General features: G+C 71.4%; 47 protein-coding genes (1 of these 47 running past the window's edge). 28 read left to right on the top strand and 19 right to left on the bottom strand.

The features are described 5' to 3' along the window. A protein-coding gene (locus ACIQ7D_RS23220; protein WP_403940428.1) for an alpha-1,2-mannosidase crosses the window boundary here: on the top strand, nucleotides 1–1,570 show its 3' portion. Its footprint begins 26 nt before the window's first position; only the last 1,570 of its 1,596 coding nucleotides appear in the window; the start codon falls outside the window, past its left edge; its stop codon occupies nucleotides 1,568–1,570. A 283-nt stretch (nucleotides 1,571–1,853) separates the two neighbouring features. After that, entirely contained in the window at nucleotides 1,854–1,976 is a 123-nt protein-coding gene (locus ACIQ7D_RS23215) for a hypothetical protein (RefSeq protein ID WP_403940426.1), read from the top strand. Nucleotides 1,977–2,050: 74 nt separating this feature from the next. Here the strand turns inward: ACIQ7D_RS23215 and ACIQ7D_RS23210 are convergent, their stop codons facing one another. Together ACIQ7D_RS23210 and ACIQ7D_RS23205 are read right to left on the bottom strand one after the other, a co-directional pair. Beyond that, nucleotides 2,051–2,950: an LLM class flavin-dependent oxidoreductase gene (locus tag ACIQ7D_RS23210; RefSeq protein WP_403940424.1), complete on the bottom strand. Its 900-nt coding sequence runs from the start codon at nucleotides 2,948–2,950 to the stop codon at nucleotides 2,051–2,053. A gap of 179 nt (nucleotides 2,951–3,129) precedes the next feature. Next, complete coding sequence (locus ACIQ7D_RS23205; protein WP_403940422.1) at nucleotides 3,130–4,077, bottom strand: RNA polymerase sigma factor SigF; 948 nt, start codon at nucleotides 4,075–4,077, stop codon at nucleotides 3,130–3,132. Between the two features lie 271 nt (nucleotides 4,078–4,348). Here ACIQ7D_RS23205 and ACIQ7D_RS23200 point away from each other — a divergent pair, with 271 nt between their 5' ends. After that, nucleotides 4,349–4,717 carry an STAS domain-containing protein gene (locus ACIQ7D_RS23200; RefSeq protein ID WP_403940420.1) on the top strand — a complete coding sequence of 123 codons (369 nt, stop codon included), beginning with the start codon at nucleotides 4,349–4,351 and terminating at the stop codon, nucleotides 4,715–4,717. A 396-nt stretch (nucleotides 4,718–5,113) separates the two neighbouring features. Then, the gene (locus tag ACIQ7D_RS23195) at nucleotides 5,114–5,602 is read left to right on the top strand and encodes an ATP-binding protein (protein WP_403940418.1); all 489 of its coding nucleotides are present in this window, start codon (nucleotides 5,114–5,116) and stop codon (nucleotides 5,600–5,602) included. 101 nt (nucleotides 5,603–5,703) lie between these two features. Here the strand turns inward: ACIQ7D_RS23195 and ACIQ7D_RS23190 are convergent, their stop codons facing one another. Next, nucleotides 5,704–7,236 (bottom strand): peptide MFS transporter, encoded by a 1,533-nt coding sequence (locus ACIQ7D_RS23190; protein WP_403940416.1) that lies wholly within the window; start codon nucleotides 7,234–7,236, stop codon nucleotides 5,704–5,706. A gap of 327 nt (nucleotides 7,237–7,563) precedes the next feature. On the opposite strand from ACIQ7D_RS23190, the gene ACIQ7D_RS23185 reads away from it, so the two are divergent. Both ACIQ7D_RS23185 and ACIQ7D_RS23180 read left to right on the top strand, forming a co-directional pair. Next, the gene (locus ACIQ7D_RS23185; protein ID WP_385006326.1) at nucleotides 7,564–8,241 is read left to right on the top strand and encodes a response regulator transcription factor; all 678 of its coding nucleotides are present in this window, start codon (nucleotides 7,564–7,566) and stop codon (nucleotides 8,239–8,241) included. A gap of 91 nt (nucleotides 8,242–8,332) precedes the next feature. Next, nucleotides 8,333–9,607, top strand: a complete 1,275-nt coding sequence (locus tag ACIQ7D_RS23180) for an ATP-binding protein (protein ID WP_403940414.1) — start codon at nucleotides 8,333–8,335, stop codon at nucleotides 9,605–9,607. Between the two features lie 75 nt (nucleotides 9,608–9,682). Here the strand turns inward: ACIQ7D_RS23180 and ACIQ7D_RS23175 are convergent, their stop codons facing one another. Next, nucleotides 9,683–10,198, bottom strand: coding sequence for a GtrA family protein (locus ACIQ7D_RS23175; protein ID WP_403940412.1), 516 nt, complete (start codon nucleotides 10,196–10,198; stop codon nucleotides 9,683–9,685). A gap of 181 nt (nucleotides 10,199–10,379) precedes the next feature. On the opposite strand from ACIQ7D_RS23175, the gene ACIQ7D_RS23170 reads away from it, so the two are divergent. Genes ACIQ7D_RS23170 through ACIQ7D_RS23160 form a run of 3 tightly spaced genes read left to right on the top strand, consistent with a single transcriptional unit; the run spans nucleotide 10,380 to nucleotide 13,305 of the window. Beyond that, complete coding sequence (locus tag ACIQ7D_RS23170) at nucleotides 10,380–11,531, top strand: 5-(carboxyamino)imidazole ribonucleotide synthase (RefSeq protein WP_403940410.1); 1,152 nt, start codon at nucleotides 10,380–10,382, stop codon at nucleotides 11,529–11,531. Then, entirely contained in the window at nucleotides 11,528–12,052 is a 525-nt protein-coding gene (gene purE, locus ACIQ7D_RS23165; RefSeq protein ID WP_403940408.1) for a 5-(carboxyamino)imidazole ribonucleotide mutase, read from the top strand. The genes ACIQ7D_RS23170 and purE overlap by 4 nt, the downstream gene beginning before the upstream one ends. After that, nucleotides 12,049–13,305 (top strand): dipeptidase, encoded by a 1,257-nt coding sequence (locus ACIQ7D_RS23160; RefSeq protein WP_403940406.1) that lies wholly within the window; start codon nucleotides 12,049–12,051, stop codon nucleotides 13,303–13,305. Before purE ends, ACIQ7D_RS23160 begins: the two co-directional genes overlap by 4 nt. Before the next feature lie 30 nt (nucleotides 13,306–13,335). On the opposite strand, the gene ACIQ7D_RS23155 is transcribed toward ACIQ7D_RS23160, so the two are convergent. Further along, nucleotides 13,336–13,707, bottom strand: a complete 372-nt coding sequence (locus tag ACIQ7D_RS23155; protein ID WP_403940405.1) for a VOC family protein — start codon at nucleotides 13,705–13,707, stop codon at nucleotides 13,336–13,338. Between the two features lie 143 nt (nucleotides 13,708–13,850). Here ACIQ7D_RS23155 and ACIQ7D_RS23150 point away from each other — a divergent pair, with 143 nt between their 5' ends. After that, on the top strand, nucleotides 13,851–14,381 hold the full coding sequence (locus ACIQ7D_RS23150; RefSeq protein WP_403940403.1) for a CGNR zinc finger domain-containing protein: 531 nt from the start codon (nucleotides 13,851–13,853) through the stop codon (nucleotides 14,379–14,381). Nucleotides 14,382–14,427: 46 nt separating this feature from the next. On the opposite strand, the gene ACIQ7D_RS23145 is transcribed toward ACIQ7D_RS23150, so the two are convergent. Beyond that, the gene (locus ACIQ7D_RS23145; RefSeq protein ID WP_403940401.1) at nucleotides 14,428–15,792 is read right to left on the bottom strand and encodes a UDP-glucose dehydrogenase family protein; all 1,365 of its coding nucleotides are present in this window, start codon (nucleotides 15,790–15,792) and stop codon (nucleotides 14,428–14,430) included. 205 nt (nucleotides 15,793–15,997) lie between these two features. On the opposite strand from ACIQ7D_RS23145, the gene ACIQ7D_RS23140 reads away from it, so the two are divergent. Beyond that, complete coding sequence (locus ACIQ7D_RS23140; protein ID WP_403940399.1) at nucleotides 15,998–17,170, top strand: acyl-CoA dehydrogenase; 1,173 nt, start codon at nucleotides 15,998–16,000, stop codon at nucleotides 17,168–17,170. 107 nt (nucleotides 17,171–17,277) lie between these two features. Here the strand turns inward: ACIQ7D_RS23140 and ACIQ7D_RS23135 are convergent, their stop codons facing one another. The 3 genes from ACIQ7D_RS23135 to ACIQ7D_RS23125 all read right to left on the bottom strand — a co-directional run bounded on the left by ACIQ7D_RS23135 (nucleotide 17,278) and on the right by ACIQ7D_RS23125 (nucleotide 21,857). Next, nucleotides 17,278–18,870, bottom strand: coding sequence for a hypothetical protein (locus ACIQ7D_RS23135; protein WP_403940397.1), 1,593 nt, complete (start codon nucleotides 18,868–18,870; stop codon nucleotides 17,278–17,280). Between the two features lie 217 nt (nucleotides 18,871–19,087). Next, nucleotides 19,088–20,332 (bottom strand): LCP family protein, encoded by a 1,245-nt coding sequence (locus tag ACIQ7D_RS23130; protein ID WP_403940395.1) that lies wholly within the window; start codon nucleotides 20,330–20,332, stop codon nucleotides 19,088–19,090. 136 nt (nucleotides 20,333–20,468) lie between these two features. Beyond that, nucleotides 20,469–21,857, bottom strand: a complete 1,389-nt coding sequence (locus ACIQ7D_RS23125; RefSeq protein ID WP_403940609.1) for an LCP family protein — start codon at nucleotides 21,855–21,857, stop codon at nucleotides 20,469–20,471. Nucleotides 21,858–22,196: 339 nt separating this feature from the next. Between ACIQ7D_RS23125 and ACIQ7D_RS23120 the strand changes: the two genes are divergently transcribed. After that, nucleotides 22,197–23,264, top strand: coding sequence for a glycosyltransferase family 2 protein (locus ACIQ7D_RS23120; protein WP_403940393.1), 1,068 nt, complete (start codon nucleotides 22,197–22,199; stop codon nucleotides 23,262–23,264). Nucleotides 23,265–23,358: 94 nt separating this feature from the next. On the opposite strand, the gene ACIQ7D_RS23115 is transcribed toward ACIQ7D_RS23120, so the two are convergent. The 4 genes from ACIQ7D_RS23115 to ACIQ7D_RS23100 form a co-directional block, all read right to left on the bottom strand. Next, nucleotides 23,359–25,194, bottom strand: coding sequence for an LCP family protein (locus ACIQ7D_RS23115; RefSeq protein WP_403940392.1), 1,836 nt, complete (start codon nucleotides 25,192–25,194; stop codon nucleotides 23,359–23,361). Between the two features lie 42 nt (nucleotides 25,195–25,236). Next, nucleotides 25,237–27,027 (bottom strand): LCP family protein, encoded by a 1,791-nt coding sequence (locus ACIQ7D_RS23110; protein WP_403940390.1) that lies wholly within the window; start codon nucleotides 27,025–27,027, stop codon nucleotides 25,237–25,239. Between the two features lie 221 nt (nucleotides 27,028–27,248). Next, nucleotides 27,249–28,616 (bottom strand): LCP family protein, encoded by a 1,368-nt coding sequence (locus ACIQ7D_RS23105; protein WP_403940388.1) that lies wholly within the window; start codon nucleotides 28,614–28,616, stop codon nucleotides 27,249–27,251. Nucleotides 28,617–28,839: 223 nt separating this feature from the next. Continuing rightward, complete coding sequence (locus ACIQ7D_RS23100) at nucleotides 28,840–29,598, bottom strand: TIGR03089 family protein (protein WP_403940386.1); 759 nt, start codon at nucleotides 29,596–29,598, stop codon at nucleotides 28,840–28,842. A 127-nt stretch (nucleotides 29,599–29,725) separates the two neighbouring features. On the opposite strand from ACIQ7D_RS23100, the gene ACIQ7D_RS23095 reads away from it, so the two are divergent. From ACIQ7D_RS23095 to ACIQ7D_RS23085, 3 genes are all read left to right on the top strand, one after another. Then, entirely contained in the window at nucleotides 29,726–31,219 is a 1,494-nt protein-coding gene (locus ACIQ7D_RS23095) for a peptidoglycan recognition protein (protein WP_403940384.1), read from the top strand. Between the two features lie 110 nt (nucleotides 31,220–31,329). Next, nucleotides 31,330–32,412 (top strand): sugar phosphate nucleotidyltransferase, encoded by a 1,083-nt coding sequence (locus ACIQ7D_RS23090; RefSeq protein ID WP_403940382.1) that lies wholly within the window; start codon nucleotides 31,330–31,332, stop codon nucleotides 32,410–32,412. An 85-nt stretch (nucleotides 32,413–32,497) separates the two neighbouring features. After that, nucleotides 32,498–33,508, top strand: a complete 1,011-nt coding sequence (locus ACIQ7D_RS23085) for a DNA-3-methyladenine glycosylase family protein (protein ID WP_403940380.1) — start codon at nucleotides 32,498–32,500, stop codon at nucleotides 33,506–33,508. Here the strand turns inward: ACIQ7D_RS23085 and ACIQ7D_RS23080 are convergent. The 4 genes from ACIQ7D_RS23080 to ACIQ7D_RS23065 all read right to left on the bottom strand — a co-directional run bounded on the left by ACIQ7D_RS23080 (nucleotide 33,444) and on the right by ACIQ7D_RS23065 (nucleotide 36,873). Further along, entirely contained in the window at nucleotides 33,444–33,962 is a 519-nt protein-coding gene (locus ACIQ7D_RS23080; protein WP_403940378.1) for a hypothetical protein, read from the bottom strand. The two genes, ACIQ7D_RS23085 and ACIQ7D_RS23080, sit on opposite strands and share 65 nt — an antisense overlap. Before the next feature lie 63 nt (nucleotides 33,963–34,025). Beyond that, nucleotides 34,026–35,354 carry a coenzyme F420-0:L-glutamate ligase gene (locus ACIQ7D_RS23075; protein WP_403940376.1) on the bottom strand — a complete coding sequence of 443 codons (1,329 nt, stop codon included), beginning with the start codon at nucleotides 35,352–35,354 and terminating at the stop codon, nucleotides 34,026–34,028. Continuing rightward, a complete protein-coding gene (cofD, locus tag ACIQ7D_RS23070) occupies nucleotides 35,351–36,307 on the bottom strand; it encodes a 2-phospho-L-lactate transferase (protein ID WP_403940374.1) in 957 nt (318 codons plus the stop codon). The genes ACIQ7D_RS23075 and cofD overlap by 4 nt, the downstream gene beginning before the upstream one ends. A gap of 65 nt (nucleotides 36,308–36,372) precedes the next feature. After that, nucleotides 36,373–36,873, bottom strand: coding sequence for a cysteine dioxygenase (locus ACIQ7D_RS23065; protein ID WP_403940371.1), 501 nt, complete (start codon nucleotides 36,871–36,873; stop codon nucleotides 36,373–36,375). A gap of 677 nt (nucleotides 36,874–37,550) precedes the next feature. Here ACIQ7D_RS23065 and ACIQ7D_RS23060 point away from each other — a divergent pair. From ACIQ7D_RS23060 to ACIQ7D_RS23050, 3 genes are all read left to right on the top strand, one after another. Then, entirely contained in the window at nucleotides 37,551–37,814 is a 264-nt protein-coding gene (locus ACIQ7D_RS23060; RefSeq protein WP_030742398.1) for a WhiB family transcriptional regulator, read from the top strand. Between the two features lie 354 nt (nucleotides 37,815–38,168). After that, a complete protein-coding gene (locus ACIQ7D_RS23055) occupies nucleotides 38,169–41,900 on the top strand; it encodes a glycosyltransferase family 2 protein (protein WP_403940369.1) in 3,732 nt (1,243 codons plus the stop codon). Further along, nucleotides 41,897–43,474 (top strand): DUF5719 family protein, encoded by a 1,578-nt coding sequence (locus tag ACIQ7D_RS23050; RefSeq protein ID WP_403940367.1) that lies wholly within the window; start codon nucleotides 41,897–41,899, stop codon nucleotides 43,472–43,474. The genes ACIQ7D_RS23055 and ACIQ7D_RS23050 overlap by 4 nt, the downstream gene beginning before the upstream one ends. A 63-nt stretch (nucleotides 43,475–43,537) precedes the next feature. Here ACIQ7D_RS23050 and ACIQ7D_RS23045 read toward each other — a convergent pair whose 3' ends face one another. Next, nucleotides 43,538–43,966: a metallopeptidase family protein gene (locus tag ACIQ7D_RS23045; protein ID WP_403940608.1), complete on the bottom strand. Its 429-nt coding sequence runs from the start codon at nucleotides 43,964–43,966 to the stop codon at nucleotides 43,538–43,540. Nucleotides 43,967–44,239: 273 nt separating this feature from the next. On the opposite strand from ACIQ7D_RS23045, the gene ACIQ7D_RS23040 reads away from it, so the two are divergent. The 9 genes from ACIQ7D_RS23040 (at nucleotide 44,240) to ACIQ7D_RS23000 (ending at nucleotide 54,934) form a co-directional block, all read left to right on the top strand. Then, nucleotides 44,240–44,665, top strand: a complete 426-nt coding sequence (locus tag ACIQ7D_RS23040) for a DUF3499 domain-containing protein (RefSeq protein WP_403940365.1) — start codon at nucleotides 44,240–44,242, stop codon at nucleotides 44,663–44,665. 238 nt (nucleotides 44,666–44,903) lie between these two features. Beyond that, the gene (locus ACIQ7D_RS23035; protein ID WP_403940363.1) at nucleotides 44,904–46,520 is read left to right on the top strand and encodes an L-lactate permease; all 1,617 of its coding nucleotides are present in this window, start codon (nucleotides 44,904–44,906) and stop codon (nucleotides 46,518–46,520) included. Nucleotides 46,521–46,664: 144 nt separating this feature from the next. Then, nucleotides 46,665–48,119 carry a phosphomannomutase/phosphoglucomutase gene (locus ACIQ7D_RS23030; protein WP_403940361.1) on the top strand — a complete coding sequence of 485 codons (1,455 nt, stop codon included), beginning with the start codon at nucleotides 46,665–46,667 and terminating at the stop codon, nucleotides 48,117–48,119. A 231-nt stretch (nucleotides 48,120–48,350) separates the two neighbouring features. Then, entirely contained in the window at nucleotides 48,351–48,533 is a 183-nt protein-coding gene (locus ACIQ7D_RS23025) for a Trm112 family protein (RefSeq protein ID WP_385005294.1), read from the top strand. A gap of 139 nt (nucleotides 48,534–48,672) precedes the next feature. Continuing rightward, entirely contained in the window at nucleotides 48,673–49,821 is a 1,149-nt protein-coding gene (locus ACIQ7D_RS23020; protein ID WP_403940358.1) for an SIS domain-containing protein, read from the top strand. A 210-nt stretch (nucleotides 49,822–50,031) separates the two neighbouring features. Next, nucleotides 50,032–51,201, top strand: coding sequence for a mannose-6-phosphate isomerase, class I (manA, locus tag ACIQ7D_RS23015; RefSeq protein WP_403940356.1), 1,170 nt, complete (start codon nucleotides 50,032–50,034; stop codon nucleotides 51,199–51,201). Between the two features lie 86 nt (nucleotides 51,202–51,287). After that, entirely contained in the window at nucleotides 51,288–52,262 is a 975-nt protein-coding gene (locus ACIQ7D_RS23010; protein WP_403940354.1) for a cation diffusion facilitator family transporter, read from the top strand. A gap of 425 nt (nucleotides 52,263–52,687) precedes the next feature. Continuing rightward, nucleotides 52,688–54,145 (top strand): adenosylhomocysteinase, encoded by a 1,458-nt coding sequence (gene ahcY / locus ACIQ7D_RS23005; RefSeq protein ID WP_403940352.1) that lies wholly within the window; start codon nucleotides 52,688–52,690, stop codon nucleotides 54,143–54,145. Nucleotides 54,146–54,319: 174 nt separating this feature from the next. Next, complete coding sequence (locus ACIQ7D_RS23000) at nucleotides 54,320–54,934, top strand: hypothetical protein (protein ID WP_403940350.1); 615 nt, start codon at nucleotides 54,320–54,322, stop codon at nucleotides 54,932–54,934. A 31-nt stretch (nucleotides 54,935–54,965) separates the two neighbouring features. Here the strand turns inward: ACIQ7D_RS23000 and ACIQ7D_RS22995 are convergent, their stop codons facing one another. Next, on the bottom strand, nucleotides 54,966–55,871 hold the full coding sequence (locus ACIQ7D_RS22995) for an RDD family protein (RefSeq protein WP_403940348.1): 906 nt from the start codon (nucleotides 55,869–55,871) through the stop codon (nucleotides 54,966–54,968). A 136-nt stretch (nucleotides 55,872–56,007) separates the two neighbouring features. Here ACIQ7D_RS22995 and ACIQ7D_RS22990 point away from each other — a divergent pair, with 136 nt between their 5' ends. Then, entirely contained in the window at nucleotides 56,008–57,015 is a 1,008-nt protein-coding gene (locus tag ACIQ7D_RS22990) for a stage II sporulation protein M (protein WP_403940346.1), read from the top strand. Nucleotides 57,016–57,671: the final 656 nt, after the last annotated feature.

The following is a 57,671-nucleotide window of genomic DNA, read 5'->3' as shown; positions in this document are numbered from 1 at the left end:
CACCCGCCCGGCCCGGCTGTCGAACGCCGTCGTCGGTCATCACCGGTGCGGGGTCGCCTCCTCGCATCTCGCGCTCGGCGGCGGCGGACACATCAAGCTGGACTTCGCGGTGGACGGGCGGCAGGAGATCGCGGAGGCCGTCGTCACGGTGGTCACGCTCGGCGGCGACGCGCCGATGGACGTCAGGCTCAACGGCAAGGCGCTCGGCGATGGGCCGGCCGCCCCGGCGGATCGCGGGGACGGCGGAGGCGGCGCGGACGGGTTGCGGCAGGACGCGTTGCGGACGGTGTTCACCGTTCCGGGCGATCTGCTGGCCCCCGGCGACAACATCCTGGAGATACGCAGCCCCGAGGGCGCGGACACGCTGCTCCGGCTGCGGGCCGTCACCGTGGACCCCGCCGGGGACAGCGGTCGTGCGGAGCGGGCGCTCGCGGCCAGGACGGCGACCAGGTCGGTCGTCGCCTTCGGCACCGAGCGCCGTGCGCCGGGCTCCGCCGGGTGGCAGCCCGCTCCCCGGCTGCTGTTCCACCTCGATGCCGGCGACCGGGCCGTCCCCGCCCATCTCGCCTGGCGCGGCACCGACGGCTCGGAGGCCGCGATCGGGCTGCGCGCCGACCTGTCGGGGTTCCAGGGGCACTGGCGGGGGGCCGACGGGGCACTCGCCGAGTACCGGGGGAGCCTCGCGGCCCGTACGGCCTACCCCGAGGGCACGGCCGGCACCGCCCTCCACCTCTTCGCGACCGAGGAGGCCCGGGGTGAGCACTGGTCCCCGTCCGGGGAGCTGAAGCTGCTGCTCGACGCGGGCGGCGCCCCGGTGGAGCGGGTGTCCTGGACCGACCGGGGCGGCAACACCGCGTCCGTCGCGCTGAGTGCGACCGCTCCCGCCGCTGTCGTGGCGGCGCCCGCCACCGGCGAGCTGCGGGACATCACCGGTACGGTCACCGAGGTGCGGGCGAGCTCCGAGTTCGACGCGGGGGGAGAGATAGCGGACAACCTCCTCCGCGGCCACCGCACCAAGTGGCTGGCCTATGAGGACGCCGCCGAGCTGGAGTTCGTCCTGAAGGCCCCCGCCGCGGTCACGGCGTACCGGCTCACCTCGGCGAACGACGCCCCGTACCGGGACCCGCAGGACTGGGCGCTGGCCGGTTCCTACGACGGACGCACCTGGGTGGACCTGGACTCCCGGGAGGGCGAGCGCTTCCGGCGGCGCTTCGAGACGAACGAGTACCGCTTCGCCAACACCACCCCGTACACCCACTACCGCCTCGCCATCGGCCGCAACGCGGGTGGCGACGAGACGCAGCTCGCCAGGGTCGAACTCCTCGCGGGCGAGGCCGTCGGGTCCCCGACGCCCGACGCCGCCGACTTCACCGGCTACCGCACACCCGCCGGGGGCGAACCGGTCGGGTACCGGGGTACGACGGTCCCCGGCCCCTGGTCCGACAAGGAGCAGCAGGACGGCCGCGCGGAGGAACTGCTCGCCGGCGACCTGGGGGAGACGGCCCGCACCCTGGACGACGCGGCCCGCCTCATCGGCAAGCTGGCGGCGTACATGAAGAACGCCGGGTGAGGGGTGAATTCCCGTGCGGGGCGGGGCCCGTGCGCGAATACCGGCCGGACAACCCATCAGGACCACTCACCTGGCAGAGGGCGAATTCCCGTTTAACCACGCCTGAGGAAATACCGCGTCGAATTCCGCTCGGTGGAAGGAAAGACGCAGGTCACCATGGATCTCTCCACCCGGGTCCTGCCTGTGGTGACGTGATCCGCATGACGCGAGAGGGCAACCGGGCGCATAACTCGCCCGTCCCACATGGTTGTTGGAACAACATACTCCCCGTGGAGGTTATGCAATGCCCTCTCGTCATGTCGGCGACACCCTCTACGGGAACAGCTGCGACGACAAGCTGTACGGCGGCGCCGGTACGGACACCCTCTCCGGCGGCGCGGGCAAGGACGTCATCCGCCAGGGCTGACACCGGGCCCCGGGCCCGGGAACCGCTCGTGCCTCGCGCGGTTCCCGGGCCGGTGGCGTGGGCACGCCGCGCCGTCAGCGCGTGAGATGCGCCAGCGCCGCGCCGACCTGCTCCAGCGGGTCGTCCCCGACCGGCCGCAGGACCACGGTGTCGGCCCCGGCGGCCCACAGGCTCTCGATACGGCGGGCCGTCGTCGCCGCGTCGCCCGTCGCGAGGAAGACCTCTTCGGGCGGGATGCCCAGCCACCCGGTGTACTCCTCGATCACCGGTGCGACGGCCGTGGCGACGCGGTCGGGCCGGTCGTCCACGAACAGGTGGGTGAAGGCGATGAGTTCGTGCGGGCGAGGGGCGGACGCGGACGCGCGGCCCTTCGCGATCGTGTCGAGCGCGGCCTTCAGTACGTCGGGACCCTGGCCCTCGGCCATGACCGTACCGTCGGCCACGCGCCCGGACAGCTCCAGCGACCGGGGGCGTACGACACCGGCCACCAGGGGCGGTGCCACCTCAGGAGGGTGGACCAGGCGTACGCCGTCGATGTGGACCGCGCGGCCGTCCACGGTCGTGGTCTCACCGGCGAGCAGGCTCCGTACCGCCGTGATCGTCTCCTCCAGCAGCGCGAGCTTGGTGGGAGAGGCGGCACCGACCTGGGCCATCCAGTCCGGGGCGCCGTGCCCGATGCCCGCGATGATCCGGCCGGGGAACACCCGTGCCAGCGTGGCGAGTTCCATGGCGAGGAGCGCCGGGTTGCGCAGCGGCGCGGGCATGATGCCGATACCGACGCGCAGTCGTTCGGTGGCGGAGAGCGCGAGCGTCGCCGAGGCGACCGAGCCCGCCCAGGCAAGGTCCTCGACGACCCACAGGTCGTCCACGCCGAGCTGTTCCACCGCGGTGGCGTACGCCGCGAGGTCTTCGGGGCGCCCGTCTCTGTCGAACATCACGCCGATACGGCGGGAGGAAGCGAAGTCACTGGTCATCCGATGACCATACTGAGTGGGGCAAGAGGGTTCCGTGGGTTTTCCGGGACCCGTCGAGAGCCCGGCACGGATGCTCCGGCAGGCCCCCGACAGCCGGATGCGCCCGCCCTCTCGTTCAAGGGACGGGCGCACGGCGTGACGGACAGGGACGGCGGGGCGGGGTAGTCACTCCGGCCCGCTCACTCCTCCAGCGTCAGGCCCTTTCTGAGCTTGACCAGGGTCCGGGTGAGCAGCCGCGACACATGCATCTGCGAGATGCCCAGCTCCTCCCCGATCTCCGACTGCGTCATGTTCGCGACGAAGCGCAGGGAGAGGATCGTGCGGTCACGCGACGGCAGCGTCGCGATCAGCGGCTTCAACGACTCGACGTACTCGATGCCTTCGAGGCCGTGGTCCTCGTACCCGATCCGGTCCGCGAGCGCGCCCTCGGAGTCGTCGTCCTCGGGCTGTGCGTCCAGCGAGCTGGCGGTGTACGCGTTGCTCGCCGCCATGCCCTCGATGACCTCTTCCTTGGTGAGGCCGAGGCTTTCCGCCAGTTCGCCGACGGTGGGGGCGCGGTCGAGGCGCTGCGCCAGTTCGTCGCCCGCCTTGGCGAGGTCGAGGCGGAGTTCCTGGAGCCTGCGCGGTACGCGCACCGACCACGACGTGTCGCGGAAGAAACGCTTGATCTCGCCGATGATCGTCGGCATCGCGAAGGTGGGGAACTCGACGCCGCGGCTGAGCTCGAAGCGGTCGATGGCCTTGATCAGGCCGATCGTGCCGACCTGGACGATGTCCTCCATCGGCTCGCTGCGGGAGCGGAACCGGGAGGCCGCGAACTTCACCAGGGCGAGATTCAGCTCGACCAGGGTGTTGCGGACGTACGCGTGCTCGTGGGTGCCCTCTTCCAGGGTCTCCAGGCGAGCGAAGAGCGTCTTCGACAGGGCTCGGGCGTCCACCGCACCCACCTCGTCGAAGGGCGGGATCTCGGGCAGGTCCAGGGGCCCGTCGGAACCGCCCTCGAAGACCTCGGACGGCCAGGCGTCGTCGGACGGAGTGACGTCGGTCTCAAGAGCTGCGGGCGGAGTTGCCGACGGCGCGTGCTGGGTACGCGGTTCGTCGAGCCGGGGTGACATGGTCTCCTCCATACGTTCTCGGCATATGGCTGCCGAAGCCGATACGTGTTGCTACGGTTTGCGGCGCCTCCAAGCCGGTCGCGTCGGACGTGTCCTACTAGCCCTACCCGTTTGGCACGGAACGTTGCAAGTGTTAATTGCGGCATACGTCCGTATTGTGGGGGAGTTTGGGTACCGCCTGACGTGTGAAAGGCGTAATGTTCGACGGACGTCATCACCTTGTGATGACGTCGAGACGGACCACTGTCGGCATGATCGACACCATCGGCGAAGAGGGACGGGCATGGACCGCCAGACGGTCGGCAGCACGAACCGGGGCCGGCTTCAGGTCGGAGTTCGGGCCGAGGGCCGGAGCGAGGTAGTGACGGCGGCCGGTGAATTGGATCACCATACGGCCGAGCTGTTGCGGGAGCCTCTGGACGACGCCGTCGGGCGGGGCCGGGTACGCCTGGTCATCGATTGTTCACAGCTCGAATTCTGCGATTCCACCGGGCTCAATGTGCTGCTCGGTGCCCGTCTGAAGGCGGAGGCCGCCGGGGGCGGGGTCCATCTGGCCGGGATGCTGCCCGTCGTCGCGAGGGTCTTCGAGATCACCGGCGCGGACGCGGTCTTCACCGTTCACGACTCGCTCGCGGACGCCCTGGCCGACTGAGCCGGCCCGGCAGGCCCGGACCGCATCGGTCCGGGCCTGCCGGGTAGAAGTCCGGGTGCGCGCCCCGGGTCCCCGGGTGCCGGGCCCCTCGTCAGGGCCCATGATCCCGGCGCCCGACGCCGTCGCGGTCACCGGTCCGAGCCCGGTTCCACGGAGGAGAACCGACCCTATTCGTGGTGTCTTCTCCCCCTTGTCGCGGCCTCCGGGACGTGTGTGTTGCATGTGTCACGACGTCCGACCCGTGAAGTGGGTGTTGTCACGATTCGGAGGGGCAGAAGACCCCGGGCAGGCTCTGCGGGATCCTGTACGCGCACCATTTGATGAAGCTGTAGTGAAGTCGTATTCCAGTCGTACTGATGAACTCACACATTGGTGAATCGGTGAGGTGAAGCGCTGATGAGCACCACCCGGCAGCCGCCGCCGGGCGACCTCGGCCCCGAGTCGGACCGGCCGGGGCATCCCCCCGTGGCGTCCGACGCACGGGTGCGGACGCTCGTACTGGCCGGCGCCAGCGGTGTCGTCCCGCTCGCGCGTGACTTCACCCGCCAGGCGCTCCACGACTGGGGCTGGCTCCCGGCCGCGACCGCCGACCGCCGCGCGGCGGCGGAGGACGTGCTGCTCGTCGTCTCCGAGCTGGTCACCAACGCCTGCCTGCACGCCGGCGGCCCCGAGGGGCTGCACGTCGCGTACACCGCGAAGGTGCTGCGGCTGGAGGTCACCGACCGGGGGACGGGTCAGCCCGCGCCCCGCACCCCGCACCGGGCGGGACGCCCCGGCGGGCACGGCATGTTTATCGTGCAGCGGCTCTGCCTCGACTGGGGTGTCGTCAGGACGCCCGGGGCCACGGGGAAGACCGTATGGGCGGAGCTGTCCGCTCCGGCGTGACGCGCGTAGGCCGTACGGTCACCGCCCTGCCCCCGCCCCCGGCGAAGCCGGTGTACGTCACCGTGTCGGCGTACGTCACCGGCTCCGGCCCCGGCTCCTGCTCAGTGGATGTCGCCCATGAGCGACCTGACCTTCTTCCGGTACATGAAGACCGCGATCCCCGCCACCGTGGCGAGCAGCGCCTCCAGGGCCACCACGCCCGTACGGCTCAGGTCCACACCGCCGATCGAGAGCAGCCCGGTCACCGAGTCGCCCGCCGTCACGGCCAGGAACCAGACGCCCATCATCTGGCTGGCGTACTTCGTCGGCGCCATCTTCGTCGTCACCGACAGGCCGACCGGGGAGACGCACAGCTCGCCGACGGTCTGGATCAGATAGATGCCCACCAGCCACATCGGGCTGACCAGGGTCCCCCCGCCCGCCATGACCAGCGGGATCAGGAAGAAGAAGAACGAGACGCCGATGAAGAACAGCCCGGCGGCGAACTTCACGACCGTGCTCGGCTCCTGGCCCCTGCGGTTGAGCCACAGCCAGAACCAGGCGATGACCGGAGCCAGCGCCATGATGAAGACCGGGTTCAGCGACTGGTACCAGGACGTCGGGAAGGACAGGCCGAAGAGCGAGTCGGCGGCCTTCGTCGTGCCGAACGCCTGGACCGTCGAGCCGCCCTGGTCGTAGATCATCCAGAAGACGGCCGCGGCCACGAAGAACCAGATGTACCCGGACATCTTGGTCTGCTCGGTCGCCGACAGCTCCTTGTCGCGCTTGATCCGGATCAGTACGGCGGCCGGGATGGCCAGGCCCGCGAGGGTCAGCGGGACCATCGCCCAGTCGAGGGTGAAGTGGCCGCTGAGGACGACGGCTGCGTAGAAGACGGCCGCGATCAGCAGCCAGGTCATCCCCTTGCGCAGCCAGGTGGCGCGCTCCTCGTGGGAGAGCGGGGTGGGGACGCGGCTGCTCTCCGGGCTGAGGTTCTTCGTACCGAGCAGGAAGACGGCCAGACCGATCCCCATGCCGACCGCGGCGAGCGCGAAGCCGAGGTGCCAGCTGTACTTTTCGCCCACCGTGCCGATGATCAGCGGCGCGAAGAAGGCGCCGATGTTGATGCCCATGTAGAAGACGGTGAATCCGCCGTCGCGCCGCGGGTCGTTCGGACCGTCGTAGAGATGGCCGACCATCGTCGAGATGTTGGCCTTCAGCAGGCCCGAGCCGAGCGCCACCAGGGCCAGACCGGCGAAGAACGTCCCCGAGCCGGGCAGGGCGAGGGTGAGATGGCCCAGCATGATCGTGCAGGCCGCGATCGTGACGGTCTTGCGCGGACCCCAGACCCTGTCCCCCAGCCAGCCGCCGGGCAGCGCCAGCAGGTAGACCATGGAGAGGTAGATGGAGTAGATGGCCGTGGTCGTGGCCAGGTCCATCCCCAGGCCGCCGCCCTGAAGCCCCTTCGAGGCATCGGGTCCGCCGGACAGCAGATAGATGGTGAGCAGTGCTCTCATGCCGTAGAAGCTGAAGCGCTCCCACATCTCGGTCATGAAGAGAGTGGCCAGTCCGCGGGGGTGGCCGAAGAAGGTCTTCTCCGTGCCGCCGGGTGTGCCGGGCGACTCGGGCGAATCCTTCGTCAGGCTGGACGCCATGGGTCGATCCTTCGTGGGGGGGTTGGCACGTAAAAAGGACCTTCGGCGCTCAGCAGGCCAAAGGTCCCCAGGTGGTACTACAGGCGTCTCGCCACCATACGGCACGACAGGGCATGATATGGAAGGACCTGAGAGATGGATCACAGGTTTTTGTGCGACTGAATGCCTACATTCGAAGGCTGATCATCGGATCGCACCGTAAGGCCGTAGGTGTGGCTCCGTGGCCCGTGCGCGGCTCGTCCGCGGGGCGCCCGGCGGTCCGGCGCGTCTCCACGGCCCTCGCCGAGCACATCCCGGCCGCCGCCTTTTGCGGTCTACCATCACCCCATGACCCGTGTACTGCTCGCCGAGGACGACGCTTCCATCTCGGAGCCGCTGGCCCGCGCCCTGCGCCGGGAGGGATACGAGGTCGAGGTCCGTGAGGACGGTCCGACCGCGCTGGACGCCGGACTCCAGGGCGGCATCGACCTCGTCGTCCTCGACCTGGGCCTGCCCGGCATGGACGGCCTGGAAGTCGCCCGCAGACTGCGCGCCGAAGGCCATACCGTCCCGATCCTGGTGCTGACCGCGCGCGCCGACGAGGTGGACACCGTCGTCGGCCTGGACGCCGGCGCCGACGACTACGTGACCAAGCCGTTCCGGCTCGCGGAGCTGCTGGCGCGGGTACGGGCGCTGCTGCGGCGCGGCGCGGCGGACCCCGTTCCCGCCCCCGCCACCCACGGCGTACGGATCGACGTCGAGTCGCACCGGGCCTGGATGGGCGACGAGGAATTGCAGCTCACGGCCAAGGAGTTCGACCTGCTGCGGGTTCTGGTCAGGGACGCGGGCCGGGTCGTCACCCGCGACCAGCTCATGCGCGAGGTCTGGGACACGACATGGTGGTCGTCCACCAAGACGCTCGACATGCACATCTCCTGGCTGCGCAAGAAGCTCGGCGACGACGCGGCGAACCCGCGCTACATCGCGACGGTACGGGGCGTCGGCTTCCGCTTCGAGAAGAGCTGAAGGCTCTGCGGAGGGCCGAAGGCTTCGGGAGGAGCTGACGGCTTCGAGGAGAGCTGACGGCTTCGGGATGTGCTGACGCCCGGAGGGCACCATGCGTCGTCGTCTGATCAACTCCACGCTCGCCGTGGTGCTCGTCGTCATCGCCGTCTTCGGGGTGTCGCTCGTCATCGTCGAGACCCGCACGATCAGCAACAGCGCCCAGGAGAGTGTGGACTCGGAGGCGCTGCGGCTGGTCAGCATCGTGGACAGCCGGCTGCTCGGCGGCGACCGCGTCACCGCCAGGATCCTCTCCGAACAGGTCGACCAGAAGCGGTACGCCCGGATCGAGATCCCCGGCCGGGCGGCCGTCGAGATCGGGTCGCGCCCCTCCGGCAGCGTCATCCGCGCGAAGGCCTCGGGCGAGGAGGGCGAGACCGTCACCGTCGAGGAGGCGCGCTCCTCGGTCACCCGCGAGGTCGGCCGTACGCTGCTGATCATCGGCGCGGTGGCACTGCTCGCCGTCATCGCCGCCGTCCTGCTCGCCGTACGCCAGGCCAACCGGCTGGCCTCACCGCTCACCGACCTCGCGGAGACCGCGGAGCGCCTCGGCTCGGGCGATCCGCGCCCCCGCCACAAGCGGTACGCGGTGCCCGAGCTGGACCGGGTCGCGGATGTCCTGGACTCCAGCGCCGAGCGGATCGCGCGGATGCTCACCGCCGAGCGCCGGCTCGCCGCGGACGCCTCGCACCAGCTCCGTACGCCCCTGACCGCCCTGTCCATGCGGCTGGAGGAGATCTCCGCCACCGACGATCTGGACACGGTCAAGGAGGAGGCCACCATCGCGCTGACGCAGGTCGAGCGGCTCACCGATGTGGTGGAACGGCTCCTCACCAACGCGCGCGACCCCCGGACCGGCTCCGCCGTCGCCTTCGATCTCGACGAGGTCGTCAAGCAGCAGATCGAGGAGTGGCGCCCCGCCTACCGCAGCGCCGGCCGGGCCATCGTCTGCTCGGGCCGCCACGGTATGCGGGCCGTCGCGACCCCGGGCGCGGTCGCCCAGGTGCTCGCGGCGCTGATCGAGAACTCGCTGATGCACGGGGGCGGTACGGTCGCGCTGCGCACCCGCGTCACCGGAAACCAGGCGGTGATCGAGGTGACGGACGAGGGGCCCGGGGTGCCGGCGGACCTCGGGGCGCGGATCTTCGAGCGGACGATCAGCGGCCGGAACTCCACCGGGATCGGTCTCGCGGTGGCCCGCGATCTCGCGGAGGCGGACGGCGGGCGGCTGGAGCTGCTGCAGCAGCAGCCGCCGATCTTCGCGCTCTTCCTCAGCCGCGAGGCCAGTACGCGTACGGCGCGCAAGGAGCCGGACCGCCCGGTCCGCTGAGAGCCGCGACAGCGGTACGGGCCAGCGGCACAGGTCAGCCGGTACGGGCAAGCGGGTACGGGCCAGCGGTTCGGGTCAGCGGCCCAGGCGGCTGACGGCGGGCTCCCCGGCCGCCCCGCCGGCCGCGCCCTCCGCCGGACCCTCGGTGTCGTCGGGGGAGGGCAGGGCCTGGAACACCCAGGTGCGGTACGACCAGAAGCGGAAGAGCGTGGCTATCCCGGTGCCGAGGAACTTGAACACATTGCTCTGGAGCGGGGTGTCCCAGCCGAAGCCGTACGTCGCCGTGTACAGCACCCCGTTCTCGATCACCAGTCCGACCACGCTGAACAGCAGGAAGAGCGTCAGCTCACGGGTGCGGCGGCTCTTGTCGCGGTCCCGGTAGGTGAAGTAGCGGAACCCCACGTAGTTGAAGGCGATCGCGACGACGGTGGCCAGGACGCTGGCCCGGACCACGGGCAGCTCCGTCGTGTGCCGTACGAGGTTGAAGACCAGCAGGTTGACCAGCAGCCCCATGCCGCCCACCGCGCCGAATTTGGCCGCCTCGCGCACGAGCCGCCCCAGTCGCACGCGCAGTGCGCCCTGTTCGCTCATCTGGCTGCTCAGCCCCGTCCGGTCGCTGTCGGTGTGTGGTGCCGGAGATCGGCATCGCTGTCGGACCATGCTAACCAGCGCCCACCGGGCCCGCCCGCTTGTCCACAGCCCCGAGGCGCCGCCCGGGGGCCGCCTGTGGACAAGTGGGCGGACCGGCCCGGACGGCGGCTACGCTAGGTGCGTGACGTTCCCGGTAGTCGGCATGGTCGGCGGCGGTCAGCTCGCCCGTATGACCCACGAGGCGGGCATCCCCCTCGGCCTCAGATTCAAGCTCCTCAGTGACACCCCCCAGGACTCGGCGGCCCAGGTGGTGAGCGCGGTCGTCGTGGGCGACTATCGCGACCTGGACACGTTGCGTGACTTCGCGCGCGGCTGCGACGTGATCACCTTCGATCACGAACATGTCCCGGTCGAGCACCTGCGCGCCCTGGAGGCCGACGGCATCCCCGTCAGACCCGGCCCGGACGCCCTGCTGCACGCCCACGACAAGGGCGTCATGCGCGCACGGCTCACAGAGCTGGGCGTGCCCTGCCCGCGCCACCGGATCGTGGCCGACCCGGCCGACGCGGCCGCGTTCGCCGCCGAGGTGGGCGGCTTCCCCGTCGTCCTGAAGACGGTGCGCGGCGGGTACGACGGCAAGGGCGTCTGGCTCGTACGGTCCGAGGCGGACGCGGCGGAGCCCTTCCGCGCCGGGGTCCCCGTCCTCGCCGAGGAGAAGGTCGACTTCGTACGGGAGCTGGCGGCGAACATCGTCCGCTCGCCGCACGGCCAGGCCGTGGCCTACCCCGTGGTCGAGTCCCAGCAGGTCGACGGCGTCTGCGACACGGTCATCGCGCCCGCGCCCGGACTCTCCGAGGAGCTGTCGGGCGAGGCCCAGCGGCTGGCGCTGCGGATAGCCGCCGAGCTGGGCGTGGTGGGCCACCTCGCGGTGGAGCTGTTCGAGACCCGGGCCGCCGACGGCACCCCGGGCATCCTCGTCAACGAGCTGGCGATGCGCCCGCACAACTCCGGGCACTGGACCCAGGACGGCGCGATCACCTCGCAGTTCGCCAACCATGTACGGGCGGTCCTGGACCTGCCGCTGGGCGACCCGCGCCCGCGCGCGCCCTGGACGGTCATGTGCAACGTGCTGGGCGGTGACTACCCCGACATGTACACGGCGTATCTGCACTGCATGGCCAGGGACCCCCAGCTCAAGATCCATATGTATGGCAAGGACGTGAAGCCCGGCCGCAAGGTGGGGCACGTCAACACCTACGGCGACGACCTGGACGACGTGCTGGAGCGCGCCCGTCACGCAGCCGGCTACCTCAGAGGAACGATCACCGAATGACACCCCCTGTCGTGGGCATCGTCATGGGTTCCGACTCGGACTGGCCCGTCATGGAGGCCGCCGCCACGGCCCTCCACGAGTTCGAGATCCCGTACGAGGTGGATGTCGTCTCCGCCCACCGCATGCCGCACGAGATGATCGCGTACGGCGAGGACGCGGCCGGCCGGGGCCTCAAGACGATCATCGCGGGCGCGGGCGGCGCGGCCCATCTGCCGGGCATGCTGGCCTCGGTCACCCCGCTGCCGGTGATCGGCGTCCCCGTACCCCTGAAGTACCTGGACGGCATGGACTCGCTCCTCTCCATCGTCCAGATGCCGGCCGGCGTCCCGGTCGCCACGGTCTCGGTGGGCGGCGCGCGCAACGCGGGCCTGCTGGCCGCCCGGATCCTCGCGGCGCACGACCCGGAGCTGCGGGAGCGGATGCGCGAGTTCCAGCAGGAGCTGAGGCAGCAGGCGATGGAGAAGGGCCAGCGGCTGCGCGCGAAGGCCGGGGGCTCGGAGCACTTCGGATTCGGCACATGACGGCGCCGGGGACATCCGGGGGGACCCGCGAGTCCGGGGAGTCCGGGAGGAGCGGAGGGCGCGCGGCCGGGGACTTCCTGGCGGCTGCCCGCGCCCTGCTGGCCGACGCCCCGGTCGTCGACGGCCACAACGACCTGCCGTGGGCCCTGCGCGAGAACGTACGGTACGACCTGGACCGCCTCGACATCGCCGAGGACCTGTCGGGACGCCTCCACACGGACATCCCCCGGCTGCGGCGCGGCGGCGTCGGCGGCCAGTACTGGTCCGTGTACGTACGGTCCGACATGGCCGGGGACGACGCGGTCAGCGCGACGCTGGAACAGATCGACGTGGTCGGCCGGATCCTCGACCGCTACCCCCGCGACCTGGCCCGCGCGCTCACCGCCGACGACATGGAGACCGCGCGCCGCGAGGGCAGGATCGCGTCGCTGATGGGCGCCGAGGGCGGCCACTCCATCAACAACTCCCTGGCCACCCTGCGCGCCCTGCACACGCTGGGCGTGCGCTACATGACGCTCACCCACAACGACAATCTGCGCTGGGCCGACTCGGCCACGGACACCCCGTCGGTCGGCGGGCTCTCGCCCTTCGGCCGCGAAGTGGTCCGCGAGATGAACCGGGCCGGCATGCTGGTCGACCTCTCGCACGTGGCGGCCACGACGATGCGCGACGCGCTCGCCACGACGGCCGCGCCGGTGATCTTCTCGCACTCGTCGGCGCGCGCGGTCTGCGACCACCCGCGCAACATCCCGGACGACGTGCTGGAGCGGCTGCCCGCCAACGGGGGCGTCGCGATGGCGACGTTCGTACCGAAGTTCATCCTCCCGGCGGCGGTGGCCTGGACGCGGGAGGCCGACGCGAACATGCTGGCGCACGGCCTGCACCCGCTGGCGACGACCGCCGACGCGATGCGCGTCCACGAGGACTTCGAGGCGGCCAACCCGCGCCCGGTCGCGACGGCCGCCACCGTCGCCGACCATCTCGACCACATGCGCGAGGTCGCGGGCATCGACCACATCGGCATCGGCGGCGACTTCGACGGCACGGCGTTCACCCCGCAGGGCCTGGAGGACGTCGCCGGCTATCCGAACCTGATCGCGGAGCTGCTGAGCCGCGGCTGGTCGACGGCGGACATCTCCAAGGTGACGTGGGGCAACGCGGTCCGGGTGCTCCGGGCGGCGGAGGACGTCTCCCGCGCGCTGCGCCGCGAACGCCCGGCGTCCCAGGCGACGATCACGGACCTCGACGGCTGAGGCCCCGCCGCCGACGACGGCGGGTGCCGGTCAGGAGGCGCAGAGGCAGAACGGATGGCCGGCGGGGTCCGCGTAGACCCGGAACGTCCGCTGCCGGTCCGTCGCGTCCAGCGGTACGGCGCCCAGCGCCAGCACGGCCTTCTCCGCCACGTCCAGGTCCGGCACCGTCAGGTCCAGATGGAACTGCTGCGAGGGCTCCGCAGCGGGCCACGCGGGCGGTACGAAGCCGGGCGCGGACTGGAAGGCGAGCGGGGCGCCCGGGGCGCCCCGCAGCTCGACCCAGGAGTCGGTGCCGTCCGTGGTCTCCTTGACCTCACCCCCCAGGACCTGGGCGTAGAAGCGGGCGAGCGCGAGCGGATCCGGGCAGTCCAGGACGACGGTGTCGAGTGTGGCGATGGCCATGACGTTCGCTCCTCAGGACCGATGGATGGCGCGATCGGTGGATGGCGCGCTGACATTCCGGTCGCCGGTCGGGCGTTACTGGTAAGCAGCTCCAACAGGTAACCGTTACCGTATGGTCCCGCACTGGAGGTAACGTCGCAACCATGAATGACCGCCCGCCCGCTCCCGGAGGGCTCGCCCTGGTCCAGTCCCTGGTCAACTCGATGGACCTGGAGACACGCGTCGACCTGCTCTCCACGGAGGATGGCCGGGCCGCCTTCGGCCTCGCCGAGCACGATGTGCCGGCGGCCCGCGCGCTGCGCCGGGCCCTGCGCACCGCCTGCCTCGCGCACGCGGGCATCCATCCGCGCGGCCGCTCCGTCGCCGACCTGGACGAACTTCTCGCGGGGGCACCGCTGCGGGTCGCCGTCGGCCCTGGGGGCGAGGCGGCGCTCCGCCCCGCGACCGCGTCCGACGCGCTGCTGCCGCGGGTCGCGGAGGCCATCGCGGAGGCGTCCGCCGACGGGACGTGGAACCGGCTCAAGGCGTGCGAGGCGGAGGACTGCCACTGGGCGTTCTACGACCGCAGCCCGGCCGGCCGGGGCCGCTGGTGCTCGATGTCGGTCTGCGGGGCGCGGGCCAAGATGCGCGCCTACCGGGCCCGGCTCATGGACGGCGGCGGCGCGCCCCTCTGACGCGTACCTCCGACACGTACGCCGCGGGCCCCGGCGTGCGCGGCGCTCAGGCGCGCGGGCGCCCCATCGCGCGGTACGTCCACCCCGCCGCGCGCCACCGCTCCGGGTCCAGCGCGTTGCGTCCGTCGAGGATCAGCGGACGCGCCGCCACCGCGGCCAGGGCCGCCGGGTCCAGCTCGCGGAACTCGCGCCACTCCGTCAGATGCAGGACCACATCGGCGCCGCGTACCGCCTCCAGCGCCGACTCCGCGTACCCCAGCGTCGGGAAGAGCCGCCGGGCGTTCGCCATGCCCTTCGGGTCGTAGACGGTCACCTGGCCGCCCTGGAGGTGGATCTGGCCCGCGACATTGAGCGCGGGGGAGTCCCGTACGTCGTCGGAGTCCGGCTTGAACGTCGCGCCGAGTACGGCGACCCGCTTGCCCAGGAACGACGAGTCGGCGCCCACCGCCTCGCGTGCCAGCTCCACCATGTGGCCGCGCCGCCGCATGTTGATCGAGTCCACCTCGCGCAGGAACGTCAGCGCCTGGTCCGCGCCCAGCTCGCCCGCCCGCGCCATGAACGCCCGGATGTCCTTGGGCAGGCAGCCGCCGCCGAAGCCGATCCCGGCGCGCAGGAACTTCTTCCCGATGCGCTCGTCGTACCCCAGCGCCTCCGCGAGCTTCACGACATCGCCGCCGGCCGCCTCGCAGACCTCGGCCATCGCGTTGATGAACGAGATCTTCGTCGCCAGGAAGGAGTTGGCCGAGGTCTTGACCAGCTCGGCGGTCGGGAAGTCCGTCACCACGAAGGGCGAGCCCTCGCCGATGGGTGTCGCGTACACCTCGCGCAGCGTCCGCTCGGCCTTCGTGGGGCCCGTACCGCCCGTACCGCGCACGCCGATCACGATCCGGTCCGGGCGCAGCGTGTCCTGCACGGCGAAGCCCTCGCGCAGGAACTCCGGGTTCCAGGCCAGCTCCACCTCGCGCCCCGCCGGTGCCACCTCCGCGATCCGCGCCGCGAGCCGGTCCGCGCTGCCGACCGGCACGGTGGACTTGCCGACGACCAGCGCGGGGCGGGTCAGATGCTTGGCCAGGCTCTCGACCGCCGCGTCGACGTAACTCATGTCGCAGGCGTACTCGCCGTGCTTCTGGGGGGTGTTCACGCAGACGAAGTGCACATCGCCGAAGTCCGCGACCTCCGCCCAGTCCATGGTGAACCGCAGCCGCCCCGTCGACCCCTCGATCCCGGCCACATGCTTGCGCAGAAGTTCCTCAAGGCCGGGTTCGTACATCGGTACCCGGCCCGCCGAGAGCAGCTCGATCTTCTCGGGCACCACATCGAGGCCGAGGACCTCGAAGCCCAGCTCCGCCATGGCCGCGGCGTGCGTCGCGCCGAGATAGCCGGTGCCGATCACGGTGATCTTGAGGGCCATGTGGGAGCTCCTGGGAGAGACGGGCGGTGTGCGGCCCGAGCATATCCGCGCGTCGGAATCGCTCCGCAGGGGCACTTCTCCCTCAGGGCGACGCGGCCGGCGCACCGGGGCGAGGCTGTCGGCAAACTCACCTATGCCTGCGCCGTCACCGCCGTCTAAAATTGGGTTACTTAACGGTAGTTAGCATCTTGGGGAGTGAAAGACCGTGGCCGGATCGGCTGATTTCGACCTGTACCGCCCCTCCGAAGAGCACGACATGCTCCGCGAGACCGTGCGCGCGCTCTCCGAGGCGAAGATCGCGCCGTTCGCCGCGGCGGTGGACGAAGAGGCCCGCTTCCCGCAGGAGGCGCTGGACGCGCTCGTCGCGTCCGACCTGCACGCCGTCCATGTCCCCGAGGAGTACGGCGGCGCCGGCGCCGACGCCCTGGCCACCGTGATCGTCATCGAGGAGATCGCGCGGGTCTGCGCCTCCTCCTCGCTGATCCCCGCGGTGAACAAGCTGGGCTCGCTCCCGGTGATCCTCTCCGGCTCCGAGGAGCTGAAGAAGAAGTACCTGCGCCCGCTGGCCCAGGGCGACGGGATGTTCTCTTACTGCCTCTCCGAACCGGACGCGGGCTCCGACGCGGGCGGCATGAAGACGAGGGCCGTACGCGACGGCGACCACTACGTCCTCAACGGTGTGAAGCGCTGGATCACCAACGCGGGCGTCTCCGACTACTACACGGTCATGGCCGTCACCGACCCGGAGAAGCGCACCAAGGGCATTTCGGCGTTCGTCGTCGAGAAGGACGACGAGGGCGTCTCCTTCGGTGCCCCGGAGAAGAAGCTCGGGATCAAGGGCTCGCCGACGCGCGAGGTCTACCTCGACAACGTCCGTATCCCCGCCGACCGCCTGCTCGGCGCGGAGGGCACCGGCTTCGCCACGGCGATGAAGACCCTGGACCACACCCGCATCACCATCGCGGCCCAGGCCCTCGGCATCGCGCAGGGCGCACTCGACTACGCCAAGGGCTATGTCCAGGAGCGCAAGCAGTTCGGCAAGCCGATCGGCGACTTCCAGGGCGTCCAGTTCATGCTGGCCGACATGGCCATGAAGCTGGAGGCCGCCCGCCAGCTCACCTACGCGGCGGCGGCCAGGTCGGAACGGGTCACGGCGGGCGCCACGAAGGAGGACCTGACCTTCTTCGGCGCGGCGGCCAAGTGTTACGCCTCGGACGCGGCCATGGAGATCACGACGGACGCGGTCCAGCTCCTGGGCGGTTACGGCTACACGCGCGACTACCCGGTGGAGCGCATGATGCGCGACGCCAAGATCACCCAGATTTATGAAGGCACGAACCAGGTCCAGCGCATCGTCATGGCTCGCAACCTGCCGTAGCTCCGTAGCTCCGTAGCTCCGTAGCTCAGTGGCGGAAGACGGTGGCCCCCGGCCCCGCCCCCGGCGCCGTGCCGGGGCCGGGGACCACAGCCCGCGGGTCCAGGAAGTCAGCGGATGGTGACGGGGATCTCGCGGCCGCTCGACGCGTAGTGCGTCTTCACCGTGTCGATGTGGCGCATCTGCCAGGTGCCGTTCTGCCGCACCGTGAACTGCTTGCTGAACGTGCCGTTCGTGAGGGTCTTGGCGCTGCCCAGTTCCTGCCAGGCCGCACCGGGCGTGGCGGCCTTGAAGTAGACGCGGACCTGCCGGCCCGCGTACGCCTTCCAGGTGGTGCCGGACTTCTGCATCAGCGTGCCCTTGGCCGTCAGCCTGGTGCCCTTGCGGATGCCCTCGGGCGCGACGCTGTCCTGCCGGATCTCGGTGTACGCGCGGCCGAGGTTGTACACGCGGCTCTCCACGCCAGGGGCGGCCAGATGACGCAGGCGCCAGTAGCTGCCGGCCACGCCCTTCGTGGGAGCCGTCTGCTGGAACGTGGCTCCGTACGTCGCCGTGAACCGGCCGACGCTCGACCAGTTCTTGCCGTCCGGGGAGTGATCGATGGAGACCTGCCCCGTCGTCCCGGCGGGGTACGAGCCCGAGGTGACGCCGAGTGTGCCGCTGAAGGTGACCTTCCGGTACTTGTCCACAGCGGCCTCGACCGTCGGGAAGGTGCTCGTGGCGGCCGTCCTGAGCTGGAAGTCGTACGGGGCGCCCCCGGTGAACCACGGCTCCTGGCCGGGACCGACGCGCGTCGTACCGTTCTTCGTGGCGGTGAAGGCGCCGGCGAACGTGCCGTCCTCCTTGGTGCTGGTGACGGGCCGGTCGCCGACCAGGACACCGACGCCGCCGGCCGGCTTCTCGGTGCCGTCGTCGGCCGTACGGGTCACCTTGCCGCGCACGGGGACATCGCTGCCGTACGGGGCCGTGACCGTTCCGGTGGGGGTGTTCACCGTCAGCTTCAGGGGCTGGCGGTGAACCGTCACCGGGAACGACGCGTTGTTCTCCTGGAACCAGAGGCTGATCCGCTCGGCGGTCTCGTAACCGCTGAACTCGAAAGGCAGGGAGAAACGTCCCGCCTTGTCGACCGTCTTCAGCGGCTGGTCCCGCAGCATGTAGCGGGAGTAGATCTTGGCTCCCGTGAACGGCTTGACCTCGCCGTTGTTCGGGTCCCGCGCGACGAGCGTGCCGCTCACCGTGACGACGCGGTGGTCGTAGGAGACCGTCTGCCGGTCGGCGGTGGCGGTCAGCTTCGGGGCGAGGCCGTAGTTCAGCTCACCGTTGTCCCGGTCGACGAGTTCGCCCGCCGTGCCGGCCTTGACCACGAGGTCGATGGCGTACACGCCCATCGTGGGCAGTTCGACCGGGTCGGTCCAGAACTGCTGCTCCAGGCAGTCGTACGCGGTGGGGCAGCTCTCGGCGTCGTTGAGCCCGAGCGTGGCCAGCACCGTGTCACTGCCCTTCGCCCGGATCCGGACGGTGACGTCGGACGGCAGGGAGTTCCGCTCCCAGTGCTCGTAGAGCACATGGATCCGGCCGTCCTTCTCGGCGCTCCACGCGAGCGACCGGAGGTCCACCTCGGCCGCCTGCGCCCCGGGCGCGACGACCAGCGTGGATGCGGAGAGCGCGACGGCCGTGCCGACCACGGCCAGGATCTTTCTCAAAGGTCCTCCATCGGACATGTGCGTGGATCTACGGCGCATTCGACGCGCCGGTCAGGAGGAAGGTTGTACGAGATGCCCGTCTGCGGCGGACCCGTGCGTCCAGGGGAAAGCCCAGGGGAAAGCCCAGGGGAAAGCCCAGGGGAAAGCCCAGGGGGAAAGACGTGTCCCCCCGGGCCGCAGGCGTGAGCGGCGCGGGGGGACACGGACGGTTCGGACGTCAGTCGCTGGTGACCGTGACCTTCTCGTCGTTGTTGAGCTGGTTCACCAGCTCCTTGACCTTCGCCTTGTCCCAGACCAGGTTGCCGCCCACGCTGCCCGAGATCGGCATGTTCATGGAGACCCCGTCGCCGCCCGTGATGCCCTTCATCGCGAAGAACATCTGGCCCAGCGACCAGAGGGACATGTCCTTGTCCACGATCAGGGTGTCCAGGCCCGCGCTCATCGTCGGGTAGAGCTTGAACGGGTTCAGGATCGTGCCCGGGGTGGCCGTCTGGGAGGCCAGGGCCGCCAGGAACTTCTGCTGGTTCTTCGTACGGTCCAGGTCACTGGCGGCGAACGCGTACCGCGTCCGGACGAAGGCCAGCGCCTGTTCGCCGTCGAGGGTCTGCGTACCCGCCTGGAAGTCGGCGCCCGACTTCTTGTCCTTGAACGCCTTCGGGATGTCCATCTCCACTCCGCCGATCGCGTCCACGATGTTGGCGAAGCCGGCGAACCCGATCTCCACGTAGTGGTCGATGTGCAGCCCGGTGTTGTACTCGACGGTACGGACGAGCAGTTCCGGGCCGTCCTCCGCGTACGCCGCGTTCAGCTTGGTCTGGCGGCCGGTGTTCGGGTACTCCTTGCCGGACTCCGAGCCCACGAACGACGGGATCGTCACATTCGAGTCGCGGGGCAGCGAGATCAGCGTCGGCCCGTTCGACCCGTCGTGCAGGATCATCATCGAGTCGGTCCGCTTGCCCTCGGCGGAGCCCGTGTGGAGCTTCTTCTTGTCCTCGTCGGTCATGCCCTCGCGGCTGTCGGAACCCACGATCAGATAGTTCGTGCCGTCGCCCTGGCCCGGCCGCTCGATGACCTTCGAGAGATCGACCTCACGCTTGAGCTTGCCGTCGGCCCAGAAGTACGTACCGATGGACGTGACCAGCAGCGCCACCACCAGGACCAGTGCGCCGATCTTGATCCGGCGCCCCCAGTCGGGCGCGTACCGGGGCCCGGGGGTCCCGCCGGACTGCGGCGGGATGTAGCCGCCCCCGCCGCCCTGGCCGCCACCGCCCGCGCCGGCGGGGGAGCCGTAGACCTGGCCCGTGTTGTACCCGCTGTCGTAACCGGCGCCCTGCCCCTGCTGGGGTACGCCGCCGCCCCGCACATGCGGCATGACGCGCGCGCCGTCGGGCTGTGTGCCTCCGCCGCCGCGCCCGTAACGGTTGTTGGGGTCGCCGGTCCGCCCATCGGGCCAATCATTCATGCGGAACAGTGTGCCGGGCCTGTCCGTGTCCGATCCAGGGAGGTGGGAAATCAGATCAGGCCCGTTGCGAACCTGATGCAATGCGAACCGGAATGGAGCCCTTGTGAAGGTTTGGCTCGGGACGCCCTGCCGCCGGCTACCGGCAGACCGCCTGGTCGCCGGTGGTCGCGTCGAACTCACCCTTCGGGTTCTCCTGCGCCCGTACCGGTGTCACCGCCTTGTAGTCCGTCCCCGCGACCACCTTCAGCGTCGCGCCCTGCTGCTTCACCGCCCGCAGCTCACTGCCCGGCAGCGCCGCCGCCAGGGACTTCGCCGAGCGGTCCCAGCGCGGGTCGTACATCACCACCGTCCGCCGTACGTCACCGCCGTCCGAGGTGAGCGGCGAGCCGGTGGTACGGAAGCCGGTGGCCTGCAACGCGTCGTCGACCTGCTTGCCCAGGCCGTCGGCCGGCGTCCCGTTGTAGACCTGTACGCGGATGTCCTCCGGGCTCACCTCGACGGTCGTGGCCTTCCCCGCGGACGCGGTACCCGGCGCCGGCCGGCGCGGCGGGGTCAGCGGCTGGTCCTCGCGCAGCGCCTCGAAGAGCCGCTTCGACTTCACCGGGTCCCACTTCACCGTCGCGCCGACGCCCTTGACCGGGACGGAGGCGCCGCCATCGGCCAGCGGTACGGACGTGAACTCCGACGAGGCGGGCGAGAAGCCGCGCATCGCCTCGTTGACGGCGAGCATCTGCTCCGCGCCGAACCCGGCGTCGGCCCGTACCGAGCCGAGGACCGTTGAGGTGACCTCCTTGAACCGCGCCGGGTTCAGCAGCACCCCGCTGCTGGTCGCCCGGCCGATCAGGGCGGCGACGAAGCGCTGCTGGCGCTCCATCCTGCCGAGGTCGGCGGCGCCGTCGACATGGCGGGAGCGTACGTACTGAAGGGCCTCGCCGCCGTTCATCCGGTGGGTGCCCGGCGCCAGATCGAGCCCGGTGTACGTGTCCTTCATCGGCCGGGTGGTGCAGATGTCCACCCCGTCCAGCGCGTCCACCGTCTTCATGAAGCTCGTGAAGTCGACCTCCAGATAGTGGCTGATCTTCACGCCCGTCAGATGCTCGACGGTGCGGACGGTCAGACCAGGCCCGCCCTCCGCGTACGCCGCGTTCAGCTTGACCGGGTGCGAGGTGTGGTGCGCGCCCGTGGTGGCGTCGGTGTGGTCGGGCAGCTCGGCGAAGCTGTCGCGGGGGAGGCTCACCACACTGGCGCGCCCGCCGTCCGCCGAGAGGTGCACCAGCATGATCGTGTCGGTGCAGTGGCAGGGCGCGCCGCCGAGGCGGTACTTCTGCCGCTCCTCCTCCGTGATCTTGTCGCGGCCGTCCGTGCCGACGAGCAGCAGGTTGAGCCCGCGCCCCGCGCCCGGCCGGTTCTTCATGTCCTTGAACGGGTCGATCCGGCCGATCCCGGTGTCCAGGCTGGTCATGACGGCGTGCCCGATCCCGCCGGCCCCCAGGACCACGACGGAGAGGGCCGTCGCCATCCGCATCCCCCAGCGGGACCGCCCGTCCTTCCTTCCCCCGCCCCTGGCGCCCCCGTCCTTCTTCCTCCCCCCGTCCTGTCTCCGTCCGTCGTCCTTCCGGGCGTCGGGACGACGGCGTACGTCCGGACGGCGGGTGGTGCGGGTGCTGTGGGTGGTGCGGGGCGGCGTGGGCACGAGAGACACCTCCGCGGTGAGCAGGCGGGCAGGGCGGGAGCGGACCGTGAGCACGGTAAGCCCATACGATCAGCGACGCCGGTGCGCAACCGGACGGCGCGCTTCCCTGTCCCCCGTTCGCGGTAACGTGGGTGGTCATACCGCCGTAGCCCGAAGGCCCCGAAGGACCCCATGCCTGCCCTGCCTCCCGCAGTCTCCGTGATCATGCCGGTGCTCAACGAGGAACGTCATCTGAGGAACTCCGTCCGGCACATCCTGGAGCAGGAGTACGAGGGCGAGATGGAGGTGGTCATCGCCCTGGGCCCCTCCGCGGACCGTACGGACGAGATCGCCGCGGAGCTGGTGCGGGAGACCGCCTCCCACGCGCGCGCCCAGGTGCGGACCGTGCCCAACCCGACGGGCCGCACCCCCGCCGCGCTCAACGCGGCGATCAAGGCGTCCCGGCACCCCGTCGTCGTACGCGTCGACGGCCACGGCATGCTCTCGCCGGACTACATCGCGACCGCCGTCAGGCTGCTGGAGGAGACCGGCGCGCAGAACGTCGGCGGCATCATGCACGCGGAGGGCGAGAACGACTGGGAGAACGCGGTCGCCGCCGCCATGACCTCGAAGATCGGCGTCGGCAACGCGGCCTTCCACACCGGCGGCGCGGCGGGCCCCGCGGAAACCGTGTATCTGGGTGTCTTCCGGCGCGAGGCGCTGGAGCGGCTGGGCGGCTACAACGAGGAGTTCATCCGCGCCCAGGACTGGGAGCTGAACTTCCGGATCCGCGAATCCGGCGGCGCGATCTGGTTCTCCCCGGAGCTGCGCGTCCAGTACCGGCCGCGCCCCTCGGTCCGCGCGCTCGCCAAGCAGTACAAGGAGTACGGCCGCTGGCGCCATGTCGTCGCCCGCTTCCACTCCGGCTCGATCAACCTCCGCTACCTCGCCCCGCCGACGGCCGTCTGCGCCATCGCCGCGGGCCTCGTCGTGGGCGCGCTGCTCACGCCGTGGGGCCTGGTGGTACCGGGCGGCTACCTCGCCGCGATCGTGGCCGGCTCCGTACCGGCCGGCAAGGGACTGCCGGCGAAGGCGCGGCTCCGGATCCCGGTGGCGCTGGCGACCATGCACATGTCGTGGGGGTACGGCTTCCTCACCAGCCCGAAGTCGCTGGCCAGGAAGGTCATCGCGAGCCGCCGCCCGGCGGCGGGCCCCGCCGGGGGCGCCGGTTCCGCCGCCGAGGTCGAGGCCGAGGCGTAGCCCGCCCGCGGACGAGCCGAGGACGCCCCCTGGAATTCGCCCCTCCGGGTACGGGGGCGCCCTCGTACCCGGAGGGGCGGGGTCCGCGCGTGGATCAGAAGCGGTACGGGGCGTACACGTCCATGCACGCCTCCTTCTCCGAGCCGTTGAGGGCGTCCGCCGTGTCCGGGACCCCGCCCGCCGCCGGCTCGCTCTCCTTCGGGAACGACGAGCCGTCGCGCCAGTCGGCGCCCACGACCACCGTGACACCCGAGACGTCCGTCGACCGCTTCACCGAACCCGTCGGGACGCCGAGGGCCTTGGCGACCGCCTGCGCGTTCCCCTCCAGATCCGCGCTCGGGTAGCTGACGGTGGTCTTCTCCTCCGGTGTGGGCTGCGCGTCCGCCCTGGCCAGGGTGTAGCCCTTGGCCACGAGAGCCTGGGCGACCTCGGCGGCGCGGCCCTTCACGGGGGTCCGGGTGCCGCCGGTGCCGTTGCGGACGATCACACCGGTCTCGGCGGGCGGTGTGGTCGGACCCTTGACGGTGCTCTCCTCGGCCTTCCGCCGCTTGGCCGCCGCGGCGGCCGCCGCCTTCTCCTCGGCCGTGTCGCCGTTGCTGTCGAAGGCCACGTCGTCGCGGACCATCGTCCACAGATCGGCCGCGTCACCGTCGGCGACCAGATGGTTCGGGTCCTGCGGGTCCACCGCGGTCGGCATCGTCGTCATGGTGAGCCGGTTCGTCGGCACGCTCTTGAGCTGCATGGCGAGATCGAAGAGCTTCTTGACCGTACCGATCTCCTCGGACACCTCCAGCGACTTCGTGGCCGCCTCGGCCAGACCGGTCAGCCGGGGCGTGTCCGTGAAGACGTTCTGCGACTTCAGCTCGCGGATCATCGCGTTCATGTACATGTGCTGGGCCTTGGCCCGGCCGAGGTCGCTCTCGAACGCGTGCCGGGTACGCAGCCACTGGAGGGCCTGCTGTCCCTGGATCCGGTGCGTGCCCGCCGTGAGCTTGAGTCCGGAACCGCCGGGCACACCGGGCAGGGGCCGGTCCCAGACGTTGTTCTTGACGCAGACCCCGACACCGCCGATCGCGTCGGCCATCTTCACCACACCGGAGAAGTCGATCGTCATCCAGTGGTCGATGTAGACGCCGGTCAGCTTCTCCCAGGTGGCGAGGGTGCAGCCGGGGCCGCCGCGCGCCAGCGTCTCGTTGATGATCGTGTTCGTCGCGGGGTGGACCGTGCCGGTCTTCGCGTCCTCGCACTCGGGGATGTCGACCCGGGTGTCCCGGGGGATGCTCACGACCGAGGCGTTCTTCCGGTCGGCGGAGACATGGACGAGCATCTGGACGTCCGCGAGGGGCGGGCTGCCCACGGAGCCCTTGCTCCCGCCGAGCTTGACGTTCTCCGGCTTGTTACGGCTGTCGGAGCCGATCAGCAGGATGTTCAGGGGCCGCTGGCCCGCCGAGTTGGCCACGGGCTTGTCCAGGCCGCCGGAGCCGTTGCTGCGCTCGCCGCTGCGGATGTTGCCGTTGAGGTGGCGGTAGTACAGATAACCGGCGCCGGCCGTCCCGAGTATCAGGAGCGAGAGAACGGCGGTGGCCCAGCGCAGTATCCGGCGGCCCAGCGGTCTGCGGGACGTGGCGCCCTTCGAACCCACCGCGCCCACCGAGCCCACCGCGCTCTTCGTACGCTCGGCGCCCCCGGCGCCCTTCCTGTCCTTCGGGCCCTTCCCGTCCGGCGCGTCCGGTGTGTTCCTTCCGGGTGTCCCGGGCCCCACCGCGGCCTTCCCCGGCCCCGGGGGCGTCGCCTTCCCGGCGGCCCCGCCACCGGGAACACCGCCCTCGCGGCCCTCGCCGCCTTCGTACAGGCTGTCGTCCCAGCCCAGTTCACCGGCGTGCGGGCCGCGTTCGCGCGCCCCGTCCCCCCGTACCCCGCTCGTACCCACCGGATCCCCCTCAGGCCGGCCGTACGAGCCGGTGCCCACATGTCACTTGGAGCAGACCTGCTTGTCCGCTTCCACCTTCTGCACACCCTCCGGCGCCTTCGCCGGTCCGGTGATGGGCACACCCGCGCCCTTGAAGTCGGCCCCGAGGGTCAGCGTCATCGCCTCAAGACCCACCGCGTCCTCCGTGCCCGGCTTCAGAGCGGAGGCGGGCAGCCCCATCATCGCCGCGAGGGCGCGCGCCTGGTCCGCCTGGTTCGGCGCGTACTCCAGCGTCGTCTTCGAGACGTTCGCCGGGGCGTTGCCCTTGTTGGAGGACTTCAGCACGCCCTCGCTGTTCTGGAGCCAGTTGAGCGTCTCCTGCGCCGAGCCCTGCGGACCGCCGCCGTTGAAGACATCGACCCGTACGTCCGCCGGATCGGCCTTGTCGCCCTTCAGCAGCTCTTCCTGCTTGCTCGCGGCGGCCTTCTTGTCCGCCTTCTCCTTCGCCTCCACCTCGGTCAGCGAGACATCGTTCTGCATCATCGAGAACAGCGGCTGCGCCTTGGCCTCGTTGACGACGACGGTGGCCTTGACGACCTCCGCCGGGTTGTCGAGGACCGGCAGTGTGGTGAAGGTGATGTTCTTGGCCGGGACCTTGGCGAGCTCCTGGGCGAGGTCGCTCAGCTTGTTGATACTGCCGATGCCGGTGTCGACCGTCAGCGCGTTCGTGGCCGCCTCCGCCAGCTTGAACAGCTTGCTGGGGCTGGTCAGCGTGTCGCCGGACTTCATCGTCCGGATCATCGAGCTGAGGAACTGCTGCTGTGTCTGGATCCGGGTCAGGTCGCTCTCGTCACCGAAGGCGTGGCGCGTACGGACGAAGGCGAGCGCCTGCTCCCCGTCGATGACCGTCTTGCCCTTCTTCAGCTTGAGATGGGACTTCGGGTCGTCGATGTCCTTCTCGACACAGACCTCGACGCCGCCGACCGCGGTGGACAGCGTCTTGACCGCGTTGAAGTCGGCCATCATGAAATGGTCGACGGTGATACCGGTCAGCTCCTTGACCGTACGCATCGTGCAGCCGGGGTCCCGGTCGTCCTGGCCCAGGCTCGTGTTGAAACGTACCTGCTGGGTCCCGGGGATCACCGTGGTCCCGGACTCCGTCTTGGTCTCGCAGTCAGGGACGTCGGTGATCAGATCGCGCGGGATGGAGAGCACCGTCGCGTTCGAACGGTCCTTGGCGACATGGAAGAGCAGTGTGGTGTCGGCGTGGCCGACACTGCCCTTGTCCCCGTACCCCTCGTTGCCCGCGCCGGTCCGCTTGTCCGTGCCGATGACCAGTATGTTGACGGGCTGGTCCTTCTTGAAGCCGCCGCTGCCCGCGCCCTCGACGTCGATCGTGGCGATGTTGGCGTTGAAGTGCTCGTACGCGATGTACCCCGCGATGGAGCCGCCGACGAGGACGAGACCCATCACCCCGCCGGTCCAGACCAGCGCCTTCTTCCCGCCCGACTTCTTGGGCTTGCGCTTGCGCCGGCCAGGCGCGGTGGCGGCGTCGGCCGCCGCCGCTCCCTTGCCGGCGCGGCGGCTGCGCTGCCCGGGAACCTCGGCGCGCGGCGCCCCGCTCCCGCCGCCCCGGCTCCGCCCGCCCGACCGGGGGCCGGGAGGAGTGGCCGAACCGGCCTCGGGGGCCGCTGTCCTTCTTCTGCCGCCGGTCGGGGCGGAGCCTGACGGGGCGGCCGGTGACTGCCCTTCGGAGTGGTCCAGTCGCAGCTCGTAGTTACCGGTCTGCGGGTTGAGGACCCACTGGTCGGCGGGGTCGATTCCGTCCGACTGCCCACGGCTTTGCGCATCCACGGTTGCTTGAATCCTCCGTCGGTGCCACGCGAGTCGCCTTCCCCCGAAGACGCTCGGTTTTCGATCCAGCAGTGCGCGACCAAACGGCCGGATGCACCGGATCGCGTCACACTATCCGCCAAGTTCAACGTCAAGCGACGCCCGTGACAAATTCCTCACTCCTTACAAGCGGGCAATCTGCCCAATCTCCATGGAGTGTGCGCTTCTCCTTGCCCATTGCTTTACCCGCACATGCCCGCCTCGGCATTGGAACCCGTGAAAGTGGGTTCCGGACTCGTGCTCGGAGAGGGGCTGCCGGAAGGGTCCGCGGACGGGGAGCCCGTTTCCGGCGGCGAGGCCGTCGTGGCTATCGCGACGGGCTCGTCGTCACGCAGCCGCTCGAAGAGCTTCCTCGCACTGGACTCGACGAGTTCGTCGCGATTGGGGTCCAGGGTGTACGGCTGCCGGGGCACGGTCAGGAACTGGACCTTCTCCGTCGGTACGCCCCGCATCGAGCCCGCCAGGTCGTACAGGTCGCTGAGGCTGTTCAGCCCCGCGTCGGTGGTGATGGACTTCGTCACCGCGTCCAGCACCGGATAGAGCCGCGTCGGGTTGAGCAGCACCCCGTTGCTCTGCACCTTTTTGAACAGGGCGCCGAGGAAACGCTGCTGCCGGTCCATGCGCTGCGTGTCGCTGCCGTCGCCGATGCCGTGCCGCGCCCGTACGTAACCGAGGGCCTGCTCGCCGGTGAGGTTCTGCCGGCCCTCGGGGAGCTTGAGATGCGCCTGCTGGTCGTCGACCGGCTCCTTCAGACAGACCTCGACACCGTCGACCGCGTCCACGGTGTCCTCGAAGCCGCTGAAGTCGATCACGATGTGGTGGTCGACGCGGATTCCGGTGAGCTTCTCGACCGTACGGATGGTGCACGCGGCGCCACCGAACTGGAAAGCCCAGTTGAACTGCGCGAACTGCGCCTCCGTACGGCTGCCGTCCGAGGCGCGGCAGCCCGGTATGTCGACCATCAGGTCGCGCGGTATCGACATCGCCGTCGCGCTCTCCCGGTCGGCGGCGAGATGGAGCAGGATCGCGGTGTCGGAGCGTTGTGAACCGCCGTCGTCCCGCCCGTACTTGCTGTTGCCCTTGCCCGCCCGGCTGTCCGAGCCGATGAGCAGGATGTTCTGCGCGTCCATGGCGACCGGGGTGGGGCGGTCCTTCTCGTACGTACGGAGTTCGGCGGCGGCGGAGGTGTCGGTGGTGATGTTCCGGTCGAGCTTCCGGTAGGCCCACCATCCGGCGCCGGCGGCCCCGAGCACGACCACGGAGGTGCCGACCGCGACCCAGCGCAGCCAGCGGTGCTTGCGGCGGGGCGGTACGGCGGCGGCTGGCTCGGCAACGTTGTCCTCGGCGCCGCCGGCGTCGTGGTCCTGCGCGCCGCCGGCCGAGCTGTCGTCCGCCGCGTTCGTCGCGCCGTCGTTCGCGCTGTGGTCCGTGCTGCCGGTACGGAGTGCGGTGCCCGCCTCGGTTTCTTCGGGGTCCTCCGGAGTGGTGGAATCCGTGGAATCCGTGAACTTCTTCTCCGGTTCGGGCGGCGTGCCAGCACTTTCGGTCACGTCTTCGTCCATCCTTCAAGGCGTCGGCGGCACACACGGGCCACCGGTCGCTGTCGTAGACGGGCGAGCACCACGCTTGGTTGTGCTGTGCGTTGCACGTTTCGACGATCATGTGCTGCGGTTTGGTCACGGCGCCGTAACCGCGAAGTCGCGGACGGGAGAAGGACGGGAGGGGGAGGGGAGAAGGACGGGATGAGGACGGGAAAGGAGGGGGCGGGGCCCGTCACACGAGGCTGTCGGTCACCCGCTCACTGGCCACCCGTTCCGCGAGCGCCGGTGCCGACAGCGCGTCGACATGCCGGCAGAGGACGACCGACCCGCCTGCCGCGAGCGGGGCGAACAGCCCCGCGGAAAGCCCTTCCCAGCTCTCGTATCCGAGCCCCGACAGCAGTCGCGAGCCGGGCCCGAGCCCGCGCTCCGTCGCGTCCGCGCGCGCCCGTGTGACCAGCGCGGCCGAGGTCAGCTCCGTACCGCCGATCCGGAGCGCGGGCGCGTCCGGGTCCACCGGCGCGTACGGCGCGAAGCGGTCGCCCTGGCCGGGCACCTCCACGGCGTAGTCGGCGAAACCCTCGGGGGCCTGCGGGAACCGGCCGCCGAGCGGGCGCAGTGCGAGCGCCACCCGCTCGCCGGTGCACGCGCGCGCCGCCGCCAGCGCCTCGGGGCCGGGGCCGCTGACCACGAGGTCGGCCGCGGCCGGGTCGCCGCCGATCTCGACGGTCACACCGACCGAGGAGCAGGCGAGCAGCCAGACGGCGCTCTGCCAGTGCGCGGGGAGCAGCAGCGCCAGCCGGTCGCCGGGCTCCGCGGACAGGTCGCCCTGGAGCAGGTTGGCGGTCTTGGACACCCAATTGGCGAAGGTGGCCACGGACAATTCGACGCGCTCACCGGTGGCATCGTCGTAGAACGTGATCAAGGGGCGGGCCGGGTCCGCGGCGAGGGCGGATCGCAGCAGGTCGGCGGGGGTACGGTCGCTGGGGTTCATCCGGGAAAGGGTACGCGGGCCGCCGGCGCGGCTACCGCCGTACCGGTGACGGGGTACACCGGTTGGACCGACGGCCCGTCAGTTTCCCCGGCGCGCGTGGCGGACGGGCCGCGCCGAGGATCGGCCCATGCGTGCCTACCTTGCAACCTCGATCGGCGTGGCGTGCACCGCCGTACTCGTTCTCCCGCTGTCGCTGCCCACGGGCGCGCTCGCCGCGTCCCCAGCAGCCCCACCGTCCGGCCGGAACGCCGGCCCCTGGACCGGCCCGCGGGCCCACCCCGACGCGGCGGCCGTGCCGGGCTCCACCGAGTCCGTACCGCTGCGAGCCCTCGGCTCGAACCGGGCGCGGGGCGCCGCCGTGGAACAGGGGGTGGCCGCGCGGGACGTACGGCCCTTCTCGCTGGTCGGTGTCGTCTGGGACGACGCCGACGACGAACTCCGCGGCACGGTCCAGGTCCGTACGCGCGCGGTCGGCACCCACGTCTGGTCCGGCTGGCTGGAGGTGGAGACGCACAACCAGGAGCACGGGGCCGACCTCGGGACCCAGGAGCGCGACTCCGGGACCGTACGCGGTTCGACCGCCCCCCTGTGGGTCGGCGACTCGGACGGGGTGGAGCTGCGGGTGCGGGCCACCGAGGAGGAGGGCGAGACCGGGCCGGTACGGTCGCTGCTGCCGCGGGGGCTGCGCCTGGAGCTGGTCGATCCGGGGGAGGAGCCCGAGACGCTGCCGTACACGCCGGGGGAGGACCGCCCGGAGGGTCGCCCGGACGACCGTACGGACACCCGGCCGGGCGCGGATTCCGGTACGGCGACCGGCACCCCGGCGAGCCTGGTGACGGGAACGTCCCCCGCGAGCGGCACCATGACCGGCGAGTTGGCGGGCGTCGCCGCCATGTCCGCCGAGGACATGGCGAGTTCGGCCGTCAACGAGGGGCTGACGGAGCTGGGCGCCGCCGAGATCCCCGCCCTCACCAAGGCGGCGGTCGCGGCACAGGCCGACGCCGCCGCGAAGCCGTACGCGGCGCCGCGCCCGCGCATCATCACGCGCAAGGGGTGGGGCGCGAACGAGTCGCTGCGCGAGAAGCGGTTCGGCTACACCAGCACGGTGAAGGCGGCGTTCGTGCACCACAGCGCGACCGGCAACAACTACACCTGCAAGCAGTCGCCCTCCGTCCTGCGCGGTATCTACCGCTACCACGTCAAGAGCAGCGGCTGGCGCGACATCGGCTACAACTTCGCCGTCGACAAGTGCGGAAACATCTACGAGGGGCGCGCCGGGGGCGTGGCCAAGCCGGTGCTGGGGGCGCACACGCTCGGCTTCAACACGAACACCACGGGCATCGCCGTCCTCGGGTCGTACAGCGGCACGAATCCGCCGTCGGCGGCCACCACCGCCGTCGCCAAGCTCACCGCGTGGAAGCTCGGTCTGCACGGCAGGAACCCGCGGGCGAAGGTCACGCTGACCTCCGGGGGGAGCGGGAAGTACGGCAAGGGCGCGCGCGTCAGCCTGAACACCATCTCCGGTCACCGGGACGGGTTCAGCACCGACTGCCCGGGGACTCGTCTCTACGGGAAGCTCGGCGGCATCCGCACGTCGGCGGCCAGGTATCAGGGCCGCTGACGTCGAACAGGCCGCCACCACTGGTCAGTTCTTTGCGTGTACGCCTGTATGTATGTGCGTATGTACGTATGCACGAGGAACCGGCCCCAGCAGGAAGCGGAGACGACACGGTGACTGAAGCGATCCTTCTGGTCGGCGGCAAGGGCACCCGGCTCAGGCCCCTGACGGCGCGCACCCCGAAGCCCATGGTCCCGGCGGCCGGAGTCCCGTTCCTCACGCACCAACTGGCGCGGGCGAAGGCGGCCGGCGTCGAGCATGTCGTCCTCGCCACGTCGTATCTCGCGGAGGTCTTCGAACCGTACTTCGGGGACGGCTCGTCCCTCGGGCTGAGCCTGGAGTACGTGACCGAGCGCGATCCGCTCGGTACGGGCGGCGCCCTGCGCAATGTGGCGTCGCGGCTGCGCTCGGGCCCCGACGAGCCGGTGCTGATCTTCAACGGCGACATCCTGACCGGCCTCGACATCCGGGCCCTCGTCGCGACGCACACCGCGTCGGGGGCGGATGTCTCGCTGCACCTCACCCGGGTCGAGGACCCGCGCGCCTTCGGCCTGGTGCCGACGGACCCGGACGGGCGGGTGACGGCGTTCCTGGAGAAGCCGCAGACGCCGGAGGAGATCGTCACCGATCAGATCAACGCGGGTGCGTATGTCTTCCGGCGCTCGGTGATCGACGCCATCCCGGCGGGCCGGCCGGTCTCGGTGGAGCGGGAGACCTTCCCCGGTCTGCTGGCCGCCGGGGCCCATCTCCAGGGCATGGTCGACTCCACGTACTGGCTGGACCTGGGCACGCCCCGGGCGTTCGTACGCGGCTCCGCCGATCTTGTCCTGGGCCGCGCGCCCTCCCCGGCGATACCGGGCCGCTGCGGCGACCGGCTGGTCCTGCCGACTGCCTCGGTGGCCGCCGACGCGAAGGTCACGGCCGGCACGGTGGTCGCCGAGGGCGCCAGAATCGGCGCGGGCGCGCGCGTCACGGGGAGCGCGGTACTGGCCGGCGCGGTGGTGGAACCGGGCGCGGTCGTCACGGACTCGCTGATCGGCGCGGGCGCGCGGGTGGGGGCCCGTACGGTCCTGTCGGGGGTGGTGATCGGGGACGGCGCGGTGGTGGGCGCCGACAACGAACTGCGCGAGGGCGTACGGGTGTGGTGCGACGCGGTGCTCCCGGCGGGGGCGGTGCGCTTCTCGTCCGACGCGTAGGGGCCGTCCGGCCAGGGACTACCCTCGTGGGGACCCCGACACCCGAGGACTCGACCCCGAGGACCCGACCCCGAGGACCCCGCCCGTGGCAGGACGCTTCGCCCCCCGCCCCGCGCGCGCCGCGATCCCGGCGCGCCCGCCGGGCGCCGTCGTGCCCGCCCCCGCCCGCTCCCCGGAGGGGCTGCGCCGCCGCTGGACGCCTCCGGAGGGTGCGTACGACCTCGGGCTCACCCTGGGACCGCTCCGGCGCGGCCCCGGCGACCCGACCTTCCGGGCCGAGCCGGGCGGCGCGGTGCGCCGTGCCAGCCGGACGCCCGCCGGGCCGGGCGCGCTGCGGCTGGTCGCGCGGGGCGGCGGTGTGGACGCCGAGGCGTGGGGGCCCGGCGCGGACTGGCTGCTGGACCACCTCCCCGGCCTGCTCGGCGGATCCGACGAACCGGACGCCTTCGTACCGCGTCATCGGCTCCTCGTCGACGCGCTGCGGCGCCGCCCGGGGCTGCGGCTCTGCCGGACCGGGCTCGTACTGGAGTCGCTGATCCCGTCCGTCCTGGAGCAGAAGGTCACCACCGTCGAGGCGTACCGCGCCTGGCGCCTGCTGGTCCGCGCGTACGGCGAGCCCGCGCCCGGACCGCCCCTCGCATCCGGTGAGCCGCTGTACGTCATGCCGGACGCCAGGACATGGGCGCTCATCCCGTCCTGGGAGTGGCACAAGGCGGGGGTCGACGCCAAGCGCTCCGCGACCGTCCTGCGCGCCGTACGGGTCGCCCGCCGGCTGGAGGAGGCCGCGGAATTGGCGCCCGAGGAGGCCACGGCCCGTCTGGAGCTGATCCCCGGCATCGGCCCCTGGACCTCGGCGGAGGTGATCCAGCGGTCCAACGGCGCCCCCGACGCCGTCACCGTGGGCGACCTCCATCTGCCCGGCATCGTCGGCCACGCCTTGGCGGACGACCGGGACGCGGACGACACGGCGATGCTGGAACTGCTGACCCCGTACGCGGGCCAGCGTCACCGGGCGACCCGCCTGATCCTCCTCAGCGGCCGCACCCCGGCCCGCCGTGCGCCCCGTATGCCGATCCGGAACATCGCCCGTCTCTAGGAGCCTGTCGGGTGACCGCTGACCGGGCGGCCACGGCGACGCCGATGGCGATCCCCACGAGAGCGGCGAAGAGCACGACGTTCACCCAGCCCGCGACGAGTTCGGCCTGTGTGCCGTCGCCCCAGTGGCAGCGGGTGGACAGCGGAAGGAACCCCTCGACGACGGTGAGTTCGCCCCGAGGGCCCTTGTCGCCCAGGGAGGCGCCCACCGCCCGGTAGCAGGCGGTGCCCGTTCCTCCGCTGTCCCAGCCGACGGACAGCCCGGCCACGTAGGCCGGGAGCCCCGCACCGAGACTCAGCGCGACCAGCTCCACCCCGCGCCAGGGACCGCCGGCGGTACGGGAGAAGAACCAGCGCCTGCTGACGAGCAGATGGGCGGCCTTGACCAGGAGCAGCCCGACGCCGAACGGCATGGCGATGACCACCGCGTTGATCAGGCCGTCGGCGAGGTCCACGTTCCGCGATCGGCTCTCTGTCCGTAGGGGAGGGCCCGGCCGGGGCCCGCGTCCGGCGCATGTCTACCGCACCTCGATGAACGCCTCCGCCGGCCGCCCCGGACGCTCCTTCGGCGGGGCCGCCGCGTGGCCCACCGCGACCGCGCCCATCGGGTCCCACTCCTCGGGCAGGTCCAGCACCTCCCGAACCGCCTCGCGGCAGAACATCGTGGACGAGACCCACGCGGAGCCCAGCCGCTCGCCGGCCAGCGCGACCAGCAGATTCTGGACGCCCGCGCCCATCGCCACCACGAACATCTCGCGCTCGGCGCCGTCCCGCCGCTCGTCGCCGTACGTGTGCGAGCCGTCCGCCACCAGGCACGGCACCACCAGATACGGCGCCTTGCGCAGCACGTCCCCGCGCCGGACGCGGCGGGCGATCGACTCCTCGGACTTGCCGTCGCGGCGCAGGTCCGCGATCCACGCGTCGCGCATCGCGTCGAGGAGCCGCAGCCGGGCGGCCGGGGTCTCCAGGAGGACGAAGCGCCACGGTGTCGTGTGGTGCGGCGCCGGGGCGGTGATCGCCGCGGCGACCGCGCGGCGGACCGCGCCCGGGTCGACCGGCTCGTCGGTGAACTCGCGGACCGTACGGCGCTGGGTGACCGCTTCCCGTACCGCCTCGGAGGTGCCGAGCCGGAACATGTCGTCGGCGGCGACCCGAACCAGCGCGCGGGCGCCGGTGTCGGGGTTCTCCGGGTCTTCCGCGTCGTCGGCTCCGGCCGGGGTCACCAGGTGCCCCAGTCCGCTCACCACCGCCACCGGCAGGTGCTCCGCCTTGCCCTTCACCAGGTCACCGGCGGCGGCCAGCTCGTCCGCGAGGGCCACGACGGTCGCGGACAGCGGATTGCCGTGCGCGTCCGTGCCGCCCCGCAGGTCCTCCAGGACCCGTACGCCCGCCGCCCCGATCGCCACATCCGTCAGCCCGTTGCGCCAGGGCCGTCCGAAGGTGTCCGTGACGATCACGCCGAGGTCGAGCCCGAGCGCGTCCCGCAGTCCGTCCCGTATCGCCCGCGCCGAGGCGTCGGGGTCCTCGGGCAGCAGCAGGACCGTCCCGGGCGCGGTGTTGGAGGCGTCGACCCCGGCCGCGGCCATGACCAGCCCCTGCCGGTTCTCGACGATACGGAGCGGTCCGCGCCGCGCGACGACCCGCACCGTCTCCGCGTCGATCGCCGCCTCGCGGTCCGCCGCCTCCAGGATCCGGCCCTCGGCCTTGGAGACGATCTTCGAGGTGACCAGCAGGACATCGCCGTCCGCCAGCCCGGCACCGGCCGCCGCGATCAGCTTCGCCAGGTCGTCGCCGGGGCGCACCTCGGGCAGTCCCGGCAGCGCTCGGACGCCGTACGAGGGAGTCATGCGCGCACCTCCTCGGCCAGCGCCAGCGCCTCGCGCGCCATGGCGGCGGTGGTGTCCACGTCCGTCATCATCAGCGGGACCGCCCGGCTGCGGATGCCCGCGCCCTCGATCGCCTCCACCGCCCCGGCGTCCACCGTGTCGACCAGCCAGCCGTCGAGCAGCCCGGAGCCGTAGTGCAGGGCGACGGCGGTCGCCGTCGACTCGACGCCGATCGCGGCGAGCACCTTGTCGGCCATGCCGCGCACCGGGGCGTCCCCGACGATGGGGGAGAGGCCGACGACCGGCACGCCCGCCTCGGCGATCGCCTCCCGTATGCCGGGCACGGCGAGGATCGTGCCGATGCTGACCACCGGGTTCGACGGCGGGAAGAGGATGACGTCGGCGGCGGCGATCGCCTCCAGCACTCCCGGCGCCGGCTTGGCCTGGTCGGCGCCGACGGGGACGATCGCCCGCGCGTCCACGGACGCCCGCAGCCGCACCCAGTACTCCTGGAAGTGCACGGCCTTGCGTTCGCCGTCCACATCGACCGCGACATGGGTCTCGACGCGGTCGTCGGTCATCGGCAGCAGCCGTACACCCGGCTTCCAGCGGGCGCAGAGCGCTTCCGTGACGGCGCTGAGCGGATAGCCCGCGCTGATCATCTGCGTACGGACGATATGGGTGGCGAAGTCACGGTCGCCGAGGCCGAACCAGCCGGGCCCCACGCCGTACGCCGCCAGCTCCTCCTTGATCAGGAACGTCTCGTCGGTCCTTCCCCAGCCCTGTTCCTCATTGATGCCACCGCCGAGGGTGTACATCACGGTGTCGAGGTCCGGGCAGACCTTCAGCCCGAACAGATGGATGTCGTCGCCGGTGTTGCCGATCACCGTGACGTCCGCGTCGGGCGCGGCCCGCTTGAGGCCGCGCAGGAAACGGGCGCCGCCGATGCCGCCGGCCAGAACTACGATGCGCATGGGAGACAGTCTGTCAGCCGCAGGCTGATCGTTGAGGGGTGGTGGCCGGGTGACGGGTGGGCATGTCAGGCGGGTACGACATCCGTGGATTCCGGGGCGCAGCGGGCCGAGTGCATCGGCATCTCGGTCAGACCCGGGTAGTAGATGTGCAGGCTCACGGCCGGTTCGAGCGCGGCGTTGACCACTTCGTGGACGTAACCGGGGGCGAAGACCCGCTGCGCGCCCGGCGCGAGCGTCCGGCTTCCGCTCGGCGAACCCTCCGTCAGTTCCCCGTCGAGCACGGTCAGTACGCCGGAGGAGCGGCCGTGGTCGTGTGATCCGCTGCCCTGACCCGGCACCCAGGAGAGCAGCCACACCTCGTAGCCGGGGCCGGTGCGCAGCCGGCGGTACCAGCGGGTGGTCGCGTCGTACCGGACGTGCGGGGCCCACTGGGCACGGTCGGCCGCGAGGGTACGGGCGAGGCCGGCGAATTCGGCCACGGTGACCGGGTGCTCCCGGGCGGGGCGCAGGAGGTGCTGGACCTCAAGGAGGTCACCGGCGATCTGGATGTCGCTGTCGCTGTTCATGGGGTGCTGTGGTTCCTCGGCAGAGAAAGGACGTGCACTACCGGAAAAAGGGGAGGTGCCCGAAAAGGGGGAGGTGAGAGAGGTGCGACCGGAGCCCTGGGGGCTTCAACAGCCGGAACAGCTCGAACAGCGACAGCGCGTCTGGACAGCACTGCGGAATCCACGGAGGTGGGTCGCGGGGTGCGTGCGGTGCGCTGACATGAAACCTAAGGTCGCGAATCCCGTTCCGGATGTCAACCCAATGACCGATTTGGCCGCAATGTTTCACCTCATCCGGTTACTCCGTCCGGAGAAAGGTTTGTGCGTGAAGAGGTGCGGACACATGGGGCAGCGACCGTGCTCGTAAACACCTCGGCGCCCTCGTGACCAGACTGTGATCCGGATCGCTTCTGCGGCCGGATCCGCAACAAGATCGGGGTGCGTGACGTCTCTTCTGTCAGGAGAGGGGCAGGAGGGGGTGGATGCGGTGATGCGGGCAGGCCAGTGGCATGTGTCAGATTTTTGGTGATTTGAACACTTTCCGCATAGCCTTGGTTCCGCAGAGTGAATACCGGGCCCGATAGCAGATCTCGGCTTGACCGGACCGGAGCACACACTTGTAATTTCACTCGTGTCGTTCGGCCGAACTCGACAGCGGCCATACCCACGGGGACGCACAAGACAGACGAGGGGCGCACATGACCGAGCTGTTCCAACAACTGCTGGTCGAGGACGCGGAAGAGGAACTCGGCTGGCAGGAGCGCGCCTTGTGCGCCCAGACCGACCCCGAATCCTTCTTCCCCGAGAAGGGCGGTTCCACCCGCGAGGCGAAGAAGGTCTGCCTCGCCTGTGAAGTCCGTTCGGAATGCCTTGAGTACGCCCTCGCCAACGACGAGAGATTCGGTATCTGGGGCGGGTTGTCCGAGCGCGAGCGGCGCCGTCTGAAGAAGGCCGCCATCTGAACGCCGTCCGGCCGGGAACCGACCGCGGCAGGGGAATACCACCGCACGGCCCCTTACGTATACGTATAAGGCACGGTCCGCAGTCTGCACCTCCCCGCAGACGGCGGACCGTTGTGTTTCCCGGCCCGCCCGTCCCCGTCCCCGTCCCCGTTCCGCCCGTCCCCGGCCCTCGCCCCGCGCCCTTCCGTACCCCCGCGCGCCCCGCCCCGGGACCCGGCGGCGCGCCCGTCGCCGTACCGGGCACATCGAGCGCCGGGCGCCCCGCGCGTGTTCCTACCGTTAGTGTGGGGCCCCGTCCGAGACGCTCCCACGCCCCTTCGGGGCGACCCCCCGGCCGGAGGGCCCGCCACCTCAATGTCCCCCACCACCGCCGCGTTCGTTCCCGCCACCACCAGCGCCCCCGAGTTCCCGCGGCACGTCGTCACCGCCGTGCTCGTCGCCCACGACGGCGCGCGCTGGCTGCCCGACGCCCTCGCGGGCCTGCTCGGCCAGGAACGCCCCGTTCAGAACGTCATGGCAGCCGACACCGGCAGCGCCGACGACTCGGCCCGGCTGCTCACCGAGGCGCTCGGCGACGAGCGCGTGCTGCACCTCGCGCGCCGATCCGGCTTCGGCACGGCCGTGGAGGAGGCCGTCACGACCGCCGGGGTGATGACCCCCGACGATCTGCCCTATCTGAAGCGGCCCGGCGGCTGGGACCCCGTCACCAGGACCTGGCGCGACGAGAACTACGACCTGCCCGAACTGCCCCACGGCGAACCGGTGCAGTGGCTCTGGCTCCTCCACGACGACTGCGCGCCCGCGCCCGACGCGCTCGCCGAACTCCTGCGCGTCGCGGACTCCGACGAGTACGCCGCCGTCGTCGGCCCCAAACTCCGCGGCTGGTACGACCGCAAGCAACTCCTCGAAGTCGGCGTCACCATCGCCAACAGCGGGCGCCGCTGGACCGGGCTCGACCGCCGCGAACAGGACCAGGGCCAGCACGACCAGGTCCGTACCGTCCTGTCCGTCTCCTCCGCCGGCATGCTCATCCGCCGCGACGTCTGGGACGAACTCGGCGGCTTCGACCGCAGACTTCCGCTCATGCGCGACGACGTCGACCTGTGCTGGCGCGCGCACGCCGCGGGACACCGGGTCCTCGTCGCCCCCGACGCCGTCCTGCGGCACGCGGAGGCGTCCGCGCGCGAGCGCCGTACCGTCGACTGCGCGGGCCGCTCCGTCGTCAACCCGCACCGCGTCGACAAGGCCGGCGCCGTCTACACCATGCTCGTCAACGCGCGGTCCGCCGTCCTCCCGTACGTACTCTTCCGGCTCGTCCTCGGCACGCTCCTGCGCACCCTCGCCTATCTGGTGGGCAAGGCGCCGGGCCAGGCCGTCGACGAGGTCACCGGGCTTCTCGGCACCCTGTTGCGGCCCGGACGGATCATCAGCGCCCGCAAGGAACGCGGCAAGGGCGTCGTCGAGGCGGCCGAACTGCGCCCCCTTTTCCCGCCCGCCGGCGCGACCGTCCGCGCCACCGTCGAACAGATCGCCGCGAGCCTCGGCGGCGACTCCGACGCCGACACCGGCGGCTCACGCCACGGCGCCGTCGAGTCGGGCCCGGGCGGTGACGACGCCGACTACATGGAGATCGAACAGTTCGCGCGGCTGAAGAAGCTCGCGCACAAGCCGGGGCCCGTCCTCTTCGCGATCCTCCTCCTCGTCTCGCTCGTCGCCTGCCGCGGCCTGCTCGGCGGCGGCGCGCTCGCGGGCGGCGCCCTGCTGCCCGCCCCCGCCGACATCTCCGACCTCTGGTCCCGGTACGCGGACGGCTGGCACCCCGTGGGAACGGGCGTCACCGCCGCCGCGCCGCCCTACCTCGCCGTACTGGCCGCCCTGTCGGTCCTCTTCCTCGGCTCCACCGGCCTCGCGCTGACGGTGCTCCTCGTCTGCTCGGTCCCGCTCGCCGGGGTCACCGCGTACTTCGCCTCCCGCTCGCTCGTCCCCTCCCGGCTGCTGCGCGCCTGGGCGAGCGTCGCGTACGCCTTCCTGCCCGCCGCGACCGGCGCGCTCGCCACCGGCAGGCTCGGCACGGCCGTCCTCGCCGTGCTGCTGCCGCTGCTCGCCCGCGCCGCCGTCTCCGCGTACGCGATGCGGGGGGGCGCCGACCCGCAGACGCGCGGCAGCTGGCGCGCCACCTGGGCGTACGCCTTTCTGCTCACCTTCACGATGGCCTTCACGCCCGTCGTCTGGCCGCTGGCGCTGGTGCTGGGCCTCGGCGTGCTGGCGCTCCGCCGCGCCGAGATCGCCGCGTACGGACCGCGCGTCCTCGCCGCGCTCGGCACCCCGGTGCTGCTTCTCGCCCCCTGGTCGTTCTCGCTGCTCACCGATCCGTCCGCGCTCTTCCGCGAGGCGGGTCTGGAGTTCGGGACGGGGTCGGCCTCCGCGCTCGACCTGCTCGGGATGAGCCCCGGCGGCCCCAAGGCAGTCGGCGGTGTCCTGATGGCCGGGATCGTGCTGGCCGCGCTGGCGGCGCTGCTCCGCGCCGAGCGGCAGTTCGCGATCGGCTCGGCATGGCTGGTCGCGCTGGTCGCGCTGGTCTTCGCCGTGCTGTCCAACAACTCCGGCTGGGCCGGGCCCGCCACCCTCGTGTACGGCCTCGCGATGATCGCGGCGGCCATCCTCGGCGCGGACGGCGCGCGGATCAGGGTCGCCGCCGAGAGCTTCGGCTGGCGCCAGCCCGTCGCCGTACTCATCGCCGCCGCCGCCGGACTCGCCCCGCTGATCGCCTCCGTCGGCTGGATGTTCAGCGGCGCCGCGGGCCCGCTGGAGCGCCGCGACCCGGTCCAGGTGCCCGCGTTCGTCGCGGAGGAGAGCGTCACCCGCGACCAGCCGCGCACCCTGGTCCTCGGCGGCACCTCGCCCGCCGAGGTCTCGTACTCCCTGGTCCGCGGATCGGGCGGGCGGCTCGGTGACGCCGAGCTGACCGTGGCGGGCGGCGGCGACCCGCGGCTCGACAAGGTCGTCGCGAACCTCGTCGCCGGCTCCGGCGCCGACCAGACCGACACGCTCAGCGGCTTCGCGATCCGTTACGTCCTGGTACGGGACGGCGCCCCCGCCGAGACCGGCCGCACCCTCGACGCCACCCCGGGGCTGACCCGGCTGAGCCAGCTCGACGGCAGCGCGCTGTGGCGCGTGGACCGGCAGATCTCGCGCGCCACGATCGTCGACGGCAAGGGCGACGGCGAGTCGCTCGCGGTCGCCTCCGGGCCCGTCGAGGCGCACGCGGAGATCCCGGCGGGCGCCGCCGGGCGCGTGCTGCGGATCGCGGACCGGGCCGCCGAGGGATGGCAGGCCACCCTCGACGGCGAGGAGCTGACCAGGAGGACCGTCGACGGCTGGGCCCAGGGCTTCGAACTCCCCGCCGAGGGCGGCCGTCTCGACCTCACCTACGAGGACCCGATCACCCACACCGCGTGGGTCTGGACCCAGGGCGCGCTCGCCGTCGTCCTGCTGGTGCTCGCCCTGCCGGGGCGGCGCCGCGAGATCGACGACGACCTGCCCGACGAGGACGTGGAGATCCCGGCGCAGCCCGTGGAGGGCGAGGGCCGCAGGGCGCGCCGGCTCCGGGCGGCTGCCGAGGCCGAGGAGGCCGCCACGGCCCCCGAGGACGGCGCGGCCCCCGGGGCGGCGACGGCCACGGCGGTGGCGGACGAGGGACAGCGGCAGGCATACGGGGCCGTGCCCGCGCAGCCGGCGTACGACGAGTGGGACAGCTCCACGTACGCCAACGCCAACGCCGGCCCGACCGTGAACCCGGACCTGAACGCGGGTGCGGGTACGGACCCGAACGCGGGCACGGACCCCTACCAGGCGCCGCACTACGCCGAGGACCCGTACCAGCAGCAGTACCAGCAGCCGCAGCAGCCCTATCAGGGCGACCCCTACCAGCAGCAGGGCGCCCCGTACACGGAGCCCGGGGCGTACGACCCGCAGCAGTACGGCGGGCAGCCCTACGACCCGTACGGGTACGGCACACAGCAGCCCTACGCCGACGGCGACCAGAACGACCCGCGCCAGCGCCCCGACGGGAGCAGCAACCAGTGAACCGTACGACCCTCTCCCTCATCGCGGCCGCCACCGCCCTCGCCGCCGTCACCGGTTTCGCCTCGATGTCCGCCCCGGCCGACGCGGAGACGACGACCGCAGGCGCCGCCGCCCGGCTCCCCGTGGAGCGCACCAGCCGGCTCTGCCCTGCGCCCAGCGTCTCGGACGTCGCGGAGACCACGTACACCTCCATCACGCCCACCGGGAAGGGCGGCGCGGACAGCGGGCCCGCCGCCGACGCGGGCGGCTCCGCCGAACTCAGGGAGTCCACCGTCACGCTCGCCGAACCGGGCGGCGCGGACGACGACAAGAAGGACGAGAAGGAGGACGAGAAGAAGCAGGACGACGCGGCGAAGGGCTCAGCCGCGGCCGGGAAGTCCTTCGTCACCCTCAAGGAGCCCGGCACCCCGGTCTCCGCCGAGTCGAGCGGCGCCAGCTCGCCCGCGCTCGTCGGCACGGCCACGGGCCGCTTCGCCCCCGGCTGGACCACGCAGCAGACCACCACGGTGAGCGTGGGCGGCGCGCGCGGCCTGCTCGGGATGACCTGCACCGCGCCCGACACCGACTTCTGGTTCCCCGGCGCCAGCACCGAGCGCTCCCGCCAGGACTACGTCCACCTCACCAACCCCGACGACACCGTCGCCATCGTGGACATCGAGCTGTACGGGGCGGACGGCGCCGTCAAGGCCGAGACGGGGGAGGGCATTCCGGTGCCCGCCCGGTCCAGCGTCCCGGTGCTGCTCTCCACCCTGACCAGCGAGGTCGCGCCCAATGTGACCGTCCATGTCTCCACCCGCGCGGGCCGGGTCGGCGCGGCGGTGCGGGCCGCCGACGACGCGGGCGGCAGCGACTGGCTGACCTCCTCCGGCGCCCCGGCGGGCAGCGTGGTGCTGCCGGGCATCCCGGCGGACGCGACGGACGTACGGCTGGTGGCGCTCGCGACCGGGTCCGCCGACGCCGACCTGAAGGTGCAGCTCGCCACCCCCGAGGGCACGATCACCCCGGCGGGACACGAGAGCCTGCACGTCAAGTCGCAGATGACGGCCGCGCTTGAACTGGGGGACATCACCAAGGGCGAGGCGGGTTCGCTGGTCCTCACCCCGTCGTCGGGGCGCGGGGCCCCGGTGGTCGCGGCGCTGCGCGTGGTGCGGGGCAAGGGCGAGAAGCGGGAGATCGCGTTCATCCCGGCGACCGCCCCCATCGCCTCGCGCGCGACGGTGGCCGACAACCGCGCCAAGGGCTCGACGCTCTCGCTGACCGCGCCCGGCGCCTCCGCGAAGGTCAAGGTCACGTCCTCGCCGGGCACCGGGGGCGGCGAGGCCACGGTGGAGACGTACACGGTCAAGGCCCGCTCGACCCTGGCCGTCACCCCGAAGGCACCCGCCGGGCTGAAGGGTGCGTACGCGTTGACGGTCGAGCCGGAGTCGGGCGGTCCGGTCCATGCGGCCCGCACGCTGGAGGTGCCGGAGGACGGCGTTCCGATGTTCACGGTGCAGACCCTGCCGGACGACCGGGGGACCGTGTCCGTACCGAAGGCCAAGGAAGACCTGTCCATCCTGGACGACGGGAAGTAGCGCGCCTCGGCGAGCTTCCCTCGGCGAGCGCGCCTCGGCGTCCGCCTGCTCACGGACCCCCGGTCACTCCTGGCCGTACCGGGGGTCGACGGACTCCGGCGCCAGCCCCAGCAGCTCCGCGACCTGCTCGACGACGACCTCGTGCACCAGGAGCGCGCGGTCGTCACGGTTCTTGGTACGGAGCTCCACGGGCCGGCGGTAGACGATGATCCGTGCCGGTCGGTCCTTGCCCGCCGCAGCCGAGCTGCCCAGCGGAACGGTGTCCTCCAGGGTGCTGGGCACCTCCATGACCAGGAAGTCGACATCGGAGAGCTGCGGCCAGCGCCGCTCCAGCCGGTCCACGGAGTCCCGTACGAGATCGCGGAAGGACTCCGAGCGGCTGGTCGAGAGCGGCACCTGGGGCGGGGCGACCGGCCCGCGCATCCCGCGGCCGTGGCGGTCGCGGCGGCGCGGCCGTGGCTCGGGCGAACGGGGCGGTACTGGACTGTCCATCACTGACGCAGGGTAGCTCCCCGCGGCGCCCCGTCATCGAGGCCCGAACCCTGTCGGACGCCATGTCGCATATTGAACATTCAGGCCAAGCTTCAGCTCGCTTCCCGGCGTACGCGTGATCGTCGATCACGCCTTCCTTGACGGGTTTGTCCCAAGTCGCGACCGCATGACGGGCTGTCGTCGACCGGTCACGTCTCTTTCCGTGCAGGTCAGGGCAGTTGATTCCGGCCAACTTGTACGGGATATCACGCCGCGACACGGTGGAGTGACCTGGTGGCGAGTCGTCGCAGCCCGCTCAAGAGTGCGGTACCGTCCAACATCGTGAGCCCTGTACGTCGCTGTTCGCGCACCGCGTGCGGCCGCCCTGCTGTCGCGACACTGACGTACGTCTATGCCGACTCGACCGCGGTCCTCGGCCCGCTCGCCACCTACGCCGAGCCTCACTGCTACGACCTGTGTGCGGAGCACAGTGAGCGGCTGACCGCGCCGCGTGGCTGGGAGGTCGTCCGGCTGACGGACGGCTCGGCCCCCGCGCAGCCGAGCGGCGACGATCTCGAAGCGCTGGCCAACGCCGTACGGGAGGCGGCCCGGCCGCCGGAGCGGTCGCCCGAGGGTGGCGGAAAGGGCGCACGCGGGGCGGATCCGATGGAGGTCGGGCGCCGGGGCCATCTCCGGGTGCTGCGCTCCCCGGAGTCCTGAGGCGTACGCACCGCTGGTTCTGCCGGGGCGCTGGGTGCGCGCACCGCTGGTTTTGCCCGGATTACGGGGTATGCGCACCGCCGTCCCCGCGTGGTTGCCGGGGTTTCGGATTCCGCTGACGCGGGGGGTTTCCGCTACGGATCCTGCACGGGCCATTGACCTTCACTTGGCGCGGACACGACCATTCCTCCACTCGTGAGAGATCACTTTCCGTATCGCGGAATTCCGGAGGACTGTCGTGTTCGTACAGCAACTGGAACCTGTCGCCGATTCGCTCGCACTCTCCGCCCTCGTCGCCGCTCTCCCCCTCGCCACCGTGCTGATCCTGCTCGGTGGCGTGCGTATGCGGGCCCATCTCGCCGGACTCATCGGTCTCGCCGTCGCCGTACTCGTCGCCTGTGCCGCCTTCGCGATGCCCCTCGGCCAGACGGTGTCGGCCGGCGCGCAGGGCGTGCTCTTCGGGCTCTTCCCCATCATGTGGATCGTCGTCAACGCCCTCTGGGTCTACCGGATGACGGTCAGGACCCAGCACTTCGACATCCTGCGGCGCTCGTTCGGACGCCTCTCCGACGACCCGCGTATCCAGGCGCTCGTCATCGCGTTCTGCTTCGGCGCGCTCCTCGAAGCGCTCGCGGGGTTCGGCGCGCCGGTCGCGATCTGTTCGGTGATGCTGGTGGCGCTCGGGTTCGACCCGGTCAAGGCCGCCGTCGTCTCGCTCGTCGCCAACACCGCGCCCGTGGCCTTCGGTGCGATGGGCACACCGGTCGTGACGCTCGCCCAGGTCACCGGATTGCCGCTGGACACGGTCGCCTCCGTCGTCGGCCGGCAGACCCCGCTCCTCGCCCTCGTCGTACCGCTGGTGCTCATCGGACTCGTCGACGGCCGACGAGGGCTGCGCGAGACATGGGCGCCCGCGCTGGCGTGCGGAGTCGCCTTCGCCGTCGCGCAGTTCGCGGCCGCCAATTTTCTCTCCGCCCAACTCGCCGACATCGCGGCCGCGCTGGCGGGAGCGGCGGCGCTGGTCGCGTTGCCCTCGGCCCGCCGGCCGGCGGCCGAGCCGGTACGCGCCGCCGTACTCACCGGGGTACCGAGCGAGGACCTGGGCCAGGACGACCCGCGCCCCGAAGTGGTGCGCGCCTACGCTCCGTACGCCCTGATCGTCGTGATCTTCTCCGTCGCGCAGATCCCGCCCGTCAAGGAACTGCTGGCCAAGGCGACACAGGTCTTCGACTGGCCGTTCCTCGATGTCGCGAACCCCGGCGGCGAGCGGGTCGGGGCCAATGTGTTCACGCTGCCCCTCGTCGGCACCGGCGGCACCCTCGTGCTCCTCGCCGGGCTGATCACCGCCGTGGTGCTGGGTGTACGGGCGGCGGACGCGGCCCGCGAGTGGGCGGCGACCGTGCACGAACTGCGGTACGCGATCCTCACCGTCACCTCGGTACTGGCCCTCGCGTACGTCATGAACCTGTCCGGGCAGGCGGCGACCATCGGCCACTTCGTCGCGGCGGCGGGCGCCGGGCTCGCGTTCCTCTCGCCGATCCTCGGCTGGTTCGGTGTCGCGGTCTCCGGCTCGGACACCTCGGCCAACGCCCTGTTCGGCGCGCTCCAGGTGACGGCGGCGCACCAGTCGGGCCTCGCGCCGGAGCTGCTGGCCGCCGCGAACAGCTCCGGGGGCGTGCTCGGCAAGATGATCTCCCCGCAGAATCTGACGATCGCGTGCGCGGCGGTGGGGTTGGCGGGCAAGGAGGGGGACGTGCTGCGCAAGGTGCTGCCGTGGAGTCTGGGACTGCTCCTGGTGATGTGCCTGATCGTGGTGGGGCAGAGTACGGCCGTACTGGGGTGGATGCTGCCTTAACGGTGTCACCCGGCCGGGTAGTTTGAACCGACTTACCGCGCTGAACGGAGCGCGCTGATCCGACCGCAGTGACAGGAACCTCTGGAGGGCGTGACCGTGGCCGATGTTTCACCTGTGCCGCATGCGACGAACGGGAAGAGTGCGTTGAACGCGTCGAACGCGTCGAACGCGTCGAGTGTGGCGCAGATCGTGAAGGCGTACGACGTACGAGGCGTCTACCCGGACCAGCTCGACGACCGGCTCGCCGAACTGTTCGGCGCCGCCTTCGCCGAGGTCACCGCCGCCCGGGCCATCGTCGTCGGTCACGACATGCGGCCCTCCTCGCCGGCTCTCGCGGCGGCCTTCGCCCGGGGCGCCCGCGCGCGCGGAGCGGACGCCACCCTCATCGGGCTGTGCTCCACGGACCAGCTCTACTTCGCGTCCGGGAACATGAACATCCCCGGTGCGATGTTCACCGCGTCGCACAACCCGGCCCGGTACAACGGCATCAAGATGTGCCGCGCGGGTGCGGCGCCGGTGGGCCGGGACACGGGGCTCGCGGAGATCCGCGCCCTCGTGGAGAGTTGGCTGCCGGCCGGGGCGCCGGAAGCCCCCGGGAGCGCCGCCATGGGGGCCGCCGCCATGGGGGCCGCCGCCTCTGGGACCGCCGCCACGGGGGAGGCGCCGGAGACGGCGGGAACCCTCACGCAGCGTGACACGTTGGAGGATTACGCCGCGTATCTCCTCTCCTTGGTCGATCTCTCCGCGATCCGCCCGCTGAAGGTCGTCGTGGACGCGGGCAACGGCATGGGCGGCCACACGGTCCCGACCGTCTTCGCCGGCCTGCCGCTCGATGTCGTGCCCCTGTACTTCGAGTTGGACGGTACGTTCCCGAACCACGAGGCGAACCCGCTGGACCCGAAGAACCTCGTCGACCTCCAGGCCCGCGTGCTCGCCGAGGGCGCCGACCTCGGCCTGGCCTTCGACGGCGACGCGGACCGCTGCTTCGTCGTGGACGAGCGCGGCCGGGGTGTCTCCCCGTCCGCGATCACCGCCCTGGTCGCCGCCCGCGAACTGGCCAAGCACCCGGGCGCGACGGTCATCCACAACCTGATCACGTCCTGGTCGGTCCCCGAGGTCGTCAGGGAGAACGGCGGCACCCCGGTCCGTACCCGCGTCGGCCACTCCTTCATCAAGCAGGAGATGGCCACGACGGGCGCGGTCTTCGGCGGCGAGCACTCCGCGCACTACTACTTCCGCGACTTCTGGAATGCGGACACGGGCATGCTCGCCGCGCTCCACGTCCTGGCGGCCCTCGGCGGCCAGGACGGCCCGCTCTCGGAACTGGTCTCCTCGTACGACCGCTACGCGGGCTCGGGCGAGATCAACTCCACGGTGGACGACCAGGAGGCGCGGATGGCGGCGGTCCGCGCGGCGTTCGCGCCGCGCGACGGGGTCACCCTCGACGACCTGGACGGTCTGACGGTGGCCACGGCGGACTGGTGGCTCAACGTCCGCCCCTCCAACACCGAACCGCTGCTGCGCCTGAACGTCGAGGCGCGGGACGAGGGGACGATGGCGAGGCTGCGGGACGAAACCCTGGCCCTCATCAGGGGCTGACCCGCACCTGCCCCTGACCGCGGACCCGTGGACAACCCTTGCGCCCGACGGGTGGCACCACCCCGTGGCGACCCGGGGTGGTGCCACCACGCCCCGCCGTCCCCGCACACGCCCCGCCGTCCCCGCACACGCCCCGCCGTCCCTGCCCGCCCGCCCGGGGACGGCGGGCGCGGGGCCCACCGGCGGTAGGCTGACAAGCGTCTATCCACCTGTTCGAAGGGACACCACCCCATGCCGCTCGAAGCCGGCCTCCTGGAGATCCTGGCCTGCCCGGCCTGTCACGCGCCGCTCAGCGACCGCACCTCGGACGAGACCCCCGAGCTGGTCTGCACCGGCGAGGCGTGCGGCCTGGCGTACCCGGTCAGGGACGACATCCCGGTGCTCCTCGTGGACGAGGCACGCCGCCCCGCGTAAGCGGCCACGCCCGCGCACGTACGCCTCGTACGAGTGCCGCTCACGCGAGCGCCGCTCTCGCCGGTCCTGCCGACACGCCGGCCCTGCTCACACCAGACCAGCCCTGCTCACGTGCCACACCAGCGGAGGCCCACCCCTCATGCTCGACGAGTCGCTGCTCGACGCCCCCGACGCGCTCACCCGCGCCGACCACCGCGGTCTGCTCCGTGACGCCGCCGAGGCCGGGGCCCGGGTCCGTACCGCCCTGCGGCGGACCGCCGAGGCCGGCGTCGGCGAACTGGCGCCCGAGGGCCGCCCCCGCGCCGTACTGATCGCCGGTTCCGGTGCCGCCGCGACCGGCGCCGCCGATCTCGTGGCCGCCCTGGCCGGCGGAGCCGCGCCCGTGACCCGGATCCTGCCCACCGGCGTCGCCCCCGCCGCCGGAGCCCTGCGCTGGGCGCTGCCGGGCTGGGCCGGCCCCGTGGACCTGCTGCTGATCGCCACCACGGACGGCAGCGAACCCGGCCTGGCGCTCCTCGCCGAGCAGGCGTACCGGCGCGGCTGCACGGTCGTCGCCGTCGCGCCGGGACACTCCCCGCTGAGCGAGTCGCTCGGCGGTACGCACGGACTCGTCGTACCGATGGCGACAGCGCCGAACGAGTGGGAGAACTCCGTCGAGGAGGACACCCGGGTGACCGGCCCCGGCGCGCTCTGGGCCCTGCTCGTCCCGCTGCTCGTGCTGCTCGACCGGGTCGGGCTGCTCACCGCGCCGCCGGAGAGCCTTCAGCTCGTCGCCGACCGGCTGGACCGTACCGCCGAACGCTGCGGACCGGCCGTCGTCACATACAGCAACCCCGCCAAGACCCTCGCCGCCGAACTGGCCGACAGCCTCCCGCTGATCTGGACGGAGGGGACGGCTGCGGCCCCCGCCGGGCGCCGCTTCGCCGCCGTACTGGCCGAGCTGACCGGCCGCCCCGCGCTCGCCGCCGAGCTGCCCGAGGCGCTCCAGGCCCACGGGACGCTGCTCGCCGGTGACCTCGCCGGCGGCGCCGACCCCGACGACTTCTTCCGCGACCGGGTCGAGGAGAGCCAGGCGCTGCGCGCCCGGGTCGTCCTGCTCAGGGACCGCCCGGTCGGCGGCCTGACCGCCGCCCCCGCCGCGCGGGAACTCGCCCTCGGCCACGAGACGCCCATCAGCGAACTGGAGCCGGAGGAGGGCACCGAGATCGAGGCCCTGGCCGAGCTGATCGCCGTCACCGACTTCGCCACGGTCTACCTGGCACTCGCCGCGGGCACCACCCCCGCCTGACCTCACGCCCAGCGCGCGCGGCGCCCCCTGGCACACGGCACGCGCCCCGCGCACCCGTACGCCCCTCGGCGCCGCGACACCACCCAGCGCATCGCCACCCCACCACCACACCACCACCGTGTCGCCACCCCACCACCACACCACCGCGTCGCCACCCGGACACCACCCCACCGCCACCGCGCCGCCACCTCGCACCAGAAGGCTCACCCCATGGACCGCCTCTCCAACACCGTGCGCCCCTACGCCTGGGGCTCGACCACCGCCATCCCGGAACTGCTCGGCACCCCTCCCACGGGCGAGCCGCAGGCCGAGATGTGGCTCGGCGCCCACCCCGGCGCCCCCTCGCGGCTCGACCGCGGCCACGGCGCCGGCGAGCAGGCCCTCTCGGACATCATCGACGCCGGCCCCGAGGCCGAGCTCGGTACGGCCACCACGCGGAAGTTCGGCCCCCGGCTGCCCTTCCTGCTCAAACTGCTCGCCGCCGGATCGCCGCTCTCCCTCCAGGTCCACCCCGACCTCGACCAGGCGCGGCAGGGGTTCGCGGACGAGGAGCGCCGCGGCGTCCCCGTCGACGCCCCGCACCGCAACTACAAGGACGCCAACCACAAGCCCGAACTGATCTGCGCGCTCACCCCCTTCGAAGGGCTCTGCGGCTTCCGCGCGCCCGAGGAGGCCGCCGGCCTGCTCGCGCGGCTCGACGTCGACGCGCTCAAGCCGTACGTCGACCTGCTGCACGCCCACCCCGAAGAGGCCGCGCTGCGCGAGGTCCTGACCGCCGTGCTGGGCGCCGACCCGGACGAGATGGCCGCCACGGTCACCGAGGCCGCTGCCGCCGCCGACCGGCTCGGCGGCGCGTACGCCCCGTACGCGTCGATCGCCCGCCACTACCCGGGCGACCCCGGCGTCATCGCCGCCATGCTGCTGAACCACGTACAACTCCAGCCGGGCGAGGCGCTCTTCCTCGGCGCCGGGGTACCGCACGCGTACCTCGACGGCCTCGGCGTCGAGATCATGGCCAACTCGGACAACGTCCTGCGCTGCGGCCTCACCCCCAAGCACGTGGACGTCCCCGAACTCCTCCGTATCGTGCGCTTCGAGGCGACCGAGCCGAACATCCTGCGCCCCGAGGCGTCCGCGTCCGGCGAGGAGCTGTACGAGACCCCCATCGACGAGTTCCGGCTCTCCCGCTTCACCCTCGCGCCGGGCGCCGCGCCCCGCGACCTCACTACGGACACCCCGCAGATCCTGCTCTGCACGGCGGGCGCCCCCCGCGCGGGCGGCCTCGCGCTGGCGCCCGGCGGCGCGGTCTTCGTCCCGGCGGGTGAAAAGGCCGAACTGTCCGGTACCGGCACGGTGTTCCGCGCCACAGTCGTGGCCTGATCCACCCGCCGCCCCCGCGGCTGCAACAATGTCCCGCCGTACGGCGGCGCCAGGGCCGCAGACCAAGGAAGGGACACCACGCACCCATGAGCGCGTCCGGCGGAACCAAGGCGATCGTGGCGGCGCTCGGCGCCAACCTCGCGATCGCAGTAGCCAAGTTCGTGGCATTCGCCTTCAGCGGGTCCTCGTCGATGCTCGCCGAGGGCGTGCACTCCCTCGCCGACTCCGGCAACCAGGGGCTGCTCCTCCTCGGCGGCAAGAAGGCGAAGCGCGAGGCGACACCCGAGCACCCCTTCGGCTACGGGCGCGAGCGCTACATCTACGCCTTCCTCGTCTCCATCGTGCTGTTCTCGGTCGGCGGCATGTTCGCGATCTACGAGGGCTACGAGAAGATCAAGCACCCGCACGAGATCGAGGCGTGGTACTGGCCGGTCGGGGTACTGGTCTTCGCGATCATCGCCGAGTCCATCTCCTTCCGTACGGCCATCCAGGAGTCCAACGCCACGCGTGGCTCGCTCTCCTGGAAGGACTTCATCCGCCGGGCCAAGGCTCCCGAACTGCCCGTCGTCCTGCTGGAGGACTTCGGCGCTCTGATCGGTCTGGTCCTCGCCCTCGGCGGCGTCGGTATCGCCCTGGCGACCGGCGACGGCATCTGGGACGGCATCGGCACACTCTGCATCGGTGTCCTCCTCATCGTGATCGCCCTGGTCCTCGCGGCCGAGACGAAGTCGCTGCTGCTCGGCGAGGCCGCGGGCACGGACGACATCGAGAAGATCAAGGACGCCATCGTCGACGGCGATGTCGTGACAGGCATCATCCACATGCGTACGCTCCACCTCGGCCCCGAGGAACTGCTGGTCGCGGCGAAGATCGCGGTGGAGCACGACGACACGGCGGCCGAGGTCGCCGCCGCGATCAACGCGGCCGAGTCCCGTATCCGCGAGGCCGTCCCGATCGCCCGGGTCATCTACCTGGAGCCGGACATCTACAGCGCCTCGGCAGCGGCCGCGGGCACCAACCCGGCCAAGGACGCCCCCACGCCCCCGGACACGACGAAGTAGGCAAGTAGACGAAGCAGACGGCATAGACAGGGTGGACGGAGCAGGAGGGAGAGCGGCGAGGGAGAGCGCGACCGGCTGCCTCATCCGGCACAGCCCCGCCTCCCCTCCTGCCTCCTCCTGCTGTACGTCCCTCCCTGAACCCACCCCTCCACCGTGTCTCTCCCGCGCCTCCCACGTGTCCCTCCGCATACAGGTACCGCTCCCTTCCCGGTTCGGCTGTAGGTCACTGGGCCGACCGGTGTAGATTCGTGACCAGAGCCAGACGTCGCTGCTGATGGCGGTCGGGCGGTCCGCCCTGTGGACCGGCCGAGGGAGAGAGGGCCTCCGACGGACTGCCCCGCGTAGCCCGGGCATTCGTATGCCCGCCGCCGCAGAGTCAGCCGTACGTACCCACCCTCGACCCGATTTACGAGGAGCAGCTCGTTATGACGACTGTCGCCAACCGACAGGACTTCAAGGTCGCCGACCTCTCGCTCGCCGAGTTCGGCCGCAAGGAGATCACGCTCGCCGAGCACGAGATGCCCGGCCTGATGTCGATCCGCAAGGAGTACGCGGCGACGCAGCCCCTGGCCGGCGCCCGTATCACCGGCTCGCTGCACATGACCGTGCAGACCGCGGTCCTCATCGAGACCCTGACCGCGCTCGGCGCCGACGTCCGCTGGGCATCCTGCAACATCTTCTCCACCCAGGACCACGCCGCCGCCGCCATCGCGGTCGGCGCCGAGGGCACCCCGGAGGACCCCAAGGGCGTCCCCGTCTTCGCCTGGAAGGGCGAGACGCTGGAGGAGTACTGGTGGTGCACGGAGCAGGCCCTCACGTGGCCCAACACGCCCACCGGCGGCCCGAACATGATCCTGGACGACGGCGGTGACGCCACCCTCCTGGTCCACAAGGGCGTCGAGTTCGAGAAGGCCGGCGAGGCACCGGACCCGTCGACGGCGGACAGCGAGGAGTACGGCCACATCCTCACCCTGCTGAACCGCACCCTCTCCGAGAACCCGCAGAAGTGGACCCGGCTGGCGTCCGAGATCCGCGGCGTCACCGAGGAGACCACGACCGGTGTCCACCGCCTGTACGAGATGCAGCGCGACGGCCTCCTCCTCTTCCCGGCGATCAACGTCAACGACGCGGTCACCAAGTCCAAGTTCGACAACAAGTACGGCTGCCGCCACTCGCTGATCGACGGCATCAACCGCGCCACCGACGTCCTCATCGGCGGCAAGGTCGCGGTCGTCTTCGGCTACGGCGACGTCGGCAAGGGCTGCGCCGAGTCCTTGCGCGGCCAGGGCGCCCGCGTGATCATCACCGAGATCGACCCGATCTGCGCGCTCCAGGCCGCGATGGACGGCTACCAGGTCTCGACGCTGGACGACGTCGTCGCCATCGCCGACATCTTTGTCACCACGACCGGCAACAAGGACATCATCATGGCCTCGGACATGGCCAAGATGAAGCACCAGGCGATCGTCGGCAACATCGGCCACTTCGACAACGAGATCGACATGGCCGGCCTCGCGAAGATCGACGGCATCGTCAAGGACGAGGTGAAGCCCCAGGTCCACACCTGGACCTTCCCCGACGGCAAGACGCTCATCGTCCTGTCCGAGGGCCGACTGCTCAACCTGGGCAACGCGACCGGCCACCCCTCCTTCGTGATGTCGAACTCGTTCGCGGACCAGACCCTGGCCCAGATCGAGCTCTTCACCAAGCCGGAGGAGTACCCGACCGACGTCTACGTGCTCCCCAAGGCCCTGGACGAGAAGGTCGCCCGTCTCCACCTCGACGCGCTCGGTGTGAAGCTGACGACCCTCCGCCCGGAGCAGGCCGCGTACATCGGCGTCGAGGTAGAGGGCCCGTACAAGCCGGACCACTACCGCTACTGATCCACACCCCGGCTCCCGGCACCGCACACCTCACAGAACAGGCCCCCGCACCCCCGTGTCGGGGGCTTGTTCCGTGCGTGATGTGTACGGCCGGAGCGCCGGACATACGGTGTGCTGTCAGCTCCCCTGCGGTGTGCTGTCAGCCGCCGAGTACATGAAGGACCTGAAAGCCTCATGCCCCGCGGCCGTTATTCGCTCCATGACCCGCACGATCACACCCCTCTCGGTGACGAACACTTCCACTGCGCGCCCGGCCCCTCCGGCTGGCGCTACGTCTCCCAGATCACCACTCCCTCCGGCGACCACTCGGGCTCCGTCGATCTGGCCCTCGACGAACTCGGCCGCCCCATCCGGCTTCAACTCCACGCGGCGAGCTGGCAGATCCGCGGCGCCGCCCTCGAAGGCGTCACCTGGGTCCGTACCGACCCCACCGGCACCCACGCCACGGAAGGCAACGTCAAGGCCCACGCCTTCACCGGCACATCCCCCGCCTTTCTCGTCGCGACGACCCGCCTCCTGCGCCTCACCCCCGACTCGCCCACGACGCGCGTCCGCCTCGTGGCCTTCACGGACCCGGTCCTCGCCCCCCGCACGCTCGACCAGTCCTGGGCCCTGGTGAACAGTGAAGCGCACACCACTGACAACGGGCCCCTGATCGTGGACGAGTACCAGGTCAGCGCCCTGGACACCGGTGAACAGCACACCGTTCACATTGCCGGCGACGTCGTGCTCTCGGCCCCCGGCATCGAGCTGGAAGACCTCGAAACCCCACCGTCACCACCGACCTGACGCCGAGGCCGACACCCGCCCCGCCCCGTACCTATGCGGGCGGGGCGAACCCGGTGGCGGGCGGGACGGAAGACGAGTCGCCGGAGGCGGAGGGGGAGTCTCCGGAAGGGTCGGCAGGAGGGGGAGGGGAGACCACGGGAGAACCGGCTCCGGCTTCGGGTACGACAGGGGCCGGAGCGGCGCCGACGCGGGGGCCGAAGGCGCGCCGTGCGTCCCTGGCCTGCCGCTCGTTGACGACGGCCGCCAGATATGCGCCGGCGGGCACCTCCCGGGGCGCCGGGGTGCCCGTACGAGTCGCCAGATCACCCGCGAGACGTTCGGCCATCGACCGGCTCACGCCCGCGTCGAGCTGCCCCATCCGCGTCAGGTACTGACGTATCGCGAGCCACAGATCGTCCGGTACGGCAGACAGGTCCAGCTCGGCGAAGCGCCCCACGAGCCACGGCGGGGGCGGCGGCACCGCCGCCCGGTGCGGCGTCGGCACCCTCTCCCGTACGACGAGGGTCCCCGCGAACACATCCCCGATCCGCCGCCCCCGCGCCGACACCAGCGACGCGACACAGGCGACCACCCCGACCGAGAAAAGGATCTCCACCACGCCCATCGCCCCGCGCACCAGCGCGTGGCGGAACCGTATGGGCCCGCCGTCGTCCCGTACGACCCGCAGCCCGCAGGCCATCTTGCCGAGCGAACGCCCATGGCTGAGCGTCTCCACGGCGATCGGACCGCCGACCAGCACCAGAAGGAACGAGGCGACGGCCAGGGCGGCGACGGCCGCCTCGTCCAGCGAACCCGTCGACAGCATGATGCCGACCGACACCAGCAGATACGCCGCCCCGGCCACCGCGAGATCGATCGCCGTCGCCAGCGCCCGACTCGGCAGCCGCGCCGGGCGCAGCCCCAGGACGACCGCGTCGCCCGTCACAAGCTCATCCACCGGTGCCCACCCTTCGCCGACCTTCCCCGCCCTGGAGAGGGCCAGTCTGCCAAGCTGGCCCACAACGCGCCGCAGTCAGCCGTGCCGACGCCGGCGGTACGGACCGTACGCACAGTGCCTGGAGCAGTAGCCGACCATGGACCTCGATGTCTTCGTGACCAGCCACCGCGCCGAGTGGGACCGCCTGGACCACCTTCTGGGCCGCGGCCGACGCCTCACCGGCGCGGAGGCCGATGAACTCGTCGCCCTGTACCAGCGCACCGCCACGCATCTCTCGCTGATCCAGTCCAGCGCGCCCGATCCCGTACTCACCACCCGCCTCACCCAGCTCGTGGCCCGGGCCCGCGCGACAGTCACCGGCACGCGACGCGCCGGCTGGCGGGATGTCGCGCGATTCCTGATGGCGGGATTCCCGGCCGCCGTCTACCGCGCGCGGCGCTGGTGGATACCGACCGCGCTCCTCTGCACTCTCCTCGCGGCCGCCATCGGCTGGTGGACAGGCGTCCACCCCGAAGTGCAGGCGGCGATCGGGGCGCCCGAGGACCTGCGCAGGATGACCCGTCCGGGCGGCGAGTACGAGACGTACTACTCCAGCCACCCGGCGGCGTCGTTCGCGGCGCAGGTCTGGACGAACAACGCGCAGGCCGCCGCCATGTGCCTCGTCCTGGGGGCCTTTCTCTGCCTGCCGGTGATCTGGATCCTCTTCGTCAACGTCCTCAACCTGGGCGTCGGCATCGGGCTGATGTCCTCGGCGGGCCGCCTCGACACGTTCCTCGGCCTGATCCTCCCCCACGGCCTGCTCGAACTGACGGCGGTCTTCGTCGCGGCCGGCACGGGGCTGCGTCTCGGATGGACCCTGATCGACCCGGGCCCTTACAGCCGCCGGACAGCCATGGCCCAACAGGGCCGCGCCGCACTCGGCATGGCACTCGGCCTGGCGCTGGTCCTCTTCGTATCGGGCGTGATCGAAGGTTTCGTCACCCCGTCCGGCCTGCCCACCTGGGCGCGGATCACCATCGGAGTCGTCGCCGAACTGGCCTTCCTCGCCTACGTCTACATCCTCGGCGGCAGGGCGGTACGGGAGGGCGAGACGGGCGACCTGGACGCCACGGAGCGCAGCGCGCGGCTTCCCGTCGCCGCCTGATGTGCGTGGGGCGTACTCGACCTGTTAGTCTCCTCTTCGCCCCACAAAAACCGTTGACACGGTCGGAGTGGGGAGGTAGATTTGAACGGTTGCCTCGGAGTTGGACAAGCTTCGAGTCGGCCACATAACATCTACACGGCGCCCGGTGGGACTGGATTCCCACGGAGCCCTTCTCGATTCGACCAGCAGATTGTTTTGGCCGGTGAAATTCTGTCGGCTCGCTTCTGTTAAAGTCGGGTCCGTCGAAAGACAAAAGGCCAATCCAAAGGCCACCGGAATTCTTGAGGCAGAACATGCCGAATGAATCTGGTAGAGTCGGAATCGCTGGAAAGGGAAAGCGCGAAAGCGAAGAACTGGAAAGCGAACCCCGCTCCGACGGGGAATCGGACACGAAAGAGTCTGATAGAGTCGGAAACGTAGGAACGAAGTACAGAACAAAATGAAAGACCGAAGGGAAGCGCCCGGAGGAAAGCCCGCAGGGGTGAGTACGAAGGAAGCGTCCGTTCCTTGAGAACTCAACAGCGTGCCAAAAGTCAACGCCAGATATGTTGATACCCCGACCTACCGGCTCTGTCCGGTGGGTTGAGGTTCCTTTGTAGTAAACACAGCGAGGACGCTGTGAACCACTGGTCTTATTCCGATCGGTTGGTTCCGCT

The sequence above is a fragment of the Streptomyces sp. NPDC096310 genome, assembly GCF_044763125.1.
Classification (GTDB): domain Bacteria; phylum Actinomycetota; class Actinomycetes; order Streptomycetales; family Streptomycetaceae; genus Streptomyces.
This window is presented reverse-complemented; position numbering and strand designations above follow the sequence as displayed.

Coding starts and splice junctions, on each gene's coding strand:
- ACIQ7D_RS23215 (WP_403940426.1), top strand. CDS start 1,854: ATGCCCTCTCGTCATGTCGGCGACACCCTCTACGGGAACAGCTGCGAC.
- ACIQ7D_RS23210 (WP_403940424.1), bottom strand. CDS start 2,950: ATGACCAGTGACTTCGCTTCCTCCCGCCGTATCGGCGTGATGTTCGAC.
- ACIQ7D_RS23205 (WP_403940422.1), bottom strand. CDS start 4,077: ATGGAGGAGACCATGTCACCCCGGCTCGACGAACCGCGTACCCAGCAC.
- ACIQ7D_RS23200 (WP_403940420.1), top strand. CDS start 4,349: ATGGACCGCCAGACGGTCGGCAGCACGAACCGGGGCCGGCTTCAGGTC.
- ACIQ7D_RS23195 (WP_403940418.1), top strand. CDS start 5,114: ATGAGCACCACCCGGCAGCCGCCGCCGGGCGACCTCGGCCCCGAGTCG.
- ACIQ7D_RS23190 (WP_403940416.1), bottom strand. CDS start 7,236: ATGGCGTCCAGCCTGACGAAGGATTCGCCCGAGTCGCCCGGCACACCC.
- ACIQ7D_RS23185 (WP_385006326.1), top strand. CDS start 7,564: ATGACCCGTGTACTGCTCGCCGAGGACGACGCTTCCATCTCGGAGCCG.
- ACIQ7D_RS23180 (WP_403940414.1), top strand. CDS start 8,333: ATGCGTCGTCGTCTGATCAACTCCACGCTCGCCGTGGTGCTCGTCGTC.
- ACIQ7D_RS23175 (WP_403940412.1), bottom strand. CDS start 10,198: ATGAGCGAACAGGGCGCACTGCGCGTGCGACTGGGGCGGCTCGTGCGC.
- purE (WP_403940408.1), top strand. CDS start 11,528: ATGACACCCCCTGTCGTGGGCATCGTCATGGGTTCCGACTCGGACTGG.
- ACIQ7D_RS23160 (WP_403940406.1), top strand. CDS start 12,049: ATGACGGCGCCGGGGACATCCGGGGGGACCCGCGAGTCCGGGGAGTCC.
- ACIQ7D_RS23155 (WP_403940405.1), bottom strand. CDS start 13,707: ATGGCCATCGCCACACTCGACACCGTCGTCCTGGACTGCCCGGATCCG.
- ACIQ7D_RS23150 (WP_403940403.1), top strand. CDS start 13,851: ATGAATGACCGCCCGCCCGCTCCCGGAGGGCTCGCCCTGGTCCAGTCC.
- ACIQ7D_RS23145 (WP_403940401.1), bottom strand. CDS start 15,792: ATGGCCCTCAAGATCACCGTGATCGGCACCGGCTATCTCGGCGCGACG.
- ACIQ7D_RS23130 (WP_403940395.1), bottom strand. CDS start 20,332: ATGAATGATTGGCCCGATGGGCGGACCGGCGACCCCAACAACCGTTAC.
- ACIQ7D_RS23125 (WP_403940609.1), bottom strand. CDS start 21,857: ATGCGGATGGCGACGGCCCTCTCCGTCGTGGTCCTGGGGGCCGGCGGG.
- ACIQ7D_RS23120 (WP_403940393.1), top strand. CDS start 22,197: ATGCCTGCCCTGCCTCCCGCAGTCTCCGTGATCATGCCGGTGCTCAAC.
- ACIQ7D_RS23100 (WP_403940386.1), bottom strand. CDS start 29,598: ATGAACCCCAGCGACCGTACCCCCGCCGACCTGCTGCGATCCGCCCTC.
- ACIQ7D_RS23095 (WP_403940384.1), top strand. CDS start 29,726: ATGCGTGCCTACCTTGCAACCTCGATCGGCGTGGCGTGCACCGCCGTA.
- ACIQ7D_RS23075 (WP_403940376.1), bottom strand. CDS start 35,354: ATGACTCCCTCGTACGGCGTCCGAGCGCTGCCGGGACTGCCCGAGGTG.
- cofD (WP_403940374.1), bottom strand. CDS start 36,307: ATGCGCATCGTAGTTCTGGCCGGCGGCATCGGCGGCGCCCGTTTCCTG.
- ACIQ7D_RS23065 (WP_403940371.1), bottom strand. CDS start 36,873: ATGAACAGCGACAGCGACATCCAGATCGCCGGTGACCTCCTTGAGGTC.
- ACIQ7D_RS23060 (WP_030742398.1), top strand. CDS start 37,551: ATGACCGAGCTGTTCCAACAACTGCTGGTCGAGGACGCGGAAGAGGAA.
- ACIQ7D_RS23055 (WP_403940369.1), top strand. CDS start 38,169: ATGTCCCCCACCACCGCCGCGTTCGTTCCCGCCACCACCAGCGCCCCC.
- ACIQ7D_RS23045 (WP_403940608.1), bottom strand. CDS start 43,966: ATGGACAGTCCAGTACCGCCCCGTTCGCCCGAGCCACGGCCGCGCCGC.
- ACIQ7D_RS23025 (WP_385005294.1), top strand. CDS start 48,351: ATGCCGCTCGAAGCCGGCCTCCTGGAGATCCTGGCCTGCCCGGCCTGT.
- ACIQ7D_RS23020 (WP_403940358.1), top strand. CDS start 48,673: ATGCTCGACGAGTCGCTGCTCGACGCCCCCGACGCGCTCACCCGCGCC.
- manA (WP_403940356.1), top strand. CDS start 50,032: ATGGACCGCCTCTCCAACACCGTGCGCCCCTACGCCTGGGGCTCGACC.
- ACIQ7D_RS23010 (WP_403940354.1), top strand. CDS start 51,288: ATGAGCGCGTCCGGCGGAACCAAGGCGATCGTGGCGGCGCTCGGCGCC.
- ahcY (WP_403940352.1), top strand. CDS start 52,688: ATGACGACTGTCGCCAACCGACAGGACTTCAAGGTCGCCGACCTCTCG.
- ACIQ7D_RS23000 (WP_403940350.1), top strand. CDS start 54,320: ATGCCCCGCGGCCGTTATTCGCTCCATGACCCGCACGATCACACCCCT.
- ACIQ7D_RS22990 (WP_403940346.1), top strand. CDS start 56,008: ATGGACCTCGATGTCTTCGTGACCAGCCACCGCGCCGAGTGGGACCGC.